Raw genomic sequence first — 57,671 nt, 5'->3', positions numbered from 1 at the left:
TTTATTGGAGCTTTATTGCGGCAACGGCAATTTTTCTATCGCGCTGGCTCAAAATTTCCGTAAAGTGTTAGCCACAGAAATTGCTAAGCCTTCGGTCGCCGCCGCGCAATTTAACATCGCAGCGAATCAGATAAACAATTTACAAATCATCCGAATGTCAGCGGAAGAATTCACGCAAGCTATGCAGAGCGTACGCGAATTTAATCGCTTAAAAGGCATTGATTTGAAAGCCTATGAATGCAATACCATTTTCGTTGATCCGCCACGTGCCGGCTTAGATGCGGAAACCGTTAAATTGGTGCAACAATATGAGCGCATTTTGTATATTTCCTGCAATCCGCATACGCTATGCGACAACCTGAAAACACTCAGCCAAACCCATCGCATTGAAAAAGCCGCCTTGTTCGATCAGTTTCCTTACACGGAACACATGGAAGCAGGCGTTTGGTTAGTGAGAAAGGGATAAACATGAACATCCAACTGCTCTGCGAAACCCAAACACCGCAAAATCCTACCGCACTTTTTGCCGAAACCGGCTTAACGCACGATCCGAACAGCCCGTTGGCGTTAGTATGGACAGAAGCGAAAGGCATAGAACGCTTGGAATTACGCAAATTAGACGAGCCGAAACTGGGCGCGGTATTTGTGGATTTTGTCGGCGGCACCATGGCACATCGCCGCAAATTTGGCGGTGGACGCGGTGAAGCGGTAGCAAAAGCGGTGGGCATTAAACAAGATAATTTACCGACGGTGATTGACGCCACGGCAGGTTTAGGGCGTGATGCCTTTGTATTGGCGTCACTTGGCTGCCAAGTGAAACTGGTTGAACGCCACCCGGTTGTTCGTTTGTTATTACAAGATGGCTTGCAACGTGCTTATGCCGACGAAGAAATCGGTCCGTGGATGCAACAAAATATGCAACTGTTGCCTTATCAACACATCAATCAACTGGATCCTGAAACGGATTTCGCGGATGTAGTGTATCTCGACCCGATGTACCCACACAAAGCCAAAAGCGCTTTGGTGAAGAAAGAAATGCGTGTGTTTCAACATTTGGTCGGTGCCGATTTAGATGCGGACGAACTGCTTGCGCCCGCACTCCAACTCGCCCGTCAACGCGTCGTGGTAAAACGCCCTGACTATGCTGATTTTCTCGCGCAAAAAGCACCGCACTTTTCACGCGAAACGAAGACTCACCGCTTTGATGTGTATGTGAAACACGACTAAGCCGTTCTATTCCACAAAATAATGAGGAATAAAATGGCTGTCGTTGCCGGTGACGGCGGTGAAATCTTCACGCAAGCCCATGCCGCATGCCACATCGCCCACCACCCAAGAACCGATGACCGGATACATTCCGTCAAAATTCGGTAACTCAAATTTCTGCTGATAAATGTAGCCGGCATTGGCATAGAAATTTGAATGTTCACTGCCTTTGGCGGCAAACTCCAAGCCGTTATTTTTTTCATAATAAAACACGTTAGCCCCTTCACGGCCTAATAACGGTTTTTTCACCCAAATGGCGTTGCGATCCGTAATGTCGTGTCGATTAAAATAGGTTGGCAATAAATACGGATGGTTCGGGTGTTTTTGCCACAATTTAGCGAGCAGGGCTTTATTGCTCAGTAACAATTTCCATGCTGGTTCAAAAAATTGTGTGGTGCTGTTTAGCATATGTGGTGCATATTCGGTGGTCGTCATCCATTCTAACGGATACAATTTGAACAACGTTTCAATGGGTTGATTGTTGAGATCGACAAATTGTTGCGTGTCGTTATCGTAGCCGATGTCTTCAATGGTCAAGCGGTGAATATGCCAACCGGCGTTATAGGCTACATCCGCAAGATAATCTAAATTGCCCCAATCTTCCCGTCCGGCATCCGCCATCGCAGCAAAATGGAAACCGGTTTTACCGCTTTGCTGTTGCAACACGGAAAAACGGGTAATCAATTCTTCATGAATCCAGTTAAATTGATCACGATTCGGTAAGCCTTCCACCTGCTCTAACCACTGCCATTGCACCACTGCCGCTTCCAGCAAAGAGGTCGGTGTATCGGCGTTATATTCAAACATTTTGAGATTATTGCCGTCATAACCGAAATCAAAACGGCCATATAAGTGCGGTGCGTTTTCACGCCAAGATTGTTCGATCAGATTTTTTTGTAAATCGGTAAAGCGATAGTGCTCATAATCGCCTTGTTTCACTTCATCGGCAACGAAATCCATACACATGGCATGCAATTCGTTAGTGGCGTCTTCAATGTGGTCAATTTCTGCCAACGTAAATTCGTAGGCAACATTGTCCGACCAATAATGCGAGCCATCGGTAGAAGGCAGATTGTAATAATCAAAGCCCACCTCAAGCAGCTGTTGCACCATGTCGGGACGGGTTGGAATACCGGTGATACGTTTCATGATTAACCACCGCCACTTTTACTGGTGTTACTACTACTAAACCCACCGCGCGAAATCGGTTTGCTGTTCGCGCTGCCGGCACCGCCCTTAACCAACACCGGTTTCCCCACAGAATGGTTGCCTTGTGGTCGAATAATTTGCCCGGTTGGTGTTGAAACGGCGCGATTATTGGGATTATAACTCGGGCCTAGAAAACCACTCATGGCTTTAGCGATCATATAACCTGCTGCCGCACCGGCAATGGCGCTACCGATAGAAGGGCCTTCATCACCACTGGCGGTAGTGGTTGGTGTGGCATTATTGTCGCCGACAACCGCGTTATTTTCGCTGTTCGCCACACTGCCATTATTATTTGCCACAGGGCTCGTGTTTGTGCTTTGAGATTTATCCTGTTCGCATAATTCCGGTCTAATCCAGTCCGCAACGCAATCATCTAAGCTGTTGTATACATCACGTTGCACTTCATCTTCCGAGCAGCCACCTAACAGCGCCACCACAGACAATGTCACCAAAATTTGATTTTTCTTTTTCATCATAAACGTTACTAGAAAGTGTTTACTTTCCCCTTTTCATCGTATCTAAAAGACGTTTTCTGTCATATCAAAACATTGAGTTTGAATGGCACTATCATAGCACAGAGTTACTGCAGCAATGAGTGCGAAGGGAAAATTAACCACATTGAAAATTCAGTTGGGAAGTTCGAACGGAACGTTTTCCAACATTTGCAGCAGTAAAAGCAAAATAAAAACACAGAAAAAACTGACCGCACTTTCAGTCTATTGCCCAAAGTGCGGTCCGTTTTAAAAACGTTTTTTAGAAAAAGACGGCGAATCTTTTTGATTCGCCGTCACTATTATTCCATTTCAAAAGTTTCACTACGTTGTCGTTGAGGCAACACGAGAGATAAGCCGATACCAACCAGTGCCGGGGTAAGCCAAGAAAGCGAGTACTCAGCAAACGGCAGATGGTGAAGGAAATCCGTTAACCACGTTAATTGATAGTGATCCGCAATGACCCCTCCAAGAGAAATTGCCGTCACCAACGCAATGGTAAGTTGCATACCAATTTTGGATAACGCAACGAATTTATTCACGATAATCAGCAACACAATGGCAATCGTGATCGGATAGAGCACTAACAAGACCGGAATGGAATATTGGATGATTGCGCCTAAACCCAAGTTCGCAATCCCGAACCCAATCAAGGTAAACAGCGTAGCGTAGGTTTTGTAACCCAACTGTGGGAAACGCTCACGGAAAAACTCGGAAACCGCAACAATTAAACCCGCCGTCGTCGTAAAGCAAGTCATGGTCACCATCACGGCCAAGAAAATTTGCGCGTTAGTCCCGAAAATGGCTTGGGTCGCTTGAGAAAGAATATACACGCCTTTATTTGTGTCAGATGCCATTACATCCGCAGGCACAGGGAAATGGTTGCCCAAATACGCCAAGCCGATATACAGCAAGCTAAAGCCCAACGCCACCACAAGACTCACCAGCCACACCGTAGAAATATATTCCTGTTTATTTTGGAAACCGAGCTGCTTCAAGGTTTGTACCGCCACCACGCTAAATGCTACAGAAGCCAAGGCATCCAGGGTGTTATACCCTTCAATAAATCCTGTACCAAAGGCAGAGGTCGCATAGTCTCCAAGGGCAGAAGACGGCGTCGTATCACCGTATTGGAAAAAGCCTAATGTGACTAACAATACGATAAGTAGGGCGAAAATTGGGGTCAAAATACGGCCGATACTGTCGAGAATTTTGGATGGATTTAACGCAATCAAATAAGCCGCAATAAAATAAATCACTGTAAAAATAATCAAACCGGTAGCGCTAAACGATGCAGGCAGCATAGGTGCCACACCCACTTCGTAGGCCACCGTTGCCGTACGCGGAATCGCAAAGAACGGCCCGATGGAAAGGTAAAGCGCGACTAAATATAAGGTTGCAAACCAAGGGGCAATTTTTATCGAAATTTCATACACATAACCTTTCGGGTTAAGCGCACCAATCACCAAGGTGAGAATGGCGATGCCCACCCCGGACAACACAAATCCACTAATCGCTTGCCAAAAATTCTCTCCGGACAAGGCGCCTAGGCTTGGCGGAAAAATCAAATTTCCTGCGCCGAAAAACATTCCAAATAACAGTAAACCTGTCAACGTTGCTTTTTTGATCATAATTTTATTCTTCTCTGTAATTAGGGTGGCGGGAGTATAACACCCTAAATAAGACCGTCAAATGTTGTACAACAAGAAAGGGGCAATATGGACAAAAGAGACATTTAATGCTGTTTTTTTAGACATTAATGTTCAAAAATGTGATCGGCTTCCCTGTTTTTCAATATCATTTTTGTACACTAAAGATGTGTCGAAGGATCGACAAACTCTCTACTAGGGATTTCGGTGACAGCCTAAAGCAATGGGTTGCCAATGTTTTAATAGCGGTGCATGAGAAGATGAATGTCTCTCATGCAATGGGTCACATCCCGAGGGTAAAGTGCGGTTAGAAACGTCAACATTTTTAACCGCACTTTTTTATCAAAACCACCATCTCAGGTGGTTTTCTTTTGTGAATTGTATACGTTGTCAAAAACATTTGCTGAGAAAATGCCGTTAAAATCCACCGCACTTTATTCCTCAAATACCATAAAAAAGAGCAACACAGTCTAGCCATGTTGCTCTTTGAAGCGTGAAATCAATTTGACTTATTTCTTCTTCGGTCTTTCCCAACCTTGTACGTGTTTTTGCGGCACGCGGGTAGTCACCAGTTCATCTTGTTTCACGTTACGACGAATGGTGGAGCCGGCACCAATCGTCGCGCCGCTTTCAATTGTTACCGGCGCAATGAGTTGACTGTCAGAGCCCACAAAAACGTTATCACCGATGGTGGTTTTAAATTTATTGGCACCATCGTAGTTACAGGTAATCACGCCTGCGCCGATATTACAATTTTGACCGATTTCCGCATCGCCCACATAGGTTAAGTGGTTCACTTTAGAACCTTTGCCGATTTGTGCTTTTTTAATTTCCACAAAGTTACCCACATGGGTGTTTTCTGCCAGTTCTGCACCTGGGCGTAAGCGAGAGAATGGACCAATAGCCGCATTGGCACCCACGGTAGCATCTTCCAGTACGGAATACGGTTTGATTTCCACGTCATCGCCGATATCACAGTTCGTCAGCACGCAGCCGGCACCGATTTTCACCCGATTTCCCAACCGCACTTTGCCGTTTAAAATCACGTTCATGTCAATTTCCACGTCTTTGCCATGCTCAAGTTCACCTCGCAGTTTGAAACTGGCCGGCTCGAGTAACATGACGCCGGCAAGTAATAACTCACGGGCTTGTTTTTGTTGGAAATATTGTTCAAGTGCAGAAAGTTGTAAGCGATTGTTGGCGCCTTCCACTTCCATTAAATCTGCTGCTTGCACTGCCGCCACTTGGCAGCCATCGCGATTCGCCAAGGCAATCACGTCGGTCATGTAATATTCGCCTTGGGCGTTATTGTTATCTAATTGGGTCAGCCATTTTTTGAAAGACGCGCCGTCAGACACCATCACACCAGTGTTCACTTCCTGAATGTTGAGTTGTTCGGCATTTGCATCTTTTTGTTCTACGATACCGACGACATTGCCGTTTTCACGCAAAATACGACCATAACCGGTTGGGTTATCCAACACCACGGTCAGCAACGCAATGCCTTTCTCCGGTTTCGCAGCAATGAGCTTTTCCAACGTGCCTTTGGTAATCAACGGGGCATCACCATAGAGCATGACAATATTTTCATCATCAGCAAAAAACGGAGCGGCCTGTTGCATCGCATGGCCTGTGCCGAGCTGTTCTGTTTGCAAAACCCAATTCACCGGTTCAGCCGCCAAACGCTGTTGCATTAAATCGCCACCGTGTCCGTAAACCAAATGAATATTGCGCGCGCCAAGTTGTTTCGCCGTATCAATAACGTGTTTTACCATCGGTTTGCCCGCAATCGGATGTAATACTTTGGGTAAATCGGAATACATGCGGGTGCCTTTGCCGGCCGCCAAAATGACGACGCTGAGTGCTTGAGTTGTCATAAAAATGTCTCTTTTGTTCGCTAAAAATTGCGCGCTAGTATATCATTCTTGCCATTTCGAGTTAAGTTAAGGATAAGCCGCCATGCAACAAGAATATTATCTCGGCATCATGTCCGGTACCAGTTTGGACGGCGTGGACATTGCGCTAATGACATTTGGCGAAAAACCACAATTTATTGCGGCACAATTCACGCCAATGCCAGCAGAATTACGCCAAGATTTATTACAATTAATTTCACAAGGCAGTTCTACATTACAGCAACTGGGCGAATTGGATCAGCGCTTAGCCTTGCTATACACTGATGCGGTCAACCATTTTCTCACGAGCCATCAACTGCAACCGCAGCAAATTCGCGCTATCGGTTGCCACGGACAAACTGTTTGGCATGCACCGCAAGGCAATTTTCCGTTCACCATGCAATTAGGCGACATGAATCTGCTTGCTGCCCGCACCGGCATTGATGTTGTTGGGGATTTTCGTCGTAAAGATATGGCATTTGGTGGACAAGGTGCCCCGTTAGTGCCTGCGTTTCATCAAGCGTGGTTTTATGATGAGAATTGGGCAACGATGGTACTGAACATCGGTGGCATCAGCAACATTTCCGTCCTCTTTCCCCATCAACCGATTATTGGCTACGACACCGGCACAGGCAATGCTCTGATGGATAGTTGGATCGAGCACTATCTAGGGAAATCTTATGATGCTGATGGGCAATGGGCGCGAAGTGGCAACGTGCGAGCAGAATTATTGACGGAAATGTTGAAAGAACCTTATTTCCAACAGCCACCACCGAAAAGCACCGGGCGCGAATTGTTCAATCTGGCATGGCTTGAAAAAACATTAGAAAAAACCACCGCACTTTTAGGTGAGATACCACCACAAGACGTACAGGCGACCTTATTGGAATTTACCGCACAAAGCATTGCACTCGCGGTAAATCAACTTGAAACGCCATTACCACGCCGGTTGTTAGTCTGCGGCGGTGGTGCAAAAAATGGCTTGCTGATGGTGCGATTACAAGCACTATTACCACAATGGCAATGCCACCCGACCAATGATGAAGGATTGGATGTGGATTATGTGGAAGCCGCTGCCTTTGCTTGGCTGGCTTATCGCCGTATACATAACCAACCATCTAACTTGCCAAGTGTGACCGGCGCCAAAAGTGCGGTCAGTTTAGGTGCAATTTTCCCTGCGGAGACACAGGCATGAGCGAACAGAATTTATTAAACAGCCTTGAAAAAATGTTAAGCGAACAACGTAACCCAAACACCTTGCACATTGATGCTTTGTCGCCGTTAGAGGTTGTCACGTTGTTAAATAATGAAGACAAACAAGTGGCTTTCGCCGTGGAGAAAAATCTGCCACAAATCGCACAGGCAGTAGAACACATCGTGGCGGCATTTCAGGCGGGCGGTCGTTTGGTTTACATGGGCGCCGGCACCAGCGGTCGTCTGGGCGTGCTAGATGCCTCCGAATGCCCGCCAACGTTTGGCGTACCATCAAGCATGGTGGTGGGATTAATTGCCGGTAGCGAAACCGCCTTACGCAACGCCGTGGAAGGGGCGGAGGATAATATCGAAGCAGGCGAGCAGGATTTACGTCATATTCATTTTAGTCGCAAAGATGTGTTAGTCGGGATTGCAGCCAGTGGTCGCACGCCTTATGTCATCGGCGGCTTAACCTATGCCAAACAGCTCGGCGCCACCACGGTTTCTTTGGTCAGCAACCCAAACGCTATCATGAGCGAAATCACGGACATTGCCATCACCACCGCAGTCGGTCCCGAAGCCCTCACCGGTTCCAGCCGTTTAAAATCCGGCACAGCGCAAAAAATGGTGCTGAACATGCTCACCACCGCTGCCATGATTCGTCTCGGCAAATGCTATCAAAATCTCATGGTGGACGTGCAAGCCACTAACCAAAAACTCAAAGCGCGCGCCATTCGCATCGTCATGCAAGCGACTGATTGTGACCAAACCACCGCCGAACAAACCTTACACGCCACCAATGGCAATGCAAAATTAGCGATTATGATGCTGTTGAGCGGATTAGATAAAGCGCAGGCAGAAACTGTTTTAGCGCAGAACAAAGGGCGATTACAGAGCGCTCTGGCAACGTAAAAACGCCGAGAAAAATAACCGCTCTTTTGATGGCGTTCGACAATAAAAAACGTGAGTTCATGGCTCACGTTTTTTATTTATCTCATGCGGTTAATATAAGCTGAACGCTTGTAGATAAGGCAATTTGCCTCGTCTCATCATATTCTCGATACCGCTTTGGTGATCATTGCCGAAACCACGCAATTCAAAGGTAACGCCGATGGCATTATCATAAAAAATATCATCGTTTCTTTGATTTTGACGGTTTGTGACATAACGTCTTGCTCCTACACCAACACTCCAACAGCACGTGTTATATTGCAGACCAAGGTATTGTTCTACCGGTTTTTGCAAGGAAAGATCTTGGTAATAACGCCCAACAATTGCCCAGTTATCCGTTAATCCCCAACCAAATTGAATCCCTAACTGATTAATGTCTTGGTTGTAACCTTGAGCATTGGACGTTAAGTTCTGATCGATATATTCTCGACTCACATAACGATAATTTAACTGAATGACATTATGGTTCATTGGGTTAAATTCGATGCCGGTATTTGCCAAAGAAATTTGTTCTAACTGTTGGTCATATTGGAAACTCGCACGCCAGTGCCATTGTTCGTCAATTTTCCAGTTGGACTCAGCCGCCCATGAAGAAGATAAACCGGAGGTTTTATTACGCGGATCATCATCAATGCGTGAAGGTTCCAAATAATAGGTTTGTCCGGCAGCCACATTGAAACGTTCTTCTTTGTTTTCATCAAAGAAACGCATCGTACCCCCAACCGTCACTTGGTTAGCGGAAGCAATACGGTCTAAACCGCTGTAACGACGGTCGCGGAACAAAGAGAAATAATCTTGTTGCAAGAGTGAAGAATCGTAACCAAAACCGAGGTACTCTGAATTTCGTTTGGAACCGATATTGCTTTGGTTTTCATAAGGGCGATACAAATATTGCACACGCGGCTCAAGGGTTTGTGTGTAGCCCTCTAAGAAACTCTTATTGCTCGCCAACACAGTTTGGAAATCGGCTTTAAATTGTGGAATTACACGAGTAACGCTACGTTCAATATCCTCTGCATCCGCTCCCTTACCCGGCTTTTGTTGGTAATGGGTCGCATATAATTTGGTTTCAAAATTTGCACTCCCATAACGATTCGACAATGTACTATTTAAACTCGGTTCAAGATGGAAACGCCACGCTTTTGGCATGCTTGCACTGTCATTATCAAAGCGTACCGCTTGAGAAAAGAGTTTAAAATCGAGCTTATCGTCAAGCAAACCGTTTTGGTAATAATTGAAGTCAATTTGCGGTAACGCACGATAAGGCCCAACATCTACTTCATCAAAAATTTGGAATTGTTTGGCGGAAAGGGCGATATTGTAGTTTGGTTGATAATAGGCTAAGCGTGCAATTTGATTCGTATAACCATCAGTGCTGCTACCATAATTGGAATCAATATCGGTGAAATAACGTTTATCGCTCACTTTGGTGTAATCAATATCTAAGCGCCAATCCTGTGCAAACGCCGCATTGTGTTTCCAGTGGAATAAATGACGTTTACGGTTGTCGCTGATGTAATCACTTAAGCGGTCATCATTCAAATATTCACCGGCAATTTGCCCTTCACCCAAGGCACTAAGATAACGAAATTCACCGTTAACTTGCCAACCACGGCGAGACATATATTTTGGCGCAATCGTGGCATCAAAATTCGGCGCAATATTCCAATACACCGGCTGGGCATAGAAATAACCGTCACGGCTGGAATGTCCCACAACCGGCACAAGTAAACCGGAACGACGGCGATCGCCAATTGGTAACTGTAAATACGGTGTATAAAATACCGGCACGCCATGTACGCGTAAACGGGCATGCCACATTTCCGCATATTCTTCTTTGACATGTTGGCGCATTTCATTGGCGTAAATAGACCAAGAATTATCGTCCGGCAAACAAGAGGTAAAGGTGGCATTTTTCATCACGCGATAGTCATCACGCAATTCCACACTTTCTGCGGCGCCACGGCCTTGGCGATCCACTAATTGATAATTGGCATTTTGAATATCCGTATCTTTGTTGTTTAAATGCACTTTCGCATCGTCACCCAAAAGATTAATTTGGTTGTCCCGGTAATCAAAACCGCCACGCGCAAACGCATAACGTTGTACGTTATCGCCTTCACCTGCCTGTTGAATCTCCACTTCCGCAGATTGCAAATGGCGAACGCCTTGCTTGATATCTACGTTGCCTTTATAAACACCGCCGTTAGATTGGTTGATTTCCGCACTGTCCGCCTCAATGTAAATCGGCAAATCATTTGGATTTTCGGACACCGCCTCACCGCTAAAGTGCGGTACGCCGGATAAACATTGTTTTGCTAAATCGGCGGCACTTGTTGCGCTATAAAGTGCGGTCAATATTGACAGTGAAATTAAGGTATAAGCATTTTTCTTCATTGGACAACCATTTTCTAGCCAAATAATGGCGTGATTATACGGGAAAATAAGGGGGATCGCACTGTTTAATCCGGCGATTTACAGTGGCATTGATTCCAGTGATCATTCACCAATCCCATGGATTGCATAAAGGCATAGCAGGTGGTTGGACCGACAAACACAAAACCACGTTTTTTTAAGGCGTTCGACATTTCAATAGACGTCGGCGTTTGTGCCGGCACCACAGAAACCTCGGGGACATTATTCATTTGCGGCTGATGGTTCACAAAAGACCAAATAAAATCACTGAAATTCTCACCGCACTTTTTCATGGCAAGAAATGCCTGCGCATTTTTAACAATGGCTTCTAGCTTTGCTCGGTAACGAATCAATCCCGGATTTTGCATACATTGATCAATGTCCTCAGCCGTCATTTGGGCAACTTTTTCCGGATCAAAGTGAAAAAAAGCGTTTCGGTAATTTTCTCGCCTTTTCAAAATCGTAATCCAAGACAACCCCGCTTGCTGCCCTTCCAAACAGAGCTTTTCAAATAATTTCTGCTCATCAAATTGTGGCTTGCCCCATTCGTTATCGTGATAATCTCGATAAATTGGCAACTCCTCCGACCAAGCACAACGTTTTATCATATGACATCACCTCAATGCATTTAATCTAAAATTTCAACCTCAAAAGGAGTGTTACATACCTCTTTTGAAGTAATAAAACTTGACGGCAATATAAAAATCTTGAAAGATCTACCGCACTTTTATTTCATTTATTCGAATAAAAGTAGGGTACATCATTTAAATTAATTTGGAGAGCATATTATGTCAGGACTCTTTGTACAAACAGATCCGTCTCGTCGTCGCTATGGTTTAGCGGCTTTCATTGCGGTGATTGCCGGGGTCATTTCCGCGTTCGTAAAATGGGGCGCAGAGCACCCGTTCCCACCGCGTAGCCCAATCGATTTATTCAGTGCCGCCTGTAATGTGGACATTAGCGGTTTCACACAAGAACAAGCGCTTGCCGTATGTTCTCGTGCGTTTTTGAATCCACCGCACGTTTTCTTACGTGATTATTTAGGCATCGATCCAACAGAAGCCGCATTTACTTTCGCTGACCAAGCGTTTAACTGGATCGGGGTTACCCATATCACCTTCTCGATTGTATTCGCTTTATTCTACTGTATCGTAGCAGAGCGTTTCCCAAAAATTAAATTATGGCAAGGTATTCTGTTCGGTATCATTTGCGATATCGGCGTGCACTACATTACGTTCCCATTACTTGGTTTAACGCCACCTGTAGCAGACTGGCCTTGGTATGAGCATATTTCTGAATTGGTCGGTCATATCTTCTGGTTCTGGAGCATTGAGCTTATTCGTCGTGATCTACGTAACCGCATGACTCACGAACCGGATCCCGAAGTACCGTTAAATCAATCGTATCGTTAATTGAAATAAATAAAAAACCACCTCATACAGAGGTGGTTTTTTGTTTAAAGTGCGGTCTGAAATTAAAGAATTTCTTTCGCTTTCGCGACCACATTATCCACCGTGAAGCCAAAGAGTTTGAACAATTGGTCTGCCGGTGCGGATTCACCGAAGCTGTTCATACCAACGATACGACCGTTGAAACCGACGTATTTGTACCAGAAGTCGGCAATGCCCGCTTCAACAGCAACACGTTTAGTCACCGCGCTTGGCAATACGGCTTCGCGATAAGCCTCGTCCTGTTTGTCGAACACGTTCGTACTTGGCATAGAAACCACACGGATTTTTTTGCCTTCTGCCGTTAATTGTTCTGCGGCTTTCACTGCCAATTCCACTTCAGAACCGGTCGCAATGAAAATCAGATCCGGCGTGCCGGCGCAGTCTTTTAACACATAAGCACCGCGCGCTATGTTAGCTAATTGCTCAGAAGTGCGGTCCATTTGTGCCAAGTTTTGACGGGTGAAAATTAATGCACTTGGGCCATCGGTTCTTTCAATCGCCGCTTTCCAAGCAATGGCAGATTCTACTTGGTCGCAAGGGCGCCATGTGTTCAAGTTCGGGATTAAACGCAATGCGGAGGTTTGTTCAACCGGTTGATGGGTTGGACCATCTTCGCCTAAACCGATGGAATCATGGGTGAACACGAACAAGCTGCGTTGTTTCATTAAGGCTGCCATGCGAATCGCGTTGTGAGCGTATTCCATGAACATGAGGAACGTTGCGCCATAAGGGATGAAACCGCCATGAAGCGCGATACCGTTCATGATTGCCGCCATACCGAACTCGCGTACGCCATAGTTGAGGTAGTTACCATCTACATTTTGAGTCGCGCGAATCGGTTTAGAGCCGGACCAAAGGGTGAGGTTGGAGCTTGCCAAGTCGGCAGAACCACCAAGTAATTCCGGTAACACTTTTGCATAAGCTTCAATAGCATTTTGTGATGCTTTACGGCTTGCAATGCTTGCCGGGTTCGCTTGTAAATGGTCAATGAACGCCTGAGATTCTTTTGCCCAATCTGCCGGAAGGTTTTTCTCCATGCGACGGGTAAATTCAGCAGCTAATTCCGGATAGGCTTTTGCATAAGCAGCAAATTTTTCATGCCATGCTTTTTCTAGCTCTGCGCCTTTCGCTTTTGCATCCCATTGTGCATAAATATCAGCCGGGATCTCAAACGGTGCGAAATCCCAGTTTAGTGCTTTACGGGTTAATGCGATTTCTTCATCACCTAATGGCGCACCGTGGCAATCGTGAGAGTTGGATTTATTCGGAGAACCGAAACCGATAATGGTTTTACAAATAATTAAGGTCGGTTTATTGATTTCCGCTTGCGCTTGTTTGATCGCCTCAATGATTTGTGCCGGGTTGTGACCGTCGATTGCCGGAATCACTTGCCAGCCGTAAGCTTCGAAGCGTTTTTGTGTGTCATCGGTAAACCAACCGTCAACATGACCATCGATAGAAATGTTATTGTCATCGTAGAAGGCAATTAATTTACCTAAGCCCAAGGTACCTGCTAAAGAACAAGCCTCGTGGGAAATCCCTTCCATTAAACAGCCATCGCCCAAGAAAACATAGGTGTAGTGATCCACGATGTTATGACCTTCACGGTTAAATTGACCTGCCAACGTTTTCTCTGCAATCGCCATACCGACTGCGTTGGTGATGCCTTGACCTAGTGGGCCTGTAGTGGTTTCAACGCCCGGTGTGTAACCAAATTCAGGGTGTCCCGGAGTTTTGGAATGTAATTGACGGAATTGTTTTAAATCTTCAATGGATACATCGTAACCGCTTAAATGCAACAAGCTGTAAATCAGCATGGAACCGTGGCCGTTAGATAGCACGAAGCGGTCACGGTTAGCCCATTGCGGGTTGGTTGGGTTGTGATGTAAAAAATCACGCCATAATACTTCTGCGATATCCGCCATGCCCATCGGTGCGCCCGGGTGACCGGATTTGGCTTTTTGCACCGAGTCCATACTTAAAAAACGAATGGCATTGGCGAGTTGTTGACGAGTTGACATTGTGCCTCCTGATTGAGATGAATTGACAAAATAGGGTGTGCTCATAAAAAAGTGCGGTCAGATTTTTCGGCGTTTTTAAACACGGAAAATTTCCACCGCACTTTTGCTTAATACATAACTAATAAACCATTACCATTTAGACAGTAACATCTCTTCTAATTTGCCTTGGTCAACGGCAAATTTACGAATACCCTCCGCCAGTTTTTCCACTGCCATAGCATCGCTGTTATGTTGCCAATAGAATTCCGCTTCGGTTAATGGTTGCGGTTTGACTTGTACTTCGCCTTGGAAAGCCAGTTTTCTCACCACGGCATTTGGGGTTTCATGTAAGGTTTTTAATAACGGCGGAGCAATGGTTAAACGGTCGCAACCGGCTAATTCAATGATTTCGCCCACGTTACGGAAACTTGCGCCCATCACTACCGTTTTGTAGCCATATTGTTTGTAGTAATTGTAAATTTTGGTCACAGAAATCACGCCCGGATCTTCTGCCGGTGCGTATTCTTTTTTATCGGTGTTAGCTTTGTACCAGTCTAAAATGCGGCCCACAAATGGCGAGATCAAATAAACGCCCGCTTCTGCACAAGCACGTGCTTGCGCTTCAGAGAATAATAATGTCAGGTTACAGTTGATACCTTCTTTTTCTAAGATTTCTGCAGCACGGATACCTTGCCATGTAGAGGCGATTTTAATCAAAATACGATTTTTATTAATGCCTGCCGCTTCATATAGCGCAATCAGTTTTCTTGCTTTCGCCACTGTTGCATCGGTGTCATAAGAAAGACGCGCATCCACTTCAGTAGAAACACGGCCAGGGACTAATTTTAAGATTTCCAAACCAATGTTGACCGCCAATTTATCTTCCGCATCAACAAGTTGCTGTGCTTTATCCTGACTTTGTTGTTTACCGTAAGCAATCGCTTCATCAATCAATGGCGCATACTGAGGTAACGCTGCCGCACTCAAAATCAAGGATGGATTCGTCGTAGCATCTTCAGGTTTATATTGACGAATGGCATCAATGTCACCGGTATCGGCAACAACAACGGTAAGTTCGCGAAGAGAATCTAACTGGTTAGTCATAATGTATTCCTTTATTTGGAGGGTGGAAAAACGAGTTGAATCGTTAAGATAGCTATCTTTGCGCATAGCCAAAAAGTACGAGAAATATACCCCCACTTAGCCCAGAAAGCAACTTTTAAGACGTGTTCTTACGTAATGAAATCAATAGGTTTCATCTTGTAAAATAAATGTTAATTCTATGGATTTTTATCATTTGATGGCTTAAGTAAAAAACGACCCGCACTTACATATAAAGTGCGGGTCGTTTTTCATGTATTTATTCGCAGAATAGAAATTAATTGGTTTTTAATTGATTCCAATATTTTTCATAAATATCTACCGCTTCGCCCACATCACTTTGGATAATGCCTTTTTCCACTTCTTCAGCCGGTGGGAATAAAGTTGGATTTTCCGCCATTGCCGGATCCAACAAGGCTTTCACGCCATTATTTGGCATAGAATAACCCAATCGTTCCAATACCACTTTGGCATTTTCAGGACGTAATAAGAAGTCGATGAATTTGTAGGCATTTTCGACATTTTTTGCGCTTTTTGGAATCGCGTAGTTATCCATCCAGAAAATCGCGCCTTCTTTCGGATACACAAAAGCAATTTTGTCGTTTTCTTTATGCGCTAAATAACCGGAACCGTTCCAAATCATGCCCAATGACACTTCGCCTTGCACGTAAGGCAATTCCGGCGAATCGGAGTTAAACACCGCCACATTTGGCAGAAGTTTCACCAAACGTTCATAAGCTGCTTTAATCTCTTCTTCGTTAGTAGTATTCGGTGATTTGCCGTCTAACAACAACGCAATATGAAACACTTCACGCGCATCACTGGTCAGCAACACTTTGCCTTTATATTCCGGTTTCCATAAATCTGCCCAGCTGGTGATGGTGCTCGGGTCAATGTCTTCCGAGTTCACCGCAAGACCGGTCAAGCCGTAAACATAAGGCAAGGAATAATCATTGTTCGGGTCGAAGTCTTTATGCAATAAATTGTCCGGAATTTGTTTGAAATTGCTTAACTTACTGTGATCGAGCTTTTGCAACATGCCGTCTTTCGCCATTTTGTTCACATAATAGCTAGACGGGAATACCAAGTCATAACCGGCGTTATCAGAAATCAGTTTAAGTTTGGCATACATTTCTTCGTTGCTTTCAAAGGTGGAATAAATCACTTCAATACCGGTTTCTTTGGTAAATTCAGCAACAAGACTGGAAGGAACATAATCGGTCCAGTTATAAACGTACAGTTTTTCTTGCGCAAAGGCGGTGGTGGAAAGGAGAGTCAGCGTCAAGCCGAGGGTTTTAAGCGTTTTTGCAAACAAATTTTTCAATTTATTGTCCTCCAAAGCTAACAATAGCGAGTGGTTAATTTTCATAAAGGAACTGAGTAAAAACTCGGCGGGCAGTATAGCAGATTTTAAACGCTTGTCCCGTGCTTTCGGGCAAACACAATGAATTTTTACAGAATAAAGTGCGGTGGTTTTTCGGCGTATTTTTATGTAAAACGTTGCAGATTCTTACTGCACTTAGGCTGACTCAATGGCGTAACCAACGGGCAAAATCCATGATGTGTGATCAACCACCCTTTTCCCTTGCTTATAAGCGTTGTAGAATAAAAATTATCCAATTACAGCAAAGGGATATTGTTATGAAACACCTTCACTTTCCTTTCAAATGTACCTTACTTGCTGGCAGCCTTGCTTTACTTACCGCATGCCATTCCATTATTTATCACCCCACCAAAACCATTGAACAAATTGAGCCGGAAAAAGGCTATCGTTTAGAAAATGCCATGCAACAGGCGTTGCAAAAAGAAAATTTGGTCATTGTCGCCTTTTCCGGCGGTGGTTCACGGGCAGCCTCCTTAGGTTACGGTGTGTTAGAACAGTTCCAACATGCAACAATACGCCCAACAGAAAAAGGCAATACCTTGTTACAAAATATTGACGTAGTGTATGGCGTTTCGGGTGGCTCCGTACTTGCCGCGTATTTTGCGCTAGAAGGACAAGACATTATTCCGAAATTTAATGAGTCCTTTTTGAAAAAGAATTTCCAGAAAAAAGTCATTAATGAAGTCTTTTCCATGAGCAACGTACCTCGTCTTACCTCCCCACAATTCGGGCGCAGCGATTTGTTGCAAGAGCAGCTGAATCTTGCGTTGTACGGTAGGAAAAAATTTGCCGACCTTGAACAACGTAAAGGGCCCTTTGCCGTCATTAACGCCACCGACATGACCGCGGAGCAAAAAATTTCCTTCACACAAGATTTCTTTGATTGGCTTTGCGTGGATCTCAATGATGTTGAAATCGCCCGTGCAGTGGCCGCCTCCAGTGCTGTGCCGCTAATTTTCTCGCCAATCACACAAAACAATCACGGCGGCACCTGCCATGCAGAAAGCAAGAAAGACTTACTGATGCTCACACAATCGAAAAATCGTCTGTTGTTGAGCAATTTTGAAGCCATGAAAAAACGTGTTGCTCGTTACCAAAACAGTGCGGAAAGACCGTATTTACATCTGGTTGACGGTGGCTTAACAGACAATCTTGGCCTAGCCAGTTTATTGGATGTGTCGAATTTACTCAGCATGCGCAAATTATATGCTGAGCTTAAACACTACAATTTACGCAATATTGTGGTGGTCAACGTCAACGCACAAAACGAGCGTACCAGCCACATTGATAAATCCGCCGACGTACCGGGCATCAAAGAAGTGGTGAACACGGTCATAAACGTTCCGATTGATAAAACCACGGAATCTACGGTGAAATATTCACAAAAATTTGCCGAACAATGGAACGCTTATGCTAAGCGTAAAAAAGACGTAAAAATTAAGATTTATTTTGTGAATTTAAGTTTGAAAAACCTACCAGAAGGGCAGCTGAAAAACGATGTACTCAACATCGGTACCTCTTTCTATTTGCCGGAATCTGATGTGGATAAACTGCGTGAAGCCGCTAAAATTTTATTGCAACAATCAAAAGAATACCGCAAAGCATTAAAAGCGTTGCAATAATCAAAAAAACCAAAGTGCGGTCAAAAAACACGTTACTTTTTGACCGCACTTTATACTTTTATGGATGCCAATAAAAAAGGCATTGGACGATATCACCGATTTCTTCTAGTATGACGCATCATTTTTAACGTTATAGAGAAAACATGACCCGAATCAACCTGGTGCCACCTGCCGAATTGTGCGATCAACATTTACTCGCCGAACACCGCGAGCTCACCCGCATTCCCAATGCCGTCGCCAAAGGCAAATATCATTTAAAAGGACAACCGGCAGAGTACAAACTAGGCGAAGGCCACGTTCGTTTCTTCTTCAACAAAATGGCTTTTTTGAAAAAACGCTACGATCTTCTGCATGCCGAATGCAAAGCACGTGGCTTTAACGTCCAGTACATTTGGAACGAAGAGTTGTCGCAAGATCCCGCTTTATGGCTCGATTACGAACCCACAGAAGCAGCCCTCGCGCTCAACCGCGCACGTATTCAAGAACGTATGCCGGCAAAGGCGAGATTTACGCCCCACCGTTGATATCTCATTCCCCCAAAATACTTCAAATTCCTACCGCACTTTTCCAAGTTACTCAGCTCAAAACCCTCTCTAACTCAGAATTTAACTGTAACGATAAAGCAAAATTGATGCTTTAACGAAATTGTTTTCGATCAATAAAGATAACAAAAATAAGGAGTTAAAATCACTCCTTGTCTTGTGTTGTATACATTCATATATTACGATTACTCTTAGGTATTACCGCTGTTTGATTTTACCAAAGGGAAAATATTAATAATGAAATTCATAAGGAGCAATTATGTTAAGAAAACTAACTTATGTTAGCTTACTTATTTTAAGCGTGGCGGCTTGTAGTTCAAATAACCCAGAACCGCCATTACAAGGTGAAGCATCGCACACCAAAAATGCAAGCAAGTCCCTTGATTACAGACGTAATTATAAAGAAGTGCTTGCAAGTAAATCCGTATTGGCCATTCAAACAGTAAAAGGGCCACAAGCGGGTAACTGGTCAAGCGGTGAAAAAGAAATGACGTTAACGATCAATGGGCATACTTATAACATGACCGACCGTATTGACATTACTGCGTTGCCGGACGGTTTATTAGAACGAAAATATGATGCGAAAGGAAAAGAATTACTTGTCGCTTACCCCGATAACAAAATCGTTGAAACGCGTGAAAAAGGCACAATGTATCTCTATCAACAGCCTTATTCTGTTGTGATCGCTACGTTACCGACCGAATATCAATATGACGGAAAATCTGATCCTAAAGGACGTTTAGGCAAAGAAAACACCTTCCAAGTGAAATTAGTCAGCGGTTTACCAACATCAGATGATGTCATTAAATCACTAAACGGCAAAGCGACTTATCAAGGAAAAGCCTTTGCTAACTTTGGAAAAGGGGTAGAAACGGGTGAATTGACCTACGCTATCGACTTTGATAGCAAAAAAGGGAGCGGTAGCATAACGGGCATTGATTCAACCGGTAAAATTACGTTAAAAGAAGGTCGCATCGGTTCCGGAGCACCATTTAATCCGCTTTCAACAGCCGGCAGGGTGAAAGGCATTAGTAGCAGCGCAGAAACTGAAAAAATGAAAGCATACTACTATTATGTTTCCATTTTCGGACCGAAAGCAGAAGAAGTCGCGGGTTATGTAACCGGCTCCCGTAACAGCAAAGAAGGTGAGTGGCACGTCGGCTTTGGCGGTGAAAAACAACCATAACGGTCACTTAATAAGACATCCAATTCAGATTGGATGTCTTATTTTCGGAAAAATAACTCATGAATAAAATAACGAAAAAAAAATTAACACATACATTACTGGGGAGCTTTCTCTTTCTATCGCTATCGGCACTTGCTGAACCTGCGGACAAACCAACTTGGAGTCCAATAGATATTATGCCTCAACCGGTAGTTGCCAATGCCACCCAACAGATATCAACAACAAAACAAACTGGTGGCATTCAACTCACTCAACAAGATTTAGAAAAGAATTTAGCGCTAACGGAAAATTTAATTAATCAGGCTCTCGTTGGCAGCCAGTGGGATTTATTAGCTGATTTATTGCTCGTTTATCAACGCATTCCACATGCCGACAAAAATTTATACCGCTATGCAAAAGGGGCTTTGCTACGTACTCAACGTAAACATCACGAGGCGATTCAGAATTATCATGACATTTTAGTGGCGAATCCCGATTTGCCTTATGTTCGTTTCGACTACATGGCGATGTTGTTTGAAAATAAACAATTCAAACAAGCGCAAAAAGAAAGTGAGAAACTCTCTCACATGCCTCTACCATTAGGTTTACAACAATTAATTCAACAGTACCAACAAGCTATGAAAAATGCCCAAAGTTGGCAATTTGACGGTAATTTGTTGTACGAAAAAACCAATAATGTGAATAATGCGTCAGATCAACGAGAAATTCGACTCGGTAACCGCACTTTCATTCGCGATGAAAAAGCCCTACCTCAATCGGCCAACGGATTACGCTATGCGGCCTCATTAAGCAGAAGCAAAAACCTTGGTGGGAATCATTTTATCTTTAGCAAAATAGGGGGTGGCGGCATTTATTACTGGGATAATCGGAAATACAACGAAGAACACACAAAATTGCAGTTAGGCTACCAGTATCAAGATATTGTGAAATCTTTCCGATTACTGCCGACAGTAGAGTTTGAATGGTATTCAGGCCATTTTTATAACCGTAAATATGGTTTACTAACACAATATAGCCAATGGCTTTCATCACATTGGCAGGTCAATCTTTCCCTTGCTCGTTATTGGCGCTATTACGTCAACAAACATCATGCGAATTCCTATAACGGAACCCAAAACCAAGCAACGCTTATTCTGGCTTGGAATCCAATGCCTGAATTGGTCATCTACGGTGGAGGCGATTGGTCACGACAATATGCGCGAGATCGACAAGAATCTTACATTCGTAAGGGATTACAACTTGGCGTTTCCTATGAATGGCAAGAAAAAATCGGTTTCAGTCTAGACGCCCGTTACGGCTCCCGCCTTTTTGGTGACGAGCACTTCTTATTCCCTATTACCCGCAAAGATAAAGAAAAACAAATGACGTTTAAACTTTGGTCCCCCATGCTCCAATGGCAAGGCATTATGCCGAAATTAAGTTATCAACGACTTAACATCGACAGTAATATTCCGGCGTTTTATCAACGTAAAAATAACCAAGTTTCCTTGGAAATCGAAAAACGATTTTAAAAATAGACCGCACTTTGTTAATCAATCCTCTTAACATAAAGCAAAGTGCGGTCATTTTTGATGACATTTTTCTACGTTTAAGCCACGGAAAATTCAACGTTCTCTTTTGTCATTCGTTCAAATATTGACTTCTCCCCCTTGCGTAGTAATATGCACCCACTTTTCATTACAGGCGTTTATTTATGCTAGCGTTTTCACATCAAGAACATATTGAATCCTATTATTCTGTCACCCGTAACCAACATTTCGAGTTACCGCCCTTAAATCAAAAAGAATCGGCTGACGTGTGCATTGTCGGTGCGGGCTTTTTCGGTTTATCCACAGCATTAGAACTTGCCGAACAAGGTAAAAGCGTAATCGTGCTGGAAGGCGCACGGGTCGGCTTTGGCGCATCAGGGCGTAGTGGCGGGCAAGCCATTAACGGTTTTGAAGACGGCATCGATGAATATATCGAGCAAGTAGGCTTGGAAACTGCCCGTAAGCTATGGCAAATGTCGTTAGAAGCCATTGATATTATTGATGAACGCATTGCGAAATACGGTATTGAGTGTGATTGGAAGAAAGGCTATGCCACGTTGGCGCTCAACGAGCGTCGCATGGAAGATTTAATCGCCATTGAAAAGGCCAGCCACGAGATTTTCGGCTATCAAAATATGCAATTGTGGGACAAGGCAAAACTGGAACAACATCTCGGCAGTAAGATTTATTGCGGTGCATTGTATGACAGTAATTCCGGGCATTTGCATCCGCTCAATTATTGCTTAGGTTTGGCAAAAGCTTGTTTGGATTTGGGAGTGCGTATTTATGAGCAATCGCCTGTGGTAGATTTGCGTGAAAAGGCGACAGAAATTGAAGTGATAACCGATCAAAGCGCTGTCATCGCTAAAGATGTGGTGCTGGCAACCAATGCCTACATCGCAGCCTTGCCGAAAAGCATTCACCACGGTATTGCACGCAAAATTCTGCCGGTAGAAAGTTTTATCATCGCCACCGAACCGCTTGATCAAGCCACCGCAGATTCCGTAATCAACAACGGCATGTCTGTGTGCGACAGCAATTATTTGCTGGATTATTACCGCTTAAGCGCCGACAACCGCTTATTGTTTGGTAGCGATTCCAGTTCCGAGAAAAACATGATTGAGGTCATGCGACACAATATGTTGCACGTTTTCCCACAGTTGGAAAACGTTAAAATTGATTACGGTTGGGGCGGTCCTATCGACATGACCATCAATTCCAATCCGCATTTCGGACGCATTTCGCCGCATATCTATTTTGCACACGGCTATTCCGGCCACGGCGTGGCGCTCACCGGTTTGGCGGGACGTGTTGTCGCAGAAGCCATTTTAGGCAACGACGAACGCTTGGCTATCTTCAGTAAATTAAAAGTGCCTTCAGTATTCGGCGGCAAATTAGTGAAGAACCTTGCATTAAAAATCGGCGTGAACTATTACCGTTTCTTGGATAAATACCGTTAATCTGACGCCATTATTTTATTTCTTTTGGTTATACGATAGAGAAAATGATTATTTTATCGCGCGTAAATTTACTGTAATAATTGACCGCACTTCTGGTCTTATTAAGTCAATTTACAAGAGAGGAATAACTGATGAAAAAATCTATTTTCGCAAACGTATTACTGTTATCCGGCTTGGCATTGGGTGTCGCCACTCAAACCATGGCGGGTGAAATTTCTGACCGTGTAGAAAAAACCAAAACCTTATTAGTGGGCACCGAAGGCACTTATGCACCCTTTACCTTCCACGATGACAGTGGCAAATTGACCGGCTTTGATGTGGAGGTGATTGAAGCGGTGGCACAACGTTTAGGCTTAACCATTCAATTTAACGAAACCCAATGGGATTCTATGTACGCCGGTTTGAATGCCAAACGTTTCGACTTAATTGCCAACCAAACCAATCCAAGCCCGGAACGCTTGAAAAAATACCTTTACACGGCACCGTATAACTATTCCACTGCGGTTATCGTGACCAAAGAAAGCGACAACAGCATCAAAACTTTTGAAGATTTGAAAGGTAAAAAAGCAGCACAATCCTTAACCAGCAACTACGGCAAAATAGCCAAAGCGAATGGTGCAGAGCTCATCGTCGTCGAAGGTTTGGCACAAGCCTTAAAATTGATTACCCAAGATCGTGCTGAAACTACCGTGAACGACCACTTGGCAGTCTTGGATTACTTCAAGAAACAACCAAATTCCGGTTTAAAAATTGCCGTAAAACGGGATGACAAAGTGCCTTCTGGCTTCGCGGTATTAAAAGGTGAAGAACCGCTGGTCGAAAAAATTAACCAAGCATTGGAAGAGCTAAGAAAAGACGGCACCTTGAAACAAATTTCAATCAAATGGTTCGGTGATGACATTACTCAATAATTTTCTCGCGTCACTTCCGTTTATGAATGCAGAAAGAGCTGATGAGGTCATCAGCTCTTTTTGGCCTATGTTGGAAGCGGCTATTGATAAAACCATTCCGTTAGCCGTGATTTCCTTTTTTGCCGGAGTCGCTATTGCGTTACTGGTGGCACTGATTCGCATTGTGGAAAAGCCGAATATCGGTATTCGCTTATTGCAAATTCTTTGCCGCATTTATGTTTCCACCATTCGCGGCACGCCGATGTTGGTGCAGATTTTCATTATTTTCTACGGGCTGCCTGAAGTGGGCATTAAACTCGATCCCTTCCCAACGGCAATTATCGCCTTTTCCATTAACATTGGCGCTTATGCCTCAGAAACCATTCGCGCGGCGATTTTATCCATTCCCAAAGGGCAGTGGGAAGCGTCCTATTCCATTGGTATGAATTATTATCAAACCTTCACTCGCACCATCATGCCACAGGCTTTGCGCGTATCGGTGCCGCCATTGGCAAATACCTTTATCAGCAACGTAAAAGATACTTCTTTAGCGTCGTTAGTATTAGTGACGGAAATGTTTCGCGTGGCACAAAACATCACCGCAGAAAACTATGAATTTATTATGATTTATAGCGAAGCCGCGCTGATTTACTGGTGCATTTGTTTGATTTTATCCTTTGCACAAGACCGTTTAGAACAACGCCTATCCCGCCATCTCAAAGCCTAAGGAAATCGCATGTTAGAAGTGAACAACATTCATAAAACATTTAATGGCAATCCGGTGCTCAAAGGGATCGATTTTCACATTGAAAAAGGCGAAGTCGTGGCGATTCTCGGCCCTTCCGGCTCGGGCAAAACCACCTTTTTGCGCTGTTTAAACCTATTGGAACGCGCTGAACAGGGCACGCTACGTTTTACTGACGGCAGCCTTTTCTTAGATTTTGCCAAGAAAATCAGCAAAGCGGACGAACTGGCATTGCGTCGTCGCTCATCTATGGTGTTTCAGCAATACAATTTGTTCCCCCATCGCACCGCACTTGAAAATGTGATGGAAGGGATGCTCGTGGTGCAAAAGAAAAGCAAGGCGGAAGCGGAACAACGTGCCGTGGAATTGCTCACCAAAGTGGGTTTAAAAGACAAAATGCACTTGTATCCATCACAACTTTCCGGTGGTCAGCAACAACGGGTAGGCATTGCCCGCGCGCTGGCGGTTCAACCGGATATTATTTTGCTAGATGAACCTACCTCGGCGTTAGATCCGGAATTGGTGGGTGAAGTGTTACAAACGTTAAAGTTACTGGCACAAGAAGGCTGGACGATGATTATCGTGACCCATGAAATGCAATTTGCCCGCGATGTAGCAGATCGTGTGATTTTGATGGCTGACGGAAATGTGGTGGAACAAAACAGCGCTCGCGAATTTTTTGAAAATCCACAACATGAACGTACTAAGCAATTCTTGTTGCAGGCAAAAATTCCCGTTTGCGTGGAATATGAAATTTAACCCGTTCTTTATAGGGCAATTTGTGGGAAATACTGTTCGCTGAGCGCAACAAAATCCGCTAACGAAATGGACCGCACTTTTGAATCACTTGGCAGAAGTGCGGTTAAATTTCTCGCCAAAATGTCGTTCTCTAAGGCAAAACAGGAAGCATGACAACGCGCCAATACATCCGCTTGTTTTAACGCCAATAACACGCCATCTTGCCATAACACCACCGCTTCCTGCGCCGTGGCATTCAGCAAATAATGTTCCAGTTCCGTTTGTGAATAATGGGCTTGAGAAAAAGTATAAAGCATAATCAGAAAGTCAGAATTTTTTCACTTTGTTGCAGGATTTGTAACAACTGTTGACGCGGTAGTACATCACAATCCAAGACGAGATCCGACGATGTCAGCTGAAATTGTTGCAGTGAATCCGCACACACATAGCGCTGTTCAATGTCGTATAAATCCAATAATTTCAACGCACTTGCCGTATCTTTTTGCAAGACGGTCTCCGCTTGTTGCTGTTTTTGCAAGTTCAACACGCCGTCATCTAGGAAAAACACCGCAATGTCTTCTTCTGCACAAAAGGCTGTGGCGGCAAGCAGCGCATCTAATCCTTCACGTGTATTGGCTGTACCATAAGGTGCATGACGAAAAATAAAAGTAAGTTTACTCATACGGTTATCACCCGATCGGCTTGAAGCAAGGCTTGGCTAAACTCACCTAAGCCGGCAAGTTGAAAAACGTCCGCCAAACTGACCGCACTTTTATCCGCCGCCGACTCGCTGTCCACCACGCCACGGCGTTGCGCTGCGGCAACACATAAATGTAACGGCACATTAAACTGACGAGAAAACGCTTGCCATGCTTTGACTAAATTGAATTCATCATTGGCGGGATACACCAAAGCATTGCCATTGCTGACACCGTCTTGATAGAAAAAGATTTGGCGGATGTGATGTTTGTGAACCAGTTCTTGCGCTAACTGATACGCAAGAAAAGCACCTTGGCTCCCGTAAACCGGTTGTTTAACCACCAATACATAATCCATGATTACTCGTCCTGATCCTGTTTGATTTGGCGAATGTATAAATACACGGTATGACGGGAAATATCGAGACGCTCTGCCACCAAATTGATGGCATCTTTAATGTCGAAAATACCTTTCTCATACAACGAAACGACGATTTGGCGGTTTTTATTATTATTTGCCACCATACGGTCGGAAGTCACTTCCTCAATGGTTTTTTCCACGGTTTGAACCACCAATTCTTCCACCGAACTGGCAAAGTTCACCGCAGAGGTTTCACTGTGATCCGATGCCGGAATAAAGTTTTGTAGGAATTGCGACATAGGGACATCTAAATTAATGTTGATGCAAAGCAGGCCAATGATACGTTTTGCGCTGTTACGAATCGCGATAGTCACTGACTTCATCAAGCCACTGCTTTTCTTGGCGCGGGTAAAATACGGTTTGCTGACGCTTTCCGATTTCATATTGTGCAATGAACGCAACGCAAGATCCGTCATGGGCGAGCCCACTTGGCGGTTGGTGTTATGTCCGTTAGCGATGTAAATAGCAGAGTGTTCTAAATCCTCAAAAGAATGTAGAACGATTTCACAATGTTGCCCGATGAGCGCACTGACACCGTCAACCACGGCAATATAGGAATTTAAAATTGTGCGATCTTCGTCGGTAAAAGGGCGTTTATCTGTGAGCATGAAAGAGCGTGTTGGTATTTATTCAAACAAATGACCGCACTTATCAGTTCAACACCGAAAAGTGCGGTCGTTTTTTTTAGTTATTTTTTCGCAGGAATCACATCTAAGACTTCGACATCAAAATAAAGTGTTGAGTTTGGCGGAATGCTCGCACCGGCACCGTCTTTGCCATAAGCTAAATCCGGTGGTAACACCAATTCGATTTTGCCGCCTTTTTTCACTAATTGCAGACCTTCCGTCCAACCTTTAATCACTTGGTTCAATGGGAACTCTGCCGGCGTGCCACGTTGTACGGAGCTATCGAAAACCGTACCGTCAGGTAATTTGCCGGTATAGTGTACTTTTACGACATCTGTCGCGTTAATCGCATTGCCAGAACCGGCTTTTTCGACACGATACAATAAACCCGAAGCGGTTTTCTTCACGCCATCTTTTTTAGCAAATTCTGCGGCAAATTTATTGCCTTCCTCTTCGGCTTTCTGTGCCACTGCAGCGGCACGTTTTTCACTCTCTGCTTTTAATTTAGCATCAATGCCTTGCAACGCAGTCGCGATGTCTTTGTTGTCTTCCAATTTCACTTTACCGTTTAATACATCGGCAATCCCGGCCACCACTTTTGCGTTGTCATAGTCGATAACGCCTTTTTGGGCATTGATAAGGCCTTGTAAATCAGTACCAAATAACACACCGACGGCATAAGAAGATTCTTCATTAAATTTGGCATTATTTTGTTCCGCAGCTAAAACGTTGCCGGAAATGACCGCACTTAACATGAGCGCTAACGCGGAGACTTTTTGAATTTTTAACATTGTGTTCAATCCTTTATAATAAGTGACAGATGCGTTGGATAGGGTAAAACGGATTCAACAAATTCACAACATTTATTTAGGAAATTATTATGTCTATACAACAACATTTAGAACAGCAAATTGCCGAGCTGGAAATGAAAGTCACCTTTCAGGAAACGGTGATTGAAGAATTGAATCAAGCGTTAATCGAGCAGCAATTTATTTTAGACAAAATGCAACTTCAGCTCCGTTATGTGGTGAATAAAATGAAAGACATGCAACCTTCTAACATCGCCAGCCAAGCCGAAGAAACCCCGCCACCGCATTATTAACTAAAAAACAAAAAGGACGTCAACATGACGCCCTTTTTTATTCAGTCTATAGGCTGATTATTTTGCGAAATACGCTTCTAAATCATCGCTACCACCGATGTGTTTACCACCGATGAAAACTTGTGGCACAGTCGCACGACCGGAAACCGCACGTACGCTCACGATAGTTGCATCATGACCTAATACGATTTCTTCAAAGCTTAAGCCTTTGTCATGTAACATTTGTTTTGCTTTTGCACAGTATGGGCAACCAGGTTTAGTAAAGATCGCGATGGATTCTTGAACTTGGTGTTGTGGTGCAAGGTATTTCAACATGGTATCGGCATCGGACACTTTGAACGGGTCGCCCGGCTCATTTGGCTCGATGAACATTTTTTCTACTACGCCGTTTTTCACAAGCATAGAATAACGCCATGAACGTTTACCGAAACCTAAATCTTCTTTACCTACCAACATACCCATGCCTTCGGTGAATTCGCCATTACCATCCGGAACGAAAGTGATGTTGTCGGCTTTTTCGTCTTCTTTCCATGCGTTCATAACGAAAGTATCGTTCACGGAAACCACGAGAATGTCATCAACGCCGTATTTTTTGAATACTGGAGCTAATTCGTTATAACGTGGTAAGTGGGAAGAAGAACAAGTTGGGGTAAATGCACCCGGTAGAGAGAAAACGATAACAGTTTTGTTATCAAATAATTCGGATGAAGTTACATCAACCCATTTGTCGCCTTGACGGGTACGGAATGTAACCTGAGGAACTTTTTTTCCTTCCATAGTAGACATAGATTTTTCTCCTATCTATAAGTGTTGCTGTGAATTAGAAACTTCGCTTAAACTGCAGGCTGTCTCTAAAGATACTGTGAATTATAGGTAAAATTATGATATAGTCACAATCAATTAATTCTATCCTTTTAATTGTTACTTTCTATAATGAGGACCTATGAATATTCGCGATTTAGAATACCTTGTGGCGCTTGCTGAATACAAGCATTTTCGTCGTGCGGCAGATTCTTGTCATGTCAGTCAACCTACCTTAAGCGGTCAAATTCGTAAATTAGAAGATGAGCTCGGCATTATTTTATTGGAACGTACCAGTCGTAAAGTTTTATTCACTCAATCAGGTTTATTGTTGGTTGATCAAGCCAAAACTATCCTACGCGAAGTGAAATTATTAAAAGAAATGGCAAGCAACCAAGGCAAAGAAATGACCGGTCCATTGCACGTTGGCGTTATTCCAACCATCGGACCTTATTTAATGCCGCACATTGTTCCAGCGTTACAACAAGCATTCCCGGAACTCGAATTATTCTTGTACGAAGCACAAACCCATCAATTATTAGAACAATTAGAAACCGGCAGACTAGATTGCGCCATCGTTGCCTCCGTGCGTGAAACCGAACCGTTTATCGAAGTGCCGCTATTTAACGAAAAAATGCTACTGGCCGTTTCCGAAACCCATCCCTGGGCGAAGGAAGAGACCATTCCAATGAGCATGCTGAAAGATCGTGAAATGTTAATGTTAGATGATGGGCACTGTTTGCGGAATCAGGCTCTTGGCTATTGTTTCACTGCCGGTGCAAAAGAAAATTCACATTACCAAGCAACCAGTTTGGAAACCTTGCGTAACATGGTGGCGGCCAATGCCGGCATGACCTTAATGCCACAACTTGCCGTTCTTAGTGAGGGCGCTCGTGGCGGCGTGAAATATCTGCCATGTCATACACCACAGCCGGCGCGTGATGTCATTTTAGTTTACCGTCCGGGTTCCCCATTGCGTGTACGTTATGAACGCATTGCCGAAGCGGTTTCTAACTCGATTAAACCGCTTTTAGATTAATGGAGTAAAAGCATGGTCGGTATTCGCGCACAACAAAAAGAAAAAACTCGTCGAGCTCTCATTGATGCCGCGTTCAACCAGCTGACGGCGGAAAAAAGTTTTTCCAATTTAAGCCTACGGGAAGTATCTCGCGAAGCCGGCATTGCGCCGACCTCATTTTATCGACATTTTCGCGATATGAACGAATTAGGTCTCACCATGGTTGACGAAGCGGGACTAACCCTACGTCAACTCATGCGACAGGCACGTAAGCGCATCGCCAACGGCGGCAGCGTCATTGTGATTTCGGTGGAAACCTTCTTTGAATTCATCAATAACAGCCCGAACGTATTCCGCCTATTGTTGCGCGAAAGTTCCGGCACATCCCAATCCTTCCGTACCGCGGCCGCCCGTGAAATCAAACATTTCATTGATGAACTGGCAGAGTACATCGCTCACAAAAACAACTATTCCCAATACATTGCCTACGTGCAGGCGGAAGGCATGGTAACCATTGTCTTTACTGCCGGCGCCAACGCTTTGGACATGAGTAAAACAGAACGGGAACAGTTAAAAGAGCGGTTGATCTTACAGCTCAGAATGTTAGCTAAAGGCACCAAACACGAAGCCAAAGACCGCCATGACATCGATTAATATCAAAAAATTACTGAAAAATACGGTTTCTTTATTGCCCACTTTACTGATCATGAGCAGTATCTTAGATTTTATTCGCAAACCGACTGTACCGGATAATCTCAACGCCACGGCGTTATACGATTTACAAGGCAACCCGTTTTTTCTGCCACAACTGGATCAAGACAAGCCAACGGTGCTTTATTTTTGGGGAACCTGGTGTAGCTACTGTCGTTACACCTCATCAGCAATTAATGATCTGGCAAAAGAAGGCTATCCTGTGGTTTCCGTTGCATTGCGTTCAGGTTCTGCACAAGATGTGGCGAATTATCTGATGGAACATCAATATGGTTTTACCACGGTGAACGATCCTCAGGGTGAATTAGCCACGCAATGGCATGTGGGCGTTACTCCCTCCATTATCATTTTACGTCACGGCAAAATGGATTTGGCGACAACCGGTTGGACAAGTTATTGGGGACTAAAAGTGCGGTTGTTTTTGGCAACGTTTTTATAAGAAAAAACACATTTAAAATCTATCACACAAAAAACGACATTTTTTGAACATTGGCTTTGCCAACAGCATTAATCGGCGAACAATCAAGCCTAACTTGATGGTGAATGCTTTTACCTTGGGAAGCAAATCAATTACAATGAGCGACAACTTTCATATCTAGTAAGAGGACAGAACTATGATTATCGTAACCGGTGGCGCAGGCTTTATTGGTAGCAATATCGTCAAAGCATTAAATGACATGGGCCGTAAAGACATTTTAGTGGTAGATAACTTAAAAGACGGCACAAAGTTCATTAATTTAGTGGATTTAGACATCGCTGATTATTGCGACAAAGAAGACTTCATCGCCTCCATTATCGCCGGCGATGATTTAGGCGATATCGATGCCGTTTTCCATGAAGGCGCATGTTCTGCCACCACCGAATGGGATGGCAAATACATCATGCATAACAACTACGAATATTCCAAAGAGTTGTTGCATTACTGCTTAGATCGCCAAATCCCGTTCCTCTACGCGTCCAGTGCCGCTACTTACGGCGACAAAACCGAATTCCGCGAAGAACGCGAATTTGAAGGCCCATTGAACGTGTACGGCTATTCCAAATTCTTATTCGACCAATATGTGCGCGCCATTTTACCTGAAGCGCAATCACCGGTATGCGGCTTCCGTTATTTCAACGTGTACGGCCCACGTGAAGGCCACAAAGGCTCTATGGCAAGTGTCGCATTCCACTTAAATAATCAAATTCTCAAAGGTGAAAACCCGAAACTCTTCGCCGGTAGCGAACATTTCCGCCGCGATTTCGTGTATGTAGGCGATGTCGCCGCAGTGAACATTTGGTGCTGGCAAAACAGCATTTCCGGTATTTTCAACTGTGGCTCCGGCAATGCAGAATCTTTTGCTGAAGTAGCAAAAGCGGTGATTAAATTCCACGGCAAAGGCGAAGTGGAAACCATTCCATTCCCGGAACATTTAAAATCCCGCTACCAAGAATACACGCAAGCGGATTTAACCAAACTCCGTGCTACCGGCTACGACAAACCGTTTAAAACCGTCGCGGAAGGGGTGGCGGAATATATGGCGTGGTTGAATAGTAAATAATAAAACTCGGGCGGATAATTTCCGCCCATTAATCTTATATTTTTACCGTTTTTCCCTGTTTTATAAAAATCCAAGGAAATTCCATCATGGCACAATCCAATTTTGATTTTCTGCAAGCCTACCCGACACTATTTACCCTAGCCTCCAATGCGGAAAAATACTTCTGGCACGACCCGAACACCGCGTTAATCAAAACCCGTCAATTTGCCGAACTCATTGCCAAAACCATCGCCGTGCATTACCGCATTGCCGAAGGCAATTCATTAACCCAAAACGATTTACTGCGAAAATTTAAATACGATCTCGATCTTGACCAAGACATCCTGACGCTATTTCACTATTTACGCAAACAAGGCAATGACGCAACGCACACTTACGAAAGCGATCGTAAATCGGCAATTCAAAGTATCGAGCTGGCGTGGCAATTGGCCGTGTGGTTTTACCGCACCTTTGCCGACGAGCAGGAAGAATTTGAGCCGACACCTTTCAGCCAGGATATTTTGCAGGTACAGGGCAAAGCGGATAGTGTAGAAAGTCAGCAAAGTGCGGTGGAAAAATCCAACGTTTTCCGTGAACAACAGGAACAGCAGCTACGCGAAAAATATGAAGCAGAACTGAATGCCTTGCGCGCCGAACTGGCACAACAAACGGAAAAACAAAAACAAGCCTACCAATCCAAACTGAATCAGCGTTTAGCCAACAGCAGAAAGAAACGGGATTTGGACGAAAAACAAACCCGCCTGTTAATTATCGATCAGCAATTGCGTGATGCCGGTTGGGAAGCGGATTCGGAAAATTTGGTTTACGCCAAGGGCGCACGCCCTGAAAGGGGGAAAAATAAAGCCATTGCGGAATATCCTTGTGGTCGGGAACGTGCAGATTATGTGCTGTTCTGCGGTTTAATGCCGGTCGCTGCCGTAGAAGCCAAAAAAGCCAATACGGATGTTGCCGGCAAGATTGGACAAGCGGAACGTTATGCCAAACATATTGAGATAAAGGACATCAAAGCCCCGTGGGAACTTGCCAAACGTACAGTAGCATGGGCGGATGATGAAGAAGGGCATTATTTGCTTCCCTTCGTGTATTCCTGTAACGGGCGCGCCCTCACCAAACAAATCGCAGAAAAATCCGGCACATGGTTTCGGGACGTCCGCCACCATTCCCATTTAAAACGTCCACTCAATGCATTCCACTCACCGCAAAAATTACTGGACATGCTGCGCAATGAGCCGGAAGCGGCGCAAGAAAAACTGGAAAACGAACCGGTCGATTACTTAAATCTGCGCTACTACCAAATCAATGCTATTCATGCGGTGGAAAAGGTACTCTCTCTCGGACAACGCGACATTCTGGTGGCCATGGCCACCGGCACGGGGAAAACCCGCACCATTGTCGGTTTAATTTATCGTTTACTGAAAGCCGAACGCTTTAACCGCATTTTATTTTTGGTGGATAGAAAATCCCTCGGCACCCAAGCACATGACACGTTTAGGGAAATGCCACTGGAGCAAAATAAATCCTTGACCGAGCATTATAATTTTGCCTTAAACGGCGAAGTGGCGCCGGAAACCAAAGTAAAAGTGGCCACCGTACAAGCCATGGTGAAACAGTTGTTTTATTCCGATAATCCGCCGCCTATCGACCAATTTGACTGCATTATTGTTGATGAAGCACACCGAGGCTACACTCTCGATCAAGAAATGACAGATGCCGAATTGGAAATTCGCGATAATGCGCAGTACCTCTCCACTTATCGTCGCGTGCTGGATTATTTCGACGCGGTTAAAATCGCCTTAACCGCCACACCGGCAAAACATACGACAGAGATTTTCGGGCATCCGGTGTTTACCTATTCTTATCGTGAAGCGGTAATCGATGATTTCTTGGTAGATCACGAACCGGCAATCTCTGTTGCAACCGCATTAAGCCAAGACGGCATTCATTTTGACAAAGGCGAAGCGGTGGAAGCCATTGATACCTTCTCCGGGGAAATTATTTCAGCCGAATTGGAAGATGAAATGAATTTTGACGTAGAAGCCTTCAATAAGCGCGTAATTAATGAAAATTTTAATCGGGTGGTTTGTCGTGAATTGATAAAAAAAATCAGTCCGTTAGACGAAGGAAAAACCTTAATTTTCTGCGCCACGGATTTACATGCCGACATGGTGAAACGTATTTTGGACGACGAATTTTCTGCCCTTTACGGCGAACTTTATAACCAAGCCGCCGTCGCCAAAATCACCGGACAAAGCGATGCTCCGGAAAAGTTGATTAAACGTTACAAAAACGAACGTTATCCGAATATCGCCATCACGGTGGACTTGCTCACCACCGGCATCGACGTGCCGGAAATCTGCAACTTGGTTTTCCTGCGTCGCGTCAAATCCCGTGTGTTGTATGAACAAATGAAAGGGCGCGCCACCCGAAAATGTGAAAAATTAGGCAAAGAGGTTTTCCATATTTACGATGCCGTCGGCTTGTATGAAGCCTTGGAAGAGGTCGATACCATGAAGCCGATTGTCAAAGATGTGAAAATTCCTTTGGAGCAGCTCATTGAGGAGCTCAATGCCGATCAAAGTGCGGTGGAATTAGCACACAAAAATGAAGTGTTTGCCCAAATCACGCAAAAAATTATGCGCGTGTTGCGCAAAGCGGAACATAAGGCGCACAAGAACCCGCAACTCAAAACCTTCTTAGCGGAATGCGAACAAGAATGGGGGTATAAACCAGCACAGCTGCATCAATACCTGCAAAAACTCGGCGTGGAAGGCGCGCAGCAATTCTTCCTGCAACATCAAGATTTTTTATACCAACTGGAACAGATTCGCGCGGAAATCGGTAGCGAACACAACCCGATTTTGTCCCACCACCCTGATGAGATTCGCGAGGTCAAAGTCCTTTATGATACCAAAGGCAATGCCGACGATTATATTTCCCGTTTTGTGCAGTATATCTCCAGTCAAAAAAACGAAAACATGGCGTTACAGGCGATTATTAACCGCCCGCGCAATCTCACCCGCCAACAATTAAAAGAAATCGAGCTTACCCTCAACAAGGAAGGGTTCAATAAAACCGCGCTCAATCGCGCCTTTAATGAAAAAACCAACCAGATGATCGCCGCCGGCATTCTCGCCCATATTCGCCAAGCTGCCTTGGGCGACGCGCTGATTCCTTTTGAACAACGGGTAGATCACGCCATGCAGAAAATCTATGCCAAACACGATTGGAATAAAGCGCAAAAAGACTGGCTGGAACGCCTACGCAAACAACTGATTCTTAACCACGATGAAATCATCGACCGCGCCCGTATTAACGAATTATTTGAACAATCCCGTGAATATCGCGGCGCCAAAGGCGTGGATTTATTGTTGAAGAACCAGCTGGAACCGTTGCTGGAAGAAATCAACGAAGCCCTGTGGGAAAAAGTCAGTTAACCCGCCCAACCGATAAAACCGAAAGAAGAGTGCGGTCAAAATTTAAGGAGTTTTTGAGTAATGAAAGAAGATGTGTTGCCGGAAGGGTGGGTGAAAACCACGTTGGAATATTTAGGGAAATGGGGATCTGGAGGTACACCAAACCGGAAATACAAAGAATATTATGAAGGTAATATTTCATGGGTAAAAACAGGTGATTTAGGAGAAAAATATTTATTCAAATCAAGCGAATACATAAGCAAATTAGGTTTAAAAAACTCCAGTGCAAAAATGTTTCCGAAAGGGGCAATCGTATTAGCGATGTATGGTGCGACTATCGGTAAGGTATCTATTTTGGATATTGAAGCAAGTACAAATCAAGCCTGTGCAGTTATCATTCCGAATGAAAATATTGATACCGAATTTCTTTATTATTTTCTTTTAAGCCAAAAAGACATTTTTATTAAAAAAGGAAAAGGAGGGGCGCAACCAAATATTTCGCAAGCTATCATCAAAGAACATGATATAAATCTCCCCCCCCTCCCCGAACAACAATATTTATCCAAAAAACTAACCGCACTTTTGGACGAGGTGGCACAAATCAAACAACGTCTAGAAGCCATCCCAGCCCTGTTAAAACAATTCAGACAATCGGTGCTGGCGGATGCGGTGAGCGGGAGGTTGACGGAGGAATGGCGGGAAAACAAAGAATATGAATTAATAGACAAACTTACTTTTCCAAAAGGATGGATGAAATCCACATTAGGAAAAGAATTTAATTATGGCTCATGCAAGAAAAAATCACCTGATGAAATTTTGAATCAAGAGTGGGTTTTAGAATTGGAAGATATTGAAAAAGATAACTCTAATATCTTAAATAAAATAACAAATGCAACAAGACAAGCCAAAAGTACAAAAAACGTTTTTAAAAAAGGTGATGTACTCTATGGGAAATTACGCCCCTATTTAAATAAAATTGTTATTGCTGATGGCGACGGAGTATGCACAACAGAAATTATTCCAATTTCATCGAACGAACGTATTTGTAATCAATATTTATTTTATTGGTTAAAAAGTCCATATTTCTTTAATTATGTTAATGAGATTACATATGGTGTGAATATGCCTCGATTGGGAACTCAAGATGGGAAAAAGGCAATAATTGTATTTCCATCTAAAGAAGAACAAACCCAAATCGTCCAAAAAGTCGAAACCTACTTCGCCCTTGCCGACGAAATTGAAACACAAGTAAACGCGGCATTGGAGAACGTTAATTTGCTCACCCAATCCATTTTAGCCAAAGCCTTCAACGGGGAATTGTCGGCGGCGTGGCGGACACAACAAGCTGTTAAAAATTAAGAGATTTGCACAATGATAACGTGGAATGACATTGAAAAGATGGTACAAACAAGGGTGTTTTACCAAGAAAAAGAGTGGCTGGAATATAAAAAGGCCGAAAAAGACGTACCGAAAGATTTTTGGCATACCTATAGTGCCTTTGCAAACACCTTGGGTGGTTTTGTTATTTTTGGCATTTCTGAAATAAACAACGGAATAGAAAACCATTTAGTTATCTCAGGCGTAAAACAAGCACAAAAAATTCAAGATGATCTGTTTTCTCAATCGCGAAGCAAAGAGAAGGTGAGTTCTACGCTCTTAAGTAATAATAGCGTTCGTCAGTTTGAGATAGATGACAAAACAATTATTGTGATTTATGTGTCTCCGGCAGCTGCTGCAGAAAGACCCGTTCATTTAAATCAAGACCCTCGGCGATCTTATGTGCGCTTAAAAACCGGAGATCATCAATTGCAAGGTGATGAATTACGCTCATTTTTATCCAGTTACACACAAAAAGATGCTGATAGTCAAATTTTACCTCATTCCAATCTTGATAATTTGAGTTTAATTACACTCAATAAATATCGTCAGCAAATAAAAGCGGAAACACCGGATTCGCCATTATTAAATTTATCTGATGAGCAATTTGTGCGTGAAGTAAATATCTATAAGCGAGATCTAAAATCAAATATTGAAGGGCTTACTTATGCCGGTCTATTGCTTTTTGGTAAGGGGTATGTGATCAAGGAATATTTGCCGCATTTCTTTTTTGAATATTATGAAAAAAGTGATGAAAATGAACGCTACGATTTTCGTATAACAGATTTTGATCTCGAGCAAGGCAATTTATTCGAATTCTACCTTAAGGTTGCACCACGTATTACAGCATTAAGCAAGGATACGCATTTTAAATTAGATAGTCTGACTCGCACCGCTGAAAATGAAATAACAAAAGCATTGCGTGAGGCATTAATTAATGCTATTGCTCACGCAGATTATTTTAATAATGTTCGTCATTTGAAGATTATTAAATCAAAAAATCAACTTTCTTTTGAAAATGCGGGGGTAATGTTGGTCGATATTCCGTTGGCTATTGCGGGAGATCGTTCAGAATGCCGAAATTCCTTAATACATAATATATTACGTCGCGCTGGGTTGGGTGAACGCCAAGGTAAAGGCGTACGAGATATTTTTATTAACTGGAAAAATAGATATTTCAATGTGCCGATATTAGAAAGCCAAATTGATCACACAAAGCTGATTCTGACCTTTCAAGATGGAAAAATTGCAACTGCTGAAGAAAATCTTATCGCTTGTTTTGATGAGTTCTTTAGTGAGTTAAGCCCAATTCAAAAAGACTGTTTGATTTATATTGCGATTAATGAGGGACAAACTCAGCATAAACAGTTGGCTGAAGATATCCCACAATATAGCAGTCGTGATATATCTCTTGCCTTAGCTGCGTTAAAAAACAAAGGAATGCTGATTTCAAATGGTAGCCCACGAAAATTAGTCTATTCATTAGTTGGATTTGACAAATATTTACAGGCCGTTAATCCTGATTTATTACCAACTAAATTTGCTAAGGACGTAGCTAAGGACGTAGCTAAGGACGTGGCTAAGGACGTGGCTAATACTGTTAAAGACGTAGCTAAGGACGTAGAACAATTACCGTTAGATAATATTATTCCAAATAAATTCAAACAGTTAAAAAGAAAAAATGGTAATAAAGTACGAGCATACCTTCTTTTATTGTGTCGCGATAATCATATTCCGATTAAGATAATCGCAGAACGATTAAATATGACAGAACGGGCAGTACAAAAGCATATCTATCCTTTAATTAGTGAAGGCAAATTAGAACCGTTGTTTAGTAATAACCCAACACACCCACAACAAGCCTATAAAACAAAATCAAACTAAGGATTTTTTAATGACCAACAACGAAATCGTTCAAAAACTCTGGAACCTATGTGATGTACTGAAAGATGACGGAATTAACTATAGTCAATATGTAACCGAATTGGTCATGCTGTTGTTTATCAAAATGACCCATGAAAAAGAATTGATCAAAAGTGATGACGGACGTAATGAAATCAAACATTTATTGCCGAAAGGTTGCCGTTGGGAAAACCTTAGCGGACGTGCTGGGCAAACGTTGCTCGATGATTACAAAAAGATGTTATTGATTCTATCCACCGGCAAAGACGATGACAAAGTGGTGCATACAAATCCGCTATTAATGGCGATTTATGATAATGCGCAAACCCATTTGCGTGAACCTAGACACCTGGAACAACTGATTCGTAATTTTGATGAAATGGATTGGTTTACGGTGCAAAAAGACGGGTTGGGCGACTTATACGAAGGGCTATTAGAAAAAAATGCAACGGAAACCAAATCCGGCGCGGGTCAATACTTTACGCCTCGCGCCCTCATTAACGCCATGGTGCGTTGCATTAAACCGCAGCCTAAAGAAACCATTCAAGATCCCGCCGCCGGTACTGCCGGATTTTTAATCGCCGCGGATCAATATATGCGCAAACAAACCGGCGATTACATGGATATTAGTTTTGAAGAACAGCAATTTCAAAGCAAACACGCGTTTGTCGGTGTCGAACTGGTGCCAAATACCCGCCGTTTGGCGTTGATGAATTGCCTATTACATGACATTGAAGGTGGTCCACAAGGCGCGGTGTTGCAAGGGAACACCCTTGGTGAGACTGGAAAAAACTTAAAATCGGCAGACATTATTCTCGCTAATCCACCTTTTGGCACTTCTAAAGGCGGTGATGCGGCAATTACCCGCGATGATTTGACTTATGAGACAACCAATAAACAACTTGCCTTTTTACAGCATATTTACCGCAATTTAAACGAAGGCGGACGTGCCGCTGTTGTGTTGCCGGACAATGTTTTGTTTGAAGCAGGTAAAGGTACGGATATCCGTCACGACTTAATGAACAAATGCAATTTACACACTATCTTGCGTTTACCAACCGGGATTTTCTATGCGCAAGGCGTCAAAACCAACGTCTTGTTTTTCAACAAAGTTTCCAACCATGCAGAAAACAGCACTGAGCAGGTCTGGGTTTATGATTTGCGTACCAATATGCCGAGCTTTGGTAAACGTACGCCTTTTACAGAACATCACTTGGCAGCATTTGAGCAGGTTTTTGACCCGACAAGTGCGGTCAAATTTAACGATGAAAATTTGCAGGAAGTACTCCATGCCCGCAAAGAAGGCGAATGGTCTTTCACTGAGGGAGAACATACGGCGGAAAACAGCCGTTGGCGCTGTTTCAGTCGTGAATGGATCGCCGAAAATAAAGGCGATAGCTTGGATATTTCCTGGCTAAAAGATAAATCTGCCGTCGATAGCGAAGACTTACCAGAGCCCTTAGAATTGATCGGACAGGCAAAAAATGAGTTAGAAACCGCATTACTCGCGTTAAATAAATTAATGCGGGAATTAAATTAACCGCACTTTTAGCATAAGGCAAAGCATGAATATCCTAATTATCGGCCCCTCTTGGGTTGGCGATATGATGATGTCGCACAGTTTGTATCAACAACTTAAACTTCAATATCCAACTTGCCAAATTGACGTGATGGCACCGAATTGGTGTAAACCCTTGCTGGCACGCATGCCGGAAGTACGTAACGCCATTGAAATGCCGCTCGGACACGGCAAATTTGCGCTGTGTGAACGTTATCATTTAGGCAAAGCGTTACGTCATCAGTATGACATGGCGATTGTTTTGCCGAACTCTTTAAAATCCGCGTTTATCCCTTTATTTGCGAAAATTGCCGTGCGTCGTGGTTGGAAAGGGGAAAGTCGTTATTTTTTACTCAATGACTTACGTAACAACAAACGGGATTACCCAATGATGGTACAACGTTATGTGGCATTGGCGTTTGAAAAAAATGCGGTGCCGAAGGCGGCAGATATTCCCGTTTTAAAACCTTACTTAACCGTTGAGCCAACACAACAGGCAAAAACCTTAAAGACATTTGAAAAACAGACCGCACTTTTAGGCAATCGCCCGATTATTGGTTTTTGTCCGGGGGCCGAATTTGGCCCGGCAAAACGTTGGCCGCACTATCATTACGCTAAATTAGCGGAAATGCTGATTGAAAAAGGCTATGCCGTGGAATTGTTTGGTTCACCGAAAGACGTAGAAGCCGGCGAACAAATTCGCAATGCATTGCCTGCCGAGTTGCAACCGTTTTGTTTAAATTTAGCAGGACAAACTAACCTGAATCAGGCGGTGGATTTAATTGCTCACTGCACGGCGATCGTGAGTAACGACAGTGGTTTAATGCACATTGCCGCGGCTACTGATTGCCCGTTAGTGGCGCTTTACGGCCCAACCAGCCCAACGTACACGCCTCCACTATCCGATAAAGCAGAAATCATCCGTTTAATTGAAGGCGATTTGATTAAAGTGCGTAAAAGCACCGACAGCGCGGAAGGATATCATCAAAGTTTGATCGATATTACACCACAAAGCGTATTTGAAAAACTCACCGCATTACTGAATAAATAATTGAATCACCGCGAAAGTGCGGTGATTTTTTTGATAAATTCGTTGGGGGGCAAAAAGTAAAAGATCTATACTACGGCTTTAATTTACTCTTTCGGAGTTGTTATGCCGGATCGTTCTCCTAATATCGCAACACATGATTCCTTCGGCAGCTTGTTGGGTTATGCGCCCGGCGGCGTTGCCATTTACTCTTCAGACTACAACACAGCAGATGCGCAGGAATACCCTGACGACGCCGCTTTTCGTAGCTACCTGGGTGGCGAATATATGGGCTATAAGTGGCAATGTGTGGAATTCGCCCGTCGCTATCTTTATCTCAATTACGGCATGGTGTTCACCGATGTTGGCATGGCGTACGAAATTTTTTCTTTGCGTTTTCTACGCCAAGTAGTTAATGACGCGTTGTTACCACTACAAGCCTTTGCCAATGGTGGCAAGCGAGCCCCGGAATGTGGTGCGTTGCTAATCTGGCAGGAAGGTGGCGAGTTCAAACATACCGGCCATGTGGCGATTATCACCGAGGTGCTGACAGATAAAGTACGCATCGCGGAACAAAATGTGATTCACTCCCGCCTACCAAGTGGTCAACAATGGACCCGTGAATTGCCGATGACGATTACAGAGGACGGCTATCGCTTACATGATACCTTTGATGATACAGAAATCCTTGGTTGGATGATTCAAACGGACAACGAGGAATTCAGCCTGCCACAACCTATGCCGGAACCGAATAAACTCAACATTTATGCGGAACACATTGATAACCAAGGGCAGTTTTCAGCGAACTGGCTTGATGAAACAAAACCACTAGAGACAGCTTACGTTAAAGCAATGCAAGGGCATATTGTGAATCATGGTGATCAATATCGTTATTTTGTGCTTTCAGAAAGTGCACAGCATGAACTGATTCGCGCCACGAATGAATTACACCTCATGTATTTACACGCCACCGACAAAGTGCTTAAAGACGATAACTTATTGCAATATTTCAACATCCCAAAACTGCTTTGGCCTCGCCTGCGATTATCTTGGCAAAATCGTCGTTATCAAACCATCACTGGGCGGTTAGATTTCTGTCTCGATGAGCGCGGTTTGAAGGTGTATGAATACAATGCCGATTCCGCATCTTGTCATGCTGAAGCAGGCGCAATTTTGCCACAATGGGCAAAACAAGCTGGCATCACAGCAGGGCATGACCCGAGCGAAGGATTACGTAATGCGTTGGCGGACAGTTGGAAACATAGTCGTGCTACGCCACTCGTACATATTATGCAGGACTACGATGCCGAAGAAGATTACCACGCCTTGTTTATGCGTGATGCACTAATCCAAGCCGGATTTAACACAAAGATTATTCACGGCACAGAAGGGCTACATTGGGATATTCGTGGGCAGTTATTAGATGATGAAAATCAGCGAGTCCAAAGCGTATGGAAAACCTGGGCGTGGGAAACCGTGTTGGAACAATTACGCGAGGATGCCTCGGGTCGCGAGGTTGCTCCACCGATTCGTACCGGTTATCCGGAAGATAAAGTGCGGTTAATTGATGTATTACTTCGCCCGGAAGTATTGGTTTATGAACCCTTGTGGACGGCTATTCCAAGTAACAAAGCTATTTTACCGGTGTTGTGGTCATTATTTCCTAATCATCGTTATTTATTGGAGGCGGGGTTTGAGCTCACGCCAGCATTAATTGCCAACGGCTATGCACAAAAACCAATTGCCGGTCGACGCGGTGATAATGTGAAACTGATTGGTGAATGTAAAACCGTATTAGACAGTACAAGCGGACGTTTTGCTAAACAAGAAAATATTTATCAACAATTATGGTGCTTACCGAAGGTGGAAGACCAATATGTGCAGGTGTGCACCTTCACCGTAAGTGGACATTATGCCGGCAGTTGTTTGCGTTCCGATTCAACCCGAGTCATTGTAGGTAACAGCGATATGCAGCCGTTACGCATCTTAAGTGATAAGACATTTGCACAGAAAGTAAAATAGATTTAGGAGAGATCAAAATAGGCACCTTCAAGGTGCCTATTTTATTTTAAAGTGCGGTGAGAAAACGTAACGTTTTCAACCGATTTATTTCTTCTCTTTTGACTCTGCCGGTTTAACCTCAGCACCATTCAACCAACCCGGAGCAACTTCGCTCATATCCGGTAAGTTGTGTGCAATACCTTTATGGCAGTCAATACAGGTTTTACCGTTTTCTTGCGCAAATTTATGCATTTTTTGCGCCACAGTTTTTTGTTGAGAGAAGTCCATGCGATCCATTTTGTGGCAGTTACGACATTCTTGAGAATCATTGGCCTTCATACGCGCCCATTCATTTTCCGCCATGTGCGGACGACGAGCGTTGAATTTCTCAATAGTATCGGTCCAACCCATGTAATGGGCATACACTTCTTTTGCCGCCACCATTTTACGCCACATTTTCGGACCAAACTCATGTGGTACGTGACAATCCGGGCAGCTTGCCCCCACACCGGTACGCGTTTGATAGTGTACGCTGTGTAAATATTCCGGATAAGCGTCATTTGTATGGCAACTGGAACAGAATTGTTCCGTGTTGGTTTGTTCCAAACTGTAGTTGAAGCCCACCCAAGATAAAATACCGCCGATAAAAGATAAAACGATAATGGTGCCAACCGCAATACGGCTAGGTGATCTAAACCAGCGCCAAAGCCGAATTAGAGCATTTGCTTTTTTATCTGACATAGTCGCCCCTTAATTACTGACCGTAACCTTTCATTGGTTTGAATTCGTTTGGCACGATTGGCTCAACATCAGATTGAGAAACGTGACATTGCAAACAGAAATAACGGCGTGGAGATGAACTGGAACCGATATTGCCATCGCGGTCAGCAAAGTGTGTTGGGCTGATACGAGTTGCACCGGTAACGCGAGATGCTTCAACACTGTGACAGTTCAAGCATTGGTTAACATTTTTGGTGACTTGATAGTTTTTTACACTATGTGGCACCATTGGTGGTTGGTTAACATAATTTAATGCGGATAATTCACTTTGTTTCGGTGCATCGTGGAATGCCGGCGCTACACTTTCCGGTGAATTATTGAAAAAGTCTCCGGCACCTTTGTTTGATTGTTCTGCCATGACAGAAGTCGCAAACAATGCCGCGAATACAGCACCGCTAAAAGCAAAGAGGTTTTTTCTAGTCATTTTAATCACTCCCCCGAATGATGGAAATTTTTTATTTTTATTGGTTTAAATTGACGACAGGAATATCGTTATTAAACCTATGGCTAAAGGTGAATACTTTTTCAGCGCAAACATCGATACAACGTCCGCAACTGATACAATCTTGAGAAAGCACAAGCAGGCTTTCGTTATTTTTACCGTGTAATGGAGAACGTAACACTTGTGGTTCCGGACAAACGTTATAACAATCCATGCAATTATCGCATCTTGCTCGGTCAATCACCTTGATCCGAAGCAGGCTTTTCGCACTGATAACACCATAAGTTGCACCAATTGGGCAAAGGTGTCCGCACCACCCGTGTTCGACAATGAATAAATCAAAGAAGAAAACAACTAAGATTAACCATGTTGTTGCGCCAAAGCTATAAATTAAAGCTCTTCCCAGTGCAGCAACCGGGTTCACCCATTCCCATAGTAACAAACCGCTTACCGCACTACCGGCTAAAATCATGACTAAGATAGCATAGCGTAAGCTGCGTGGAATTTTTGCTGTTTGACGAATACCTAATTTACGGCGCATCCAAGCCGCACAATCGGTGACGACATTTAACGGACAAACCCAACCACAGAAAACTTTACTGCCCAACAACGCATAAACGATGAAAACAATCAATGCGCCACTGAGGGTCCAAATGCCCGGTAAATGGCCGGAAGCCAGACTTTCTAAGGTAATTAACGGATCACTAAACGGAATAATATCGAAAAGTATACTTCCGCTATAATTGCCTTTTAAAATCCAAACGCCCAAATAAGGTCCGCTTAAAAACATCAACAAAATGCTTAGCTGACTTACACGTCGCCAAAATAGGAAACGATTAGCATGCCACCAGCCCAGTTTTTCTCTGGCTTCTCGTCCGGCAAATTTTGGTGCATTAGCCATTACTTACCTCCTAATGCCGGTGCCAAAACAGGCTCTGGAATTTGTTCAACACCTGTTGCAGGAATAGCACCTGCAGGTGTTGGTATTCCCTCCGGTAATCGGGTCGGCATAGAAATCAAATCGTCCGGTGCAAGAGAATGTCCTGCTTTCGATTTTTCTTCCCAACCTAAACGATAATGTTTACCCAACATACCTTTAGCAAGAGACATCGGTAATACTTTGATTGCCGCCTCATCCAATACGCAAGCTTTCTCACATTTACCACAACCGGTACAAGCATCAGAATGCACCGTCGGAATAAACACAGCATGCTTACCGGTACGTTCGTTACGATGACTTTCTAACGTAATCGCCTTATCGATTAAAGGACAAACACGATAACATACATCACAACGCAAACCTTGCCAGTTAAGGCAGGTTTCGTGGTCTAGCAATACAGAAAGCCCCATACGGGATTCGTTAATATCCTGTGCATGGCGATCTAACGCACCACTTGGACAAGCGTGAGCGCAAGGAATATCGGGACACATTTCACAAGGTTTATCTCGTGCAATAAAGTATGGCGTACCGGCTTCCATTGGAGAAAGTAAGGATGCCAAATGCAACATATCATATGGACAAGCTTGCACACATTGACCGCAACGAATACAGGCGGCTGCAAACTTCTCATCATCCTCAATAGCAAACGGTGGACGTAACGCCACACCTTCACGGGCTAAGCTTTGTTTTTGTTGTAAACCTAATAAAAGGCCGAGCCCAACTAAACCGCCCGCAGTACGGGTTGCTTCTTTGAGGAATTTTCGGCGCTCAGGTGTTACTGTTGGTTTTTTCATTGTCTTAATGACCGCACCATAAAGTTAAAGTGCGGTCTGTTTTCCCATTATTTTTTAAGCTTTTTCCACTTTTACCGCACATTTCTTAAAGTCGGTTTCTTTAGAAATTGGGTCAGTTGCATCCAATGTTAATTTATTGGCTAACTGTCCTGCGTCAAAGAAAGTGGTATAAACCAAGCCTTCCGGTACTTTATTACGACCACGGGTATCTAAGTAAGAAATCATTTCACCACGACGTGAGGCGATTTTGATCTTGTCACCATGACGTAATCCGCGTTTTTGCGCATCGTTCGGGTGCATCCAAACAACGTTGTTCGGGAAGGAACGATGCAATTCCGGTACACGACGGGTCATTGTGCCTGTGTGCCAGTGTTCTAATACACGGCCGGTACATAACCATAAATCGTATTCAGCATCCGGTGACTCTGCAGGTGGTTCATAAGGCACAGCAAGAATAATCGCTTTTTTATCCGGGTAACCGTAGAACGCCACGCCTTCACCTTCTTTCACATACGGGTCAAAGCCTTCACGGTAACGCCATAAGGTTTCTTTACCGTCCACAACCGGCCAACGCAAACCACGTGCCTTGTGATACATATCGAACGGCGCTAAGTCATGACCATGACCACGACCGAATGATGCGTATTCTTCAAACAAGCCTTTATGTAAATAGAAACCAAAATGATGAGATTCATCGTTTAATTGACCTTCAGCAAGATCACTTAATGGGAATTTATCAACATTACCGTTGCGATATAACACCTCATATAAAGTTTTGCCTTTATATTCCGGATTTTTCTCTAAAATTTCTGCCGGCCACATTTCATCAGTGGTGAAATATTTAGAGAACTCCACTAATTGCCATACGTCAGACTTCGCTTCACCCGGTGCTTTCACTTGTTGACGCCAGAATTGGGTACGACGCTCTGCGTTACCATAAGCGCCTTCTTTTTCTACCCACATGGCGGTCGGAAGCATTAAGTCAGCTGCTAAGCAGGAAACAGTTGGGTATGGGTCGGACACCACGATAAAGTTATCCGGGTTACGCCAGCCCGGGAAGGTTTCCTCGTTGATATTCGGACCGCCTTGCATATTATTGGTACACATTTGCCATAATACGCGCATTTTGCCGTCTTTTAATGCACGGCTTTGAGCAACGGCATGGAAACCTAACACATCCGTAATAAGTCCAGCAGGCAATTTCCAAATTTTCTCTGCGATTTCACGGTGTTTTGGATTAGTCACCACTAAGTCGGCCGGTAAACGATGGATAAATGTACCCACTTCACGCGCTGTACCACAAGCAGACGGTTGACCGGTTAAGGAGAACGGACCACAACCCGGAATAGAAATTTTTCCAGTTAATAGATGGATGTTATAGATTAATTGGTTTGCCCACACACCGCGAGTATGTTGGTTGAAACCCATGGTCCAATAAGAAACCACTTTACGTTTTGGATCAGCATATAATTTCGCCAAGTTTTCCAACACATCTTTTGGTACGCCGGACATTTCGTGGGCTTTATCTAAGGTGTATTCAGCAACTAGGGCTTTTAATTCCTCAAAGTTACTATCATACATTTTGCCGCTGTTCGGATTTTTTGCCGCTTTTTGCAATGGGTGATTATCACGTAAGCCGTAACCGATATCGGTTTCACCACGTTTAAATTTAGTGTGTTTATTGACGAAATCCCAGTTAATTGCATCGTTTTGGATGAGATAATTAATAATGTAGTTCAAAATTACCAAGTCGGTCTGCGGTTTGAAAATTAAGCTGTAATCCGCCAATTCAAAACTACGATGTTCATAGGTTGAAAGTACGGCAACTTTCACATCTGGGTTGGATAAGCGACGGTCGGTAATACGAGACCACAAAATTGGGTGCATTTCCGCCATGTTGGAACCCCAAAGCACGAAAGCTTCAGCGTTTTCGATGTCATCATAACAACCCATCGGTTCATCCATACCAAAGGTACGCATAAACGCAACCGCTGCAGATGCCATACAGTGACGCGCGTTCGGATCGATATTATTAGAACGGAAACCGGCTTTCCAAAGTTTAGCTTTAGCATAACCTTCAAAGATGGTGGTTTGACCAGAACTGAACATACCCACACCGTTTGGCCCTAATTCTTTCACAGCAGCTTTGAATTTTTCTGCCATGGTTTTAAATGCGACATCCCAGCTAACTGGCGTAAAATCACCGTTCTTATCGTATTTGCCGTCTTTCATACGTAGCATCGGCTGGGTTAAGCGGTCTTTACCGTACATGATTTTCGGCAAGAAATAACCTTTAATACAGTTTAAACCACGGTTTACTTCTGCATCCGGGTCACCTTGTGATGCTACAACGCGACCATCTTTGGTTCCTACCAATACGGCACAACCGGTACCACAGAAACGACAAACGGCTTTATCCCATTTAATTTCGGATTCAGCGGCTTCTACATTTTTTACCGGAATAGTTAATCCGGCAGCCGTAGCTGCAGCAACAGCAGCGTTGGCTTTCATAAAGTCTCTACGACTTAAATTCATAGTGTTTTCCCCCCACTATATGATTTTGAGTTATTCAGGCTGTTCATCCTGTTGATGATAAATCAGCGAAACGGTAATAACACCGTCAATATCTTTCACAGATTCCATGTTGTTAAGCAAGATATGCTGATCGTGAGATTGCATAACAGCAACAATCTTTCCAATCTTTTCGTCAAAGGTTGGTACTTCTGTGTTTGGAATCGCTAAAAGTGCGGTACGAATCGCGGGTATTTTTTGGGGTTTTCCTTGCACCACCAAACCGACGACGTGCCAGTCTTTCGCTTCTTCCATGGTTAAAACTTCAGTTTCATTCATCGTTGTTAGGATATGTAATTTTTATTGCATTCACCGGACAACTGTTTAAACAGGCGCCACACCCATTACAGTTATCCACGTTTACCATCGGCTGTGCCACACCACCTATTTGTAAGCGGAATCGAATGGCATTTACCGGACAGTTATCTTGACAGCTACGACACTCGATTTTCTGTTGCGTTAAGCATAAAGAGGTGATTTCTACCTTATGTTCCCAAGGTTTCTCATCTATTAAACGGAAAATCGGTTGTTTGCAAACATCCACGCATTTATGGCAAAAAGTACACTCGCCTTGGCTAAATTGCACTTGCGGAAAACCGCCCTCACCCTTAATCAAAATATGTGTTTCACACACTTCAATACAGTCGTCACAACGGGTGCAATGCTGAATAAATACTTGGTTATCTTTGCTCCAAGGTGGTCGAATACCATTAAAACCTTGGATTTTTTGTTGTTCTGTCTGTAACGATGACAAGAAAGAACCACGTAAAAAATGGCGCCGTGAAACATCAGGCGTTGTCATTCGTCTTTACCTATTAATCTATCTTTAGATCCTAAATCTTAATTCCTTCACCGCCAATTAACATAACTACAAATAAGTATTTCCCTCACCTTCTGCGCTCAATTTGTTTTAGATCAAACTCTATTATTGGTTTGCTCTCATTTTCCCTAAAAAACTCTTATAAAAGAGACCGCACTTTTTGTTAAACTAGCGGCACATTTTCCACCAAGGTTTTTTATTGTGAAAATCAAGCATTCTGTTTCTACCCGCATAGCCAACTATCTCATCGTAATTATTATCTTTGTTGGCATTATCAGCGCATTTAGTTTAACACTAATGGAAGGTAATCGTTCCTATGCAGAAGCAATTAACGTGTCTGGTTCATTACGGATGCAGAGTTACCGCTTACTCTATGAAATCGAACACAATCCCCAAATGGTGGAAACAAGCCTACGTCAATATCGCGTCAGTTTGCATTCAAAATCCCTGATAGAAATTAATTATCATCCTTTCACTTCACAAGAAGTAAAAGATGCCTATCGCAATTTGATTAAACGCTGGGAAGGCATGGAATGCCTTGCACGAGAAGGCAACTTTTCCGAGTATCAACAAAACATTGCCAATTATGTGGCGCAAGTGGATCAGTTTGTGTTCGCCTTGCAACATTCAGCGGAAGAAAGATGGATTTGGGCACTCTGCGTCATTATTGTTTCTATGCTACTCATCGTTGCCATGGTGTCTTATGTAAATTGGTATACTCGCAAAGCCGTCGTGACACCATTGGAACAACTGACGCGCGCCAGTATTCAAGTACAAATGGGGCAATTCAATCATATTCCTTTAGATCTTAAGAAAGAAGATGAGTTAGGTCATTTAGCACGTACTTTCACCAAAATGGCTTCGGATTTAAGCAAATTATATTCCGGCTTGGAGGCGACGGTAAATGAAAAAACCCAAAAATTACAACAAACTAACCACTCTTTAAGCACGCTGTATCACTGCTCACAACTTGTCACAACCAATAAAATTGACAGTAAAATTTTGCAATTAGTCTTACAAAACATCATGCTCAGCGAACATTTGCGCTATCTGGAGCTGGATGTATTGGATATGGCACATTGGCACATTTGCTTAGGTGAGAAAAATGACGACTTGGAATTACAACAAACAGAAGTGACCATTGAAGGAGAAACCTTGGCGGTGTTGTATTGGCAAGCAGGGCTTCCTTGCCCTGATTTACGTACCATGCAAAACTTAGCGCAAATGCTAAGCCGCTCCCTGTATTTCCAGCGCACACAACGTCAACAAGAACAGCTATTGCTCATGGAGGAACGTTCTATTATTGCGCGTGAATTACATGATTCGTTGGCTCAAGTTTTGGCATTTTTACAAATTCAACTGATTCTACTTAAGCATAACTTAAATAAAGACGAACCAGGCTCTAAACACAAAAGTTTGATGATCATTAAACAGTTTGAGCAAGCCTTAAGTGATGGTTACAGCCAGTTGCGCGAACTGTTAGCGACTTTCCGCTTAACCATTCAGGAGGCCAATTTGAAACTCGCATTAGAACAAGTGATTGATTCCTTGCGCAATCAAACAGATATTCAAATGAGCGTAGATTGTTCTTTGCCTTCGCAAAGTTTTAATGCACAACAATTAGTCAATGCCTTGCAAATCGTACGCGAGGCGGTACTCAATGCCATTAAACACTCACAAGCAACACTCATTGAAGTTATCGCTCGTACCAACGAAGATGGCGAACAAGAGCTCATTGTGCGTGATAACGGCATTGGTATTCCAAGTTTAGAAGAACCGGATGGACATTACGGACTTAACATCATGCACGAGCGTAGCGCACAACTCAACGCCAAGCTTACCATTACTAATCAAGCAAGTGGCGGCACAGAAGTGAAAGTCACGTTGGCGCACGTATCATCTTAATTCAGAGGAAATTATGCAGAGTTTACAATCGTTTCACACCTTTGCCATTCCGGCACATGCAAAAAAAATCCTGGAAATCACCTCCATTTCTCAACTGAAACAGGTATGGGACGAGTGCCAACAAGAAAATCTGCCTGTGTTGTTTTTAGGGCAGGGTAGCAATGTGTTATTTGTCGAGGATTTTGCTGGTGTCGCACTCATTAACCGTCTGCTTGGCATTCAACACGAAGAAGACCAGCATTTCCATTATTTACACGTTAATGGTGGCGAAGTATGGCACGATTTAGTGCAATGGAGCATCGAACAAGGCATTTACGGCTTGGAAAATCTTGCCTTAATCCCGGGTTGCGCCGGTTCCGCCCCCATCCAAAATATCGGTGCCTACGGCGTTGAATTTAAAGACGTGTGCGACTACGTAGAGGTATTAAACTTAGCCTCCGGCGAGCAATTCCGTTTAACCAATATCGAATGTGAATTTGGCTATCGGGAAAGTGTATTCAAACATAAATATGCACAAGGTTATGTGGTAACAGCCGTCGGATTAAAACTGGCAAAAGATTGGAAACCGGTATTGAAATACGGCAACTTGGCAAACCTAGATAAAAGTGCGGTCAGTTCTGCGGACATTTTTTCAGAAATTTGTGCCGTTCGCCAAAGTAAATTACCCGATCCGAAACAATTTGGTAATGCCGGTAGCTTCTTCAAAAACCCTGTTGTTTCCGCCCAACAATTTGAGCGTCTACAACAAGAATACGCGACAATTCCGCATTTCCCACAAGCGGACGGCAGTATAAAATTAGCCGCAGGCTGGCTTATCGACCAATGCAACTTGAAAGGCTACCAAATCGGCGGCGCAGCGGTACATCAACAACAAGCCTTGGTTCTTATAAACAAAGGCGATGCCACCGCATCTAATGTCGTAGAATTGGCACATCGCATTTATCATTTGGTAGCACTTCGCTTCGACATTCAATTACAACCGGAAGTACGTTTTATCGGCAAGTACGGTGAAGTGGATAGCCAACAAACCATCAGTTAATTACAGGAACACCATGACATTTAACGAAATTTTAGCCACATTGCCCACAATTGACCATTTAAATGAAATCAAAATTTTAGAAAACGGTAAACAGGTTCACCAAATTCCGGCGGTACCTGGAAAATTAGGTTCATTAAGAGTATATAAGGCGCTTGCAGAGGAATTTAACGGAAAATTAGACCGCACTTCGGCACAAAAAGGCTTACAACTCTTCGCAGAGCATACAGAAGATGCCCGTCAATTTCCGGGCAAACACCCGAATATTGATTTATTACTGCGCGTGATTGAACAAGACTTGTATTATCACATTGAGGCTCACTAATGGAACAGCAAAAACCATTTCCTATTCCTGTCAATTATTTCAGTATTGTTTTAGGCTTATCCGCGTTGGGCTTGGCTTGGCGTTATGGCACGCATACTGTAGGACTGCCTTCGATTGTTAGCGAAACCTTGCTAGGTTTAGCGACTATCATTTGGTTGATATTTATTGTGGCTTATGGCGTGAAATGGTTACATTTCCCTCAACAAGCCAAAGAAGAATTACATCACTTAATTCTGGGCTGTTTTATCAGTTTAATTCCGATCACCACCATTTTAATTGGCTTGGCTGTCTTGCCATATGCCTTCCCATTATCCATAGGATTAATTGCATTAGGGATCATAGGGCAGTTAGGTTTCGCTGCTTTCCGCGTTGCTGGGTTATGGCGCGGCATTCACAAAGCAGAAGCCGCAACACCAATTATGTATTTACCAACCGTAGCAACTAATTTTGTCAGCGGCACAGCATTAGGCTATTTGGGGTATAACGAGTTGGGAATGCTCTTTTTTGGTGCCGGTGTGTTTTCATGGCTAAGCCTTGAACCCGCAATTTTGCAGCGCTTACGCAATTTAGAACCCGTTGCACCTGCCGTCCGTCCAGCGATGGGCATTCAACTTGCACCGGCATTTGTGGGTTGTTCCACCTACTTAACGTTAAATGGTGGTGAGGTGGATTTATTGGTGAAGCTATTCGTCGGTTATGGTGTATTGCAACTGTTGTTCTTAATCCGTTTATTGCCTTGGCTATTCCAAAATGGTTTAACGGTTTCATTTTGGGCATTCTCGTTTGGACTAGCATCTATGGCAAACGTGGGATTGCATATTTATCAAGGTACATCAGCCCCTATCCTAAGCGTTATTGGACTATCCCTATTTTGCTTTGCTTCAACGATGATTGGCCTATTGATTTTAGGGACAATTTACCTCATGATGCGCGGTCGTTTTTTAGTAAAATAAAAGAACTTTCAGGCAAAAAATCGGTCATATAAACGATGAAAAGAAGAATTCCAATCGCTAAAACCGATTGAAATTCTCATGAATTGTGTTATAACTGGGCTTTCTCAATCAAGCCTGGTGGCTTTAGTAAGAAGGAAGATGATGGATAAAGAAACTCAAACTATGATGTTAGTTCCCCAAGGAAGCTTAGAAGCCTATATTCGCGCAGCGAATGAATACCCAATGTTAACGGCGGAAGAGGAAAAGGAACTCGCGGAACGTTTGTATTACAACGAAGATATTGAAGCAGCAAAAAAACTCGTGTTATCTCACTTGCGCTTCGTTATCCATGTTGCCCGTGGTTATTCCGGTTATGGCTTGCCGCAAGCGGATTTAATTCAAGAAGGTAATATCGGTTTAATGAAAGCAGTTAAGCGTTTTAACCCGGAAGTAGGCGTTCGCTTAGTGTCTTTTGCGGTGCATTGGATCAAAGCGGAAATTCACGAATACGTTTTACGTAATTGGCGTATTGTGAAAGTTGCGACGACTAAAGCACAACGTAAATTGTTCTTTAATCTACGTAAAACCAAACAACGCTTAGGTTGGTTTAATGAAAATGAAGTGAACATGGTCGCCAATGAGTTGGGCGTATCCCCGCAAGATGTGGTGGAAATGGAATCACGCATGACCGGTGCTGATGTGGCGTTTGATTTGCCAACAGACGATCATGATGAAGAAACCTATGCACCGGCGTTATACTTGGAAGACAAAGGATCCAATTTTGCTGCCGAGTTAGAAAACGAAAACTATGAAGCGCAAGCCACAGATCAACTTGCGGTGGCATTAAATAATCTTGATGCACGTAGCCAAGACATCATCAAAGCCCGTTGGTTAGATGAAACGAAGGCGACCTTGCAAGACCTGGCCGCAAAATACAACATCTCTGCGGAACGTGTTCGTCAGCTAGAGACTAACGCACTGAAAAAACTAAAAAGTGCGGTCAGTTTTTAATGCATTTTTGAAGCGTATAAAAAGAGAAAACCCGCTCCATCGAGAGCGGGTTTTTCTTTTTCAAAACAATTTATTTTGCTGGAATTTCTGCCAATAATTTCGTGATTAACGACCAATAAATTTGCACTGCCGGAATATGAACCTTCTCATCCGGTGAGTGCGCATTTTTGATTGTTGGCCCGATGGAAACCATATCCATATTTGGATAGATTTTCTTCAGTAAACCACATTCCAGACCAGCGTGAATCACTTTGATTGTTGGCTCATAGCCCAAGACGTCCGCATAGATTTTATGGGTTAAATCAACAATTGGTGAATGTGCCTGTGGCTCCCAGCCCGGATAAGAACCGGAGAATTCAGCGTAAGCGCCACTTAATGAAGCAAGAGATTGCAACATCTCGGCGACATATTCTTTGCCGCTATCAATGAGCGAGCGTACTAGAATCGTGGCTTTAATTTGATTCTCTTCTGTTTTTAATACGCCAACACTGAGGGATGTTTCCACGGTGTTTTCTAATACGTCGCTATTGCGAATCACACCATTCGGCAAGACGTTCAAGAAATGAATCACACGTTGTGTGCTAGCCGCAGTAAAGGTTTTCTCAGATTTCTCAGCAGGCTGCAAATCAAACGTAAGATTAGGTTCAATTAGTGCCAGTTCGGCTTTTAATAAAACAGCAAAATTTTCCACCGCACTTTTTAGTTGAGCCACGTCACCGTTGAAGTTCAACGTTGCAAACGCTTCACGCGGAATAGCATTACGAATAGAACCACCGCGAATGTCACCTAAAAGGAAATCAAAGTGCGGTTGATTTTGGGTGAGTTTTGCTAAGAAACGCGCAAGCACTTTAATCGCATTAGCACGTCCGGTATGGATATCGCAACCGGAATGTCCGCCACGCAAACCCTTAAGAATAATTTGATAACTGTGAGAGAAAGCATTGTCTTGATATTCCACCGGTAATGTCACATTCGCATTTTCTCCACCGGCGCAACCCACATAAATTTCTGCGTTTTCTTCTGTGTCGGTGTTAATCATGATCTCGCTTTGTAGCCAGTTTGGGCGCAATCCGATAGCCCCTTCCATGCCACGTTCTTCTGTCATGGTGAGTAAGACTTCTAAATCCGGATGGGCAATATCATCGCTGTCTAAAATGGCTAACGTCGATGCCATCCCAATACCGTTGTCCGCCCCTAAGGTTGTGTCTGTGGCGCGCACCCATTCACCATCAATATAAGGGCGAATAGGATCAGTGGCAAAATTATGTGAGCTACCTTCATTGGCTTGCGGCACCATATCCAAATGCGCCTGTAAGGCAACTTTTTGACGATTTTCCATGCCTTTTGTTGCCGGTTTACGGATTAATACATTGCCTACATCATCCCGTTCCGCGTAAAAGCCTTTCCCTTTTGCCCAGTTGATGATGAATTCCGCAAGTTCATTTTCTTGGTAGGATGGATGTGGGATTGCACAAATTTGATCAAACCATTTCCATAATAAATTCGGATTTAATTGTTGTATTTCTGACATAGTTCCTCCTTAAAAAATTAGGGAAAATAATAGCATAAAATGCCATTTCGGGTTATCCTAACGCAATTTTTATTTCCAGGGCGATGCCCGTAAAATTTTTAAAAGGTGTGTTTATGAGTGAAAAATATGTTGTGACGTGGGATATGTTCCATATGCACGCACGCAAATTATCCGAACGTTTACTTCCAGCTTCCCAATGGAAAGGTATCGTCGCAGTCAGCCGTGGCGGCTTATTTCCTGGCGCAGTACTTGCCCGCGAGTTAGGTATTCGTCATGTAGAAACCATTTGTATCGCTAGCTATAACCATGATAAACAAGGTGAATTGCAGGTCTTACATGCAGCTCAATTAGAAAATGGCGGAGAAGGATTTATCGTCATTGACGATTTAGTAGATACCGGAAACACTGCACGCGCTATTCGTGAGATGTACCCAAATGCTCATTTCGTTACTGTTTTCGCAAAACCAGCCGGTGCTGAATTAGTTGATGATTATGTGGTGGATATTCCACAAAACACATGGATCGAACAGCCTTGGGATATGGGCATCTGTTTCGTTCCGCCACTTGCTAGAAAATAAAAAATAATAGAAAAAATGACCGCACTTTATTTCACTAAAGTGCGGTCATTTTTTATTGTGTTTTCATCAGATTCGTTTTATCAACATAATGA

At 43.6% G+C, this 57,671-nt stretch carries 53 protein-coding genes (1 of these 53 running past the window's edge); 30 read left to right on the top strand and 23 right to left on the bottom strand.

What is annotated here, in order from left to right; genetic code table 11:
- A protein-coding gene (gene trmA / locus DK415_RS08920; RefSeq protein WP_109433341.1) for a tRNA (uridine(54)-C5)-methyltransferase TrmA crosses the window boundary here: on the top strand, window positions 1-466 show its final stretch. The gene continues 632 nt to the left of window position 1, outside the view; only the last 466 of its 1,098 coding nucleotides appear in the window; its start codon lies off the left edge, out of view; the stop codon is at window positions 464-466.
- Between the two features lie 2 nt (window positions 467-468).
- Window positions 469-1,227, top strand: coding sequence for a class I SAM-dependent methyltransferase (locus DK415_RS08915; RefSeq protein WP_109433329.1), 759 nt, complete (start codon window positions 469-471; stop codon window positions 1,225-1,227).
- A gap of 6 nt (window positions 1,228-1,233) precedes the next feature.
- Here DK415_RS08915 and DK415_RS08910 read toward each other — a convergent pair whose 3' ends face one another.
- The 4 genes from DK415_RS08910 to glmU form a co-directional block, all read right to left on the bottom strand.
- Window positions 1,234-2,415, bottom strand: coding sequence for a glutathionylspermidine synthase family protein (locus DK415_RS08910; protein WP_109433328.1), 1,182 nt, complete (start codon window positions 2,413-2,415; stop codon window positions 1,234-1,236).
- Window positions 2,416-2,417: 2 nt separating this feature from the next.
- Window positions 2,418-2,948: a DUF1190 domain-containing protein gene (locus DK415_RS08905; RefSeq protein ID WP_162540483.1), complete on the bottom strand. Its 531-nt coding sequence runs from the start codon at window positions 2,946-2,948 to the stop codon at window positions 2,418-2,420.
- Between the two features lie 320 nt (window positions 2,949-3,268).
- A complete protein-coding gene (gene brnQ, locus DK415_RS08900) occupies window positions 3,269-4,597 on the bottom strand; it encodes a branched-chain amino acid transport system II carrier protein (RefSeq protein WP_109433326.1) in 1,329 nt (442 codons plus the stop codon).
- 527 nt (window positions 4,598-5,124) lie between these two features.
- Window positions 5,125-6,492: a bifunctional UDP-N-acetylglucosamine diphosphorylase/glucosamine-1-phosphate N-acetyltransferase GlmU gene (glmU, locus tag DK415_RS08890; RefSeq protein WP_109433324.1), complete on the bottom strand. Its 1,368-nt coding sequence runs from the start codon at window positions 6,490-6,492 to the stop codon at window positions 5,125-5,127.
- 82 nt (window positions 6,493-6,574) lie between these two features.
- Here glmU and DK415_RS08885 point away from each other — a divergent pair, with 82 nt between their 5' ends.
- Both DK415_RS08885 and murQ read left to right on the top strand, forming a co-directional pair.
- Complete coding sequence (locus DK415_RS08885; RefSeq protein WP_109433323.1) at window positions 6,575-7,705, top strand: anhydro-N-acetylmuramic acid kinase; 1,131 nt, start codon at window positions 6,575-6,577, stop codon at window positions 7,703-7,705.
- Entirely contained in the window at window positions 7,702-8,616 is a 915-nt protein-coding gene (gene murQ, locus DK415_RS08880; RefSeq protein ID WP_109433322.1) for an N-acetylmuramic acid 6-phosphate etherase, read from the top strand. The genes DK415_RS08885 and murQ overlap by 4 nt, the downstream gene beginning before the upstream one ends.
- 90 nt (window positions 8,617-8,706) lie before the next feature.
- Here the strand turns inward: murQ and lptD are convergent, their stop codons facing one another.
- Window positions 8,707-11,052: an LPS assembly protein LptD gene (lptD, locus tag DK415_RS08875; protein ID WP_109433321.1), complete on the bottom strand. Its 2,346-nt coding sequence runs from the start codon at window positions 11,050-11,052 to the stop codon at window positions 8,707-8,709.
- Window positions 11,053-11,117: 65 nt separating this feature from the next.
- The gene (locus DK415_RS08870; RefSeq protein WP_109433320.1) at window positions 11,118-11,678 is read right to left on the bottom strand and encodes a DNA-3-methyladenine glycosylase I; all 561 of its coding nucleotides are present in this window, start codon (window positions 11,676-11,678) and stop codon (window positions 11,118-11,120) included.
- A 180-nt stretch (window positions 11,679-11,858) separates the two neighbouring features.
- Here DK415_RS08870 and DK415_RS08865 point away from each other — a divergent pair, with 180 nt between their 5' ends.
- Window positions 11,859-12,482, top strand: a complete 624-nt coding sequence (locus DK415_RS08865) for a YagU family protein (RefSeq protein WP_048750815.1) — start codon at window positions 11,859-11,861, stop codon at window positions 12,480-12,482.
- A gap of 62 nt (window positions 12,483-12,544) precedes the next feature.
- On the opposite strand, the gene tkt is transcribed toward DK415_RS08865, so the two are convergent.
- The 3 genes from tkt to DK415_RS08850 form a co-directional block, all read right to left on the bottom strand.
- Window positions 12,545-14,542: a transketolase gene (gene tkt / locus DK415_RS08860; protein ID WP_109433319.1), complete on the bottom strand. Its 1,998-nt coding sequence runs from the start codon at window positions 14,540-14,542 to the stop codon at window positions 12,545-12,547.
- A gap of 129 nt (window positions 14,543-14,671) precedes the next feature.
- On the bottom strand, window positions 14,672-15,625 hold the full coding sequence (gene tal, locus DK415_RS08855) for a transaldolase (RefSeq protein WP_109433318.1): 954 nt from the start codon (window positions 15,623-15,625) through the stop codon (window positions 14,672-14,674).
- 274 nt (window positions 15,626-15,899) lie between these two features.
- The gene (locus tag DK415_RS08850; protein ID WP_109433317.1) at window positions 15,900-16,946 is read right to left on the bottom strand and encodes an extracellular solute-binding protein; all 1,047 of its coding nucleotides are present in this window, start codon (window positions 16,944-16,946) and stop codon (window positions 15,900-15,902) included.
- A 317-nt stretch (window positions 16,947-17,263) separates the two neighbouring features.
- Between DK415_RS08850 and DK415_RS08845 the strand changes: the two genes are divergently transcribed.
- From DK415_RS08845 to DK415_RS08810, 8 genes are all read left to right on the top strand, one after another.
- Entirely contained in the window at window positions 17,264-18,628 is a 1,365-nt protein-coding gene (locus DK415_RS08845) for a patatin-like phospholipase family protein (RefSeq protein WP_109433316.1), read from the top strand.
- A gap of 143 nt (window positions 18,629-18,771) precedes the next feature.
- The gene (locus DK415_RS08840) at window positions 18,772-19,152 is read left to right on the top strand and encodes a pyrimidine dimer DNA glycosylase/endonuclease V (protein ID WP_109433315.1); all 381 of its coding nucleotides are present in this window, start codon (window positions 18,772-18,774) and stop codon (window positions 19,150-19,152) included.
- A 277-nt stretch (window positions 19,153-19,429) separates the two neighbouring features.
- Window positions 19,430-20,356, top strand: a complete 927-nt coding sequence (locus tag DK415_RS08835; RefSeq protein ID WP_109433314.1) for a factor H binding protein domain-containing protein — start codon at window positions 19,430-19,432, stop codon at window positions 20,354-20,356.
- 59 nt (window positions 20,357-20,415) lie between these two features.
- Complete coding sequence (locus tag DK415_RS08830) at window positions 20,416-21,867, top strand: surface lipoprotein assembly modifier (RefSeq protein WP_109433313.1); 1,452 nt, start codon at window positions 20,416-20,418, stop codon at window positions 21,865-21,867.
- A gap of 182 nt (window positions 21,868-22,049) precedes the next feature.
- Window positions 22,050-23,345 (top strand): NAD(P)/FAD-dependent oxidoreductase, encoded by a 1,296-nt coding sequence (locus tag DK415_RS08825; protein WP_109433312.1) that lies wholly within the window; start codon window positions 22,050-22,052, stop codon window positions 23,343-23,345.
- Window positions 23,346-23,476: 131 nt separating this feature from the next.
- Window positions 23,477-24,256 (top strand): amino acid ABC transporter substrate-binding protein, encoded by a 780-nt coding sequence (locus tag DK415_RS08820; RefSeq protein WP_109433311.1) that lies wholly within the window; start codon window positions 23,477-23,479, stop codon window positions 24,254-24,256.
- Window positions 24,240-24,962, top strand: a complete 723-nt coding sequence (locus tag DK415_RS08815) for an amino acid ABC transporter permease (protein WP_109433310.1) — start codon at window positions 24,240-24,242, stop codon at window positions 24,960-24,962. The genes DK415_RS08820 and DK415_RS08815 overlap by 17 nt, the downstream gene beginning before the upstream one ends.
- Before the next feature lie 9 nt (window positions 24,963-24,971).
- Complete coding sequence (locus DK415_RS08810; RefSeq protein ID WP_109433309.1) at window positions 24,972-25,739, top strand: amino acid ABC transporter ATP-binding protein; 768 nt, start codon at window positions 24,972-24,974, stop codon at window positions 25,737-25,739.
- 8 nt (window positions 25,740-25,747) lie between these two features.
- On the opposite strand, the gene DK415_RS08805 is transcribed toward DK415_RS08810, so the two are convergent.
- From DK415_RS08805 to DK415_RS08785, 5 genes are all read right to left on the bottom strand, one after another.
- Window positions 25,748-26,035, bottom strand: coding sequence for a DsrH/TusB family sulfur relay protein (locus DK415_RS08805; protein WP_109433308.1), 288 nt, complete (start codon window positions 26,033-26,035; stop codon window positions 25,748-25,750).
- A 2-nt stretch (window positions 26,036-26,037) separates the two neighbouring features.
- Window positions 26,038-26,400, bottom strand: coding sequence for a sulfurtransferase complex subunit TusC (gene tusC, locus DK415_RS08800; RefSeq protein ID WP_109433307.1), 363 nt, complete (start codon window positions 26,398-26,400; stop codon window positions 26,038-26,040).
- Window positions 26,397-26,774, bottom strand: a complete 378-nt coding sequence (tusD, locus tag DK415_RS08795) for a sulfurtransferase complex subunit TusD (RefSeq protein WP_109433306.1) — start codon at window positions 26,772-26,774, stop codon at window positions 26,397-26,399. The genes tusC and tusD overlap by 4 nt, the downstream gene beginning before the upstream one ends.
- A gap of 2 nt (window positions 26,775-26,776) precedes the next feature.
- Window positions 26,777-27,445 carry a helix-turn-helix transcriptional regulator gene (locus DK415_RS08790; RefSeq protein ID WP_109433305.1) on the bottom strand — a complete coding sequence of 223 codons (669 nt, stop codon included), beginning with the start codon at window positions 27,443-27,445 and terminating at the stop codon, window positions 26,777-26,779.
- A gap of 80 nt (window positions 27,446-27,525) precedes the next feature.
- A complete protein-coding gene (locus DK415_RS08785; RefSeq protein WP_109433304.1) occupies window positions 27,526-28,254 on the bottom strand; it encodes an FKBP-type peptidyl-prolyl cis-trans isomerase in 729 nt (242 codons plus the stop codon).
- 89 nt (window positions 28,255-28,343) lie between these two features.
- On the opposite strand from DK415_RS08785, the gene DK415_RS08780 reads away from it, so the two are divergent.
- Window positions 28,344-28,565 (top strand): SlyX family protein, encoded by a 222-nt coding sequence (locus DK415_RS08780; RefSeq protein ID WP_109433303.1) that lies wholly within the window; start codon window positions 28,344-28,346, stop codon window positions 28,563-28,565.
- Between the two features lie 57 nt (window positions 28,566-28,622).
- On the opposite strand, the gene pgdx is transcribed toward DK415_RS08780, so the two are convergent.
- Window positions 28,623-29,351 (bottom strand): hybrid peroxiredoxin PGdx, encoded by a 729-nt coding sequence (pgdx, locus tag DK415_RS08775; protein ID WP_109433302.1) that lies wholly within the window; start codon window positions 29,349-29,351, stop codon window positions 28,623-28,625.
- Between the two features lie 157 nt (window positions 29,352-29,508).
- Here pgdx and oxyR point away from each other — a divergent pair, with 157 nt between their 5' ends.
- The 10 genes from oxyR (at window position 29,509) to gss (ending at window position 43,935) form a co-directional block, all read left to right on the top strand.
- Window positions 29,509-30,405 carry a DNA-binding transcriptional regulator OxyR gene (gene oxyR, locus DK415_RS08770; protein ID WP_109128741.1) on the top strand — a complete coding sequence of 299 codons (897 nt, stop codon included), beginning with the start codon at window positions 29,509-29,511 and terminating at the stop codon, window positions 30,403-30,405.
- A 12-nt stretch (window positions 30,406-30,417) separates the two neighbouring features.
- Window positions 30,418-31,038, top strand: coding sequence for an HTH-type transcriptional repressor FabR (gene fabR, locus DK415_RS08765; protein WP_006719775.1), 621 nt, complete (start codon window positions 30,418-30,420; stop codon window positions 31,036-31,038).
- The gene (locus DK415_RS08760; protein WP_162540482.1) at window positions 31,034-31,534 is read left to right on the top strand and encodes a protein disulfide oxidoreductase; all 501 of its coding nucleotides are present in this window, start codon (window positions 31,034-31,036) and stop codon (window positions 31,532-31,534) included. Before fabR ends, DK415_RS08760 begins: the two co-directional genes overlap by 5 nt.
- A gap of 175 nt (window positions 31,535-31,709) precedes the next feature.
- Complete coding sequence (rfaD, locus tag DK415_RS08755; RefSeq protein WP_109433300.1) at window positions 31,710-32,636, top strand: ADP-glyceromanno-heptose 6-epimerase; 927 nt, start codon at window positions 31,710-31,712, stop codon at window positions 32,634-32,636.
- 86 nt (window positions 32,637-32,722) lie between these two features.
- On the top strand, window positions 32,723-36,070 hold the full coding sequence (gene hsdR, locus DK415_RS08750) for a type I restriction-modification system endonuclease (protein WP_109433299.1): 3,348 nt from the start codon (window positions 32,723-32,725) through the stop codon (window positions 36,068-36,070).
- A 60-nt stretch (window positions 36,071-36,130) separates the two neighbouring features.
- Window positions 36,131-37,408 (top strand): restriction endonuclease subunit S, encoded by a 1,278-nt coding sequence (locus DK415_RS09480; protein ID WP_162540481.1) that lies wholly within the window; start codon window positions 36,131-36,133, stop codon window positions 37,406-37,408.
- Between the two features lie 12 nt (window positions 37,409-37,420).
- Window positions 37,421-39,310: an AlbA family DNA-binding domain-containing protein gene (locus DK415_RS08735; RefSeq protein ID WP_109433298.1), complete on the top strand. Its 1,890-nt coding sequence runs from the start codon at window positions 37,421-37,423 to the stop codon at window positions 39,308-39,310.
- Between the two features lie 10 nt (window positions 39,311-39,320).
- Entirely contained in the window at window positions 39,321-40,868 is a 1,548-nt protein-coding gene (locus DK415_RS08730; RefSeq protein WP_109433297.1) for a class I SAM-dependent DNA methyltransferase, read from the top strand.
- Between the two features lie 25 nt (window positions 40,869-40,893).
- Window positions 40,894-41,937 carry a lipopolysaccharide heptosyltransferase II gene (waaF, locus tag DK415_RS08725; RefSeq protein ID WP_109433296.1) on the top strand — a complete coding sequence of 348 codons (1,044 nt, stop codon included), beginning with the start codon at window positions 40,894-40,896 and terminating at the stop codon, window positions 41,935-41,937.
- Between the two features lie 102 nt (window positions 41,938-42,039).
- Window positions 42,040-43,935 (top strand): bifunctional glutathionylspermidine amidase/synthase, encoded by a 1,896-nt coding sequence (gss, locus tag DK415_RS08720; protein ID WP_109433295.1) that lies wholly within the window; start codon window positions 42,040-42,042, stop codon window positions 43,933-43,935.
- A gap of 84 nt (window positions 43,936-44,019) precedes the next feature.
- Here gss and DK415_RS08715 read toward each other — a convergent pair whose 3' ends face one another.
- The 7 genes from DK415_RS08715 to napF are packed head-to-tail and all read right to left on the bottom strand — an operon-like array spanning window position 44,020 to window position 50,243.
- Entirely contained in the window at window positions 44,020-44,655 is a 636-nt protein-coding gene (locus DK415_RS08715) for a NapC/NirT family cytochrome c (RefSeq protein WP_109433294.1), read from the bottom strand.
- Between the two features lie 13 nt (window positions 44,656-44,668).
- Complete coding sequence (locus DK415_RS08710; protein WP_109433293.1) at window positions 44,669-45,118, bottom strand: nitrate reductase cytochrome c-type subunit; 450 nt, start codon at window positions 45,116-45,118, stop codon at window positions 44,669-44,671.
- Window positions 45,119-45,155: 37 nt separating this feature from the next.
- A complete protein-coding gene (gene napH, locus DK415_RS08705; protein WP_109433292.1) occupies window positions 45,156-46,037 on the bottom strand; it encodes a quinol dehydrogenase ferredoxin subunit NapH in 882 nt (293 codons plus the stop codon).
- The gene (napG, locus tag DK415_RS08700; protein WP_109433291.1) at window positions 46,037-46,870 is read right to left on the bottom strand and encodes a ferredoxin-type protein NapG; all 834 of its coding nucleotides are present in this window, start codon (window positions 46,868-46,870) and stop codon (window positions 46,037-46,039) included. Before napG ends, napH begins: the two co-directional genes overlap by 1 nt.
- Window positions 46,871-46,924: 54 nt before the next feature.
- A complete protein-coding gene (gene napA, locus DK415_RS08695) occupies window positions 46,925-49,405 on the bottom strand; it encodes a nitrate reductase catalytic subunit NapA (RefSeq protein WP_109433290.1) in 2,481 nt (826 codons plus the stop codon).
- 30 nt (window positions 49,406-49,435) lie between these two features.
- Window positions 49,436-49,720: a chaperone NapD gene (locus tag DK415_RS08690; protein WP_006719794.1), complete on the bottom strand. Its 285-nt coding sequence runs from the start codon at window positions 49,718-49,720 to the stop codon at window positions 49,436-49,438.
- Entirely contained in the window at window positions 49,713-50,243 is a 531-nt protein-coding gene (gene napF, locus DK415_RS08685) for a ferredoxin-type protein NapF (protein ID WP_109433289.1), read from the bottom strand. Before napF ends, DK415_RS08690 begins: the two co-directional genes overlap by 8 nt.
- A gap of 219 nt (window positions 50,244-50,462) precedes the next feature.
- Here napF and narQ point away from each other — a divergent pair, with 219 nt between their 5' ends.
- The 5 genes from narQ (at window position 50,463) to rpoH (ending at window position 55,470) form a co-directional block, all read left to right on the top strand.
- Window positions 50,463-52,166, top strand: a complete 1,704-nt coding sequence (narQ, locus tag DK415_RS08680) for a nitrate/nitrite two-component system sensor histidine kinase NarQ (protein WP_109433288.1) — start codon at window positions 50,463-50,465, stop codon at window positions 52,164-52,166.
- A gap of 13 nt (window positions 52,167-52,179) precedes the next feature.
- Window positions 52,180-53,205, top strand: coding sequence for a UDP-N-acetylmuramate dehydrogenase (gene murB / locus DK415_RS08675; RefSeq protein WP_109433287.1), 1,026 nt, complete (start codon window positions 52,180-52,182; stop codon window positions 53,203-53,205).
- Window positions 53,206-53,218: 13 nt separating this feature from the next.
- Window positions 53,219-53,527, top strand: coding sequence for a DUF2322 family protein (locus DK415_RS08670; protein WP_109433286.1), 309 nt, complete (start codon window positions 53,219-53,221; stop codon window positions 53,525-53,527).
- A complete protein-coding gene (tehA, locus tag DK415_RS08665; protein WP_109433285.1) occupies window positions 53,527-54,480 on the top strand; it encodes a dicarboxylate transporter/tellurite-resistance protein TehA in 954 nt (317 codons plus the stop codon). The genes DK415_RS08670 and tehA overlap by 1 nt, the downstream gene beginning before the upstream one ends.
- Window positions 54,481-54,621: 141 nt before the next feature.
- On the top strand, window positions 54,622-55,470 hold the full coding sequence (gene rpoH / locus DK415_RS08660; RefSeq protein ID WP_109433284.1) for an RNA polymerase sigma factor RpoH: 849 nt from the start codon (window positions 54,622-54,624) through the stop codon (window positions 55,468-55,470).
- Window positions 55,471-55,540: 70 nt separating this feature from the next.
- Here the strand turns inward: rpoH and DK415_RS08655 are convergent, their stop codons facing one another.
- Entirely contained in the window at window positions 55,541-57,001 is a 1,461-nt protein-coding gene (locus DK415_RS08655) for an aminoacyl-histidine dipeptidase (RefSeq protein WP_109433283.1), read from the bottom strand.
- A gap of 113 nt (window positions 57,002-57,114) precedes the next feature.
- Here DK415_RS08655 and gpt point away from each other — a divergent pair, with 113 nt between their 5' ends.
- The gene (gene gpt, locus DK415_RS08650; protein ID WP_032998038.1) at window positions 57,115-57,579 is read left to right on the top strand and encodes a xanthine phosphoribosyltransferase; all 465 of its coding nucleotides are present in this window, start codon (window positions 57,115-57,117) and stop codon (window positions 57,577-57,579) included.
- The last annotated feature ends 92 nt before the right edge of the window (window positions 57,580-57,671 follow it).

Source organism: Aggregatibacter segnis, from assembly GCF_003130075.1.
Taxonomy (GTDB): domain Bacteria; phylum Pseudomonadota; class Gammaproteobacteria; order Enterobacterales; family Pasteurellaceae; genus Aggregatibacter; species Aggregatibacter segnis_A.
Note: the sequence above shows the minus strand (reverse complement) of the source record. Positions and strands in the feature narration are given on the sequence as shown.

Excerpts from the sequence above, each read along its gene's own strand:
- rpoH (WP_109433284.1), top strand. The coding sequence starts at position 54,622 with ATGGATAAAGAAACTCAAACTATGATGTTAGTTCCCCAAGGAAGCTTA.
- DK415_RS08735 (WP_109433298.1), top strand. The coding sequence starts at position 37,421 with ATGATAACGTGGAATGACATTGAAAAGATGGTACAAACAAGGGTGTTT.
- napA (WP_109433290.1), bottom strand. The coding sequence starts at position 49,405 with ATGAATTTAAGTCGTAGAGACTTTATGAAAGCCAACGCTGCTGTTGCT.
- DK415_RS08870 (WP_109433320.1), bottom strand. The coding sequence starts at position 11,678 with ATGATAAAACGTTGTGCTTGGTCGGAGGAGTTGCCAATTTATCGAGAT.
- rfaD (WP_109433300.1), top strand. The coding sequence starts at position 31,710 with ATGATTATCGTAACCGGTGGCGCAGGCTTTATTGGTAGCAATATCGTC.
- tusD (WP_109433306.1), bottom strand. The coding sequence starts at position 26,774 with ATGGATTATGTATTGGTGGTTAAACAACCGGTTTACGGGAGCCAAGGT.
- DK415_RS08905 (WP_162540483.1), bottom strand. The coding sequence starts at position 2,948 with ATGAAAAAGAAAAATCAAATTTTGGTGACATTGTCTGTGGTGGCGCTG.
- DK415_RS08780 (WP_109433303.1), top strand. The coding sequence starts at position 28,344 with ATGTCTATACAACAACATTTAGAACAGCAAATTGCCGAGCTGGAAATG.
- DK415_RS08715 (WP_109433294.1), bottom strand. The coding sequence starts at position 44,655 with ATGTCAGATAAAAAAGCAAATGCTCTAATTCGGCTTTGGCGCTGGTTT.
- oxyR (WP_109128741.1), top strand. The coding sequence starts at position 29,509 with ATGAATATTCGCGATTTAGAATACCTTGTGGCGCTTGCTGAATACAAG.
- tusC (WP_109433307.1), bottom strand. The coding sequence starts at position 26,400 with ATGAGTAAACTTACTTTTATTTTTCGTCATGCACCTTATGGTACAGCC.
- DK415_RS08730 (WP_109433297.1), top strand. The coding sequence starts at position 39,321 with ATGACCAACAACGAAATCGTTCAAAAACTCTGGAACCTATGTGATGTA.
- tal (WP_109433318.1), bottom strand. The coding sequence starts at position 15,625 with ATGACTAACCAGTTAGATTCTCTTCGCGAACTTACCGTTGTTGTTGCC.
- DK415_RS08910 (WP_109433328.1), bottom strand. The coding sequence starts at position 2,415 with ATGAAACGTATCACCGGTATTCCAACCCGTCCCGACATGGTGCAACAG.
- waaF (WP_109433296.1), top strand. The coding sequence starts at position 40,894 with ATGAATATCCTAATTATCGGCCCCTCTTGGGTTGGCGATATGATGATG.
- hsdR (WP_109433299.1), top strand. The coding sequence starts at position 32,723 with ATGGCACAATCCAATTTTGATTTTCTGCAAGCCTACCCGACACTATTT.
- DK415_RS08815 (WP_109433310.1), top strand. The coding sequence starts at position 24,240 with ATGACATTACTCAATAATTTTCTCGCGTCACTTCCGTTTATGAATGCA.
- gss (WP_109433295.1), top strand. The coding sequence starts at position 42,040 with ATGCCGGATCGTTCTCCTAATATCGCAACACATGATTCCTTCGGCAGC.
- DK415_RS08655 (WP_109433283.1), bottom strand. The coding sequence starts at position 57,001 with ATGTCAGAAATACAACAATTAAATCCGAATTTATTATGGAAATGGTTT.
- DK415_RS08835 (WP_109433314.1), top strand. The coding sequence starts at position 19,430 with ATGTTAAGAAAACTAACTTATGTTAGCTTACTTATTTTAAGCGTGGCG.
- DK415_RS08785 (WP_109433304.1), bottom strand. The coding sequence starts at position 28,254 with ATGTTAAAAATTCAAAAAGTCTCCGCGTTAGCGCTCATGTTAAGTGCG.
- DK415_RS08690 (WP_006719794.1), bottom strand. The coding sequence starts at position 49,720 with ATGAATGAAACTGAAGTTTTAACCATGGAAGAAGCGAAAGACTGGCAC.
- glmU (WP_109433324.1), bottom strand. The coding sequence starts at position 6,492 with ATGACAACTCAAGCACTCAGCGTCGTCATTTTGGCGGCCGGCAAAGGC.
- napG (WP_109433291.1), bottom strand. The coding sequence starts at position 46,870 with ATGAAAAAACCAACAGTAACACCTGAGCGCCGAAAATTCCTCAAAGAA.
- DK415_RS08840 (WP_109433315.1), top strand. The coding sequence starts at position 18,772 with ATGACCCGAATCAACCTGGTGCCACCTGCCGAATTGTGCGATCAACAT.
- lptD (WP_109433321.1), bottom strand. The coding sequence starts at position 11,052 with ATGAAGAAAAATGCTTATACCTTAATTTCACTGTCAATATTGACCGCA.
- murB (WP_109433287.1), top strand. The coding sequence starts at position 52,180 with ATGCAGAGTTTACAATCGTTTCACACCTTTGCCATTCCGGCACATGCA.
- DK415_RS09480 (WP_162540481.1), top strand. The coding sequence starts at position 36,131 with ATGAAAGAAGATGTGTTGCCGGAAGGGTGGGTGAAAACCACGTTGGAA.
- DK415_RS08915 (WP_109433329.1), top strand. The coding sequence starts at position 469 with ATGAACATCCAACTGCTCTGCGAAACCCAAACACCGCAAAATCCTACC.
- tehA (WP_109433285.1), top strand. The coding sequence starts at position 53,527 with ATGGAACAGCAAAAACCATTTCCTATTCCTGTCAATTATTTCAGTATT.
- DK415_RS08670 (WP_109433286.1), top strand. The coding sequence starts at position 53,219 with ATGACATTTAACGAAATTTTAGCCACATTGCCCACAATTGACCATTTA.
- DK415_RS08810 (WP_109433309.1), top strand. The coding sequence starts at position 24,972 with ATGTTAGAAGTGAACAACATTCATAAAACATTTAATGGCAATCCGGTG.
- DK415_RS08710 (WP_109433293.1), bottom strand. The coding sequence starts at position 45,118 with ATGACTAGAAAAAACCTCTTTGCTTTTAGCGGTGCTGTATTCGCGGCA.
- DK415_RS08825 (WP_109433312.1), top strand. The coding sequence starts at position 22,050 with ATGCTAGCGTTTTCACATCAAGAACATATTGAATCCTATTATTCTGTC.
- brnQ (WP_109433326.1), bottom strand. The coding sequence starts at position 4,597 with ATGATCAAAAAAGCAACGTTGACAGGTTTACTGTTATTTGGAATGTTT.
- fabR (WP_006719775.1), top strand. The coding sequence starts at position 30,418 with ATGGTCGGTATTCGCGCACAACAAAAAGAAAAAACTCGTCGAGCTCTC.
- gpt (WP_032998038.1), top strand. The coding sequence starts at position 57,115 with ATGAGTGAAAAATATGTTGTGACGTGGGATATGTTCCATATGCACGCA.
- napF (WP_109433289.1), bottom strand. The coding sequence starts at position 50,243 with ATGACAACGCCTGATGTTTCACGGCGCCATTTTTTACGTGGTTCTTTC.
- DK415_RS08885 (WP_109433323.1), top strand. The coding sequence starts at position 6,575 with ATGCAACAAGAATATTATCTCGGCATCATGTCCGGTACCAGTTTGGAC.
- DK415_RS08790 (WP_109433305.1), bottom strand. The coding sequence starts at position 27,445 with ATGCTCACAGATAAACGCCCTTTTACCGACGAAGATCGCACAATTTTA.
- pgdx (WP_109433302.1), bottom strand. The coding sequence starts at position 29,351 with ATGTCTACTATGGAAGGAAAAAAAGTTCCTCAGGTTACATTCCGTACC.
- DK415_RS08820 (WP_109433311.1), top strand. The coding sequence starts at position 23,477 with ATGAAAAAATCTATTTTCGCAAACGTATTACTGTTATCCGGCTTGGCA.
- DK415_RS08830 (WP_109433313.1), top strand. The coding sequence starts at position 20,416 with ATGAATAAAATAACGAAAAAAAAATTAACACATACATTACTGGGGAGC.
- DK415_RS08845 (WP_109433316.1), top strand. The coding sequence starts at position 17,264 with ATGAAACACCTTCACTTTCCTTTCAAATGTACCTTACTTGCTGGCAGC.
- DK415_RS08865 (WP_048750815.1), top strand. The coding sequence starts at position 11,859 with ATGTCAGGACTCTTTGTACAAACAGATCCGTCTCGTCGTCGCTATGGT.
- tkt (WP_109433319.1), bottom strand. The coding sequence starts at position 14,542 with ATGTCAACTCGTCAACAACTCGCCAATGCCATTCGTTTTTTAAGTATG.
- murQ (WP_109433322.1), top strand. The coding sequence starts at position 7,702 with ATGAGCGAACAGAATTTATTAAACAGCCTTGAAAAAATGTTAAGCGAA.
- DK415_RS08805 (WP_109433308.1), bottom strand. The coding sequence starts at position 26,035 with ATGCTTTATACTTTTTCTCAAGCCCATTATTCACAAACGGAACTGGAA.
- napH (WP_109433292.1), bottom strand. The coding sequence starts at position 46,037 with ATGGCTAATGCACCAAAATTTGCCGGACGAGAAGCCAGAGAAAAACTG.